This is a genomic window from Flammeovirga sp. SJP92, from assembly GCF_001583495.1.
Taxonomy (GTDB): Bacteria; Bacteroidota; Bacteroidia; order Cytophagales; family Flammeovirgaceae; genus Flammeovirga.
Genome location: NZ_LQAQ01000073.1, coordinates 1 through 57,671, shown reverse-complemented (window position 1 = coordinate 57,671; position 57,671 = coordinate 1). Strand labels below are relative to the sequence as shown.

General features: G+C 34.8%; 37 protein-coding genes, 1 pseudogene and 1 CRISPR repeat array (1 of these 39 running past the window's edge). Of the genes and pseudogenes, 30 read left to right on the top strand and 8 right to left on the bottom strand.

The window, feature by feature from the left end; translation table 11 throughout:
- The 3 genes from cas10 to AVL50_RS17200 all read right to left on the bottom strand — a co-directional run.
- Positions 1 to 233 carry the 5' portion of a type III-A CRISPR-associated protein Cas10/Csm1 gene (cas10, locus tag AVL50_RS17210; protein WP_062617736.1) on the bottom strand. Its footprint begins 2,323 nt before the window's first position, so only the first 233 of its 2,556 coding nucleotides appear in the window; its start codon is at positions 231 to 233; its stop codon lies beyond the left edge, outside the window.
- A 3-nt stretch (positions 234 to 236) separates the two neighbouring features.
- Entirely contained in the window at positions 237 to 908 is a 672-nt protein-coding gene (locus AVL50_RS17205) for a CRISPR-associated endonuclease Cas6 (protein WP_062617735.1), read from the bottom strand.
- Positions 909 to 1,081: 173 nt separating this feature from the next.
- Positions 1,082 to 1,519 carry a hypothetical protein gene (locus tag AVL50_RS17200; RefSeq protein WP_062617734.1) on the bottom strand — a complete coding sequence of 146 codons (438 nt, stop codon included), beginning with the start codon at positions 1,517 to 1,519 and terminating at the stop codon, positions 1,082 to 1,084.
- Positions 1,520 to 1,608: 89 nt separating this feature from the next.
- Between AVL50_RS17200 and cas1 the strand changes: the two genes are divergently transcribed.
- The 10 genes from cas1 (at position 1,609) to AVL50_RS17150 (ending at position 24,441) form a co-directional block, all read left to right on the top strand.
- Entirely contained in the window at positions 1,609 to 2,595 is a 987-nt protein-coding gene (cas1, locus tag AVL50_RS17195) for a CRISPR-associated endonuclease Cas1 (RefSeq protein ID WP_062617733.1), read from the top strand.
- Positions 2,588 to 3,130, top strand: coding sequence for a hypothetical protein (locus AVL50_RS17190; RefSeq protein ID WP_062617732.1), 543 nt, complete (start codon positions 2,588 to 2,590; stop codon positions 3,128 to 3,130). Before cas1 ends, AVL50_RS17190 begins: the two co-directional genes overlap by 8 nt.
- 2 nt (positions 3,131 to 3,132) lie before the next feature.
- Complete coding sequence (gene cas2 / locus AVL50_RS17185; protein ID WP_062617731.1) at positions 3,133 to 3,435, top strand: CRISPR-associated endonuclease Cas2; 303 nt, start codon at positions 3,133 to 3,135, stop codon at positions 3,433 to 3,435.
- 239 nt (positions 3,436 to 3,674) lie between these two features.
- Positions 3,675 to 7,072: a CRISPR direct-repeat array (repeat unit 37 nt; unit sequence GTCGAAGACCTATATCCAAAAAAATAAGGATTGCGAC).
- Positions 7,073 to 7,607: 535 nt separating this feature from the next.
- The gene (locus AVL50_RS17180) at positions 7,608 to 9,800 is read left to right on the top strand and encodes a glycoside hydrolase family 3 C-terminal domain-containing protein (RefSeq protein ID WP_082795883.1); all 2,193 of its coding nucleotides are present in this window, start codon (positions 7,608 to 7,610) and stop codon (positions 9,798 to 9,800) included.
- Positions 9,801 to 9,892: 92 nt separating this feature from the next.
- On the top strand, positions 9,893 to 11,581 hold the full coding sequence (locus tag AVL50_RS17175) for a sulfatase-like hydrolase/transferase (protein WP_062617729.1): 1,689 nt from the start codon (positions 9,893 to 9,895) through the stop codon (positions 11,579 to 11,581).
- Positions 11,582 to 11,603: 22 nt separating this feature from the next.
- Complete coding sequence (galB, locus tag AVL50_RS17170) at positions 11,604 to 14,102, top strand: beta-galactosidase GalB (protein ID WP_253764298.1); 2,499 nt, start codon at positions 11,604 to 11,606, stop codon at positions 14,100 to 14,102.
- A gap of 10 nt (positions 14,103 to 14,112) precedes the next feature.
- A complete protein-coding gene (locus tag AVL50_RS17165; protein ID WP_062617728.1) occupies positions 14,113 to 15,663 on the top strand; it encodes a sulfatase-like hydrolase/transferase in 1,551 nt (516 codons plus the stop codon).
- Between the two features lie 745 nt (positions 15,664 to 16,408).
- On the top strand, positions 16,409 to 22,573 hold the full coding sequence (locus AVL50_RS17160) for a PKD domain-containing protein (RefSeq protein ID WP_082795882.1): 6,165 nt from the start codon (positions 16,409 to 16,411) through the stop codon (positions 22,571 to 22,573).
- Positions 22,574 to 22,835: 262 nt separating this feature from the next.
- Positions 22,836 to 23,357, top strand: coding sequence for a hypothetical protein (locus tag AVL50_RS17155; RefSeq protein ID WP_062617726.1), 522 nt, complete (start codon positions 22,836 to 22,838; stop codon positions 23,355 to 23,357).
- Between the two features lie 358 nt (positions 23,358 to 23,715).
- On the top strand, positions 23,716 to 24,441 hold the full coding sequence (locus AVL50_RS17150; protein ID WP_082795881.1) for a tRNA-uridine aminocarboxypropyltransferase: 726 nt from the start codon (positions 23,716 to 23,718) through the stop codon (positions 24,439 to 24,441).
- A 105-nt stretch (positions 24,442 to 24,546) separates the two neighbouring features.
- Here AVL50_RS17150 and AVL50_RS17145 read toward each other — a convergent pair whose 3' ends face one another.
- Positions 24,547 to 25,107 (bottom strand): IS3 family transposase, encoded by a 561-nt coding sequence (locus tag AVL50_RS17145; RefSeq protein ID WP_157491385.1) that lies wholly within the window; start codon positions 25,105 to 25,107, stop codon positions 24,547 to 24,549.
- Between the two features lie 455 nt (positions 25,108 to 25,562).
- Complete coding sequence (locus tag AVL50_RS17135) at positions 25,563 to 26,285, bottom strand: transposase (protein ID WP_062617723.1); 723 nt, start codon at positions 26,283 to 26,285, stop codon at positions 25,563 to 25,565.
- Positions 26,286 to 27,163: 878 nt separating this feature from the next.
- Between AVL50_RS17135 and AVL50_RS17130 the strand changes: the two genes are divergently transcribed.
- The 6 genes from AVL50_RS17130 (at position 27,164) to AVL50_RS17105 (ending at position 40,977) form a co-directional block, all read left to right on the top strand.
- Positions 27,164 to 27,430 carry a hypothetical protein gene (locus tag AVL50_RS17130; protein WP_062617722.1) on the top strand — a complete coding sequence of 89 codons (267 nt, stop codon included), beginning with the start codon at positions 27,164 to 27,166 and terminating at the stop codon, positions 27,428 to 27,430.
- Positions 27,408 to 30,584, top strand: a complete 3,177-nt coding sequence (locus AVL50_RS17125) for a hypothetical protein (protein ID WP_157491384.1) — start codon at positions 27,408 to 27,410, stop codon at positions 30,582 to 30,584. The genes AVL50_RS17130 and AVL50_RS17125 overlap by 23 nt, the downstream gene beginning before the upstream one ends.
- Positions 30,585 to 30,640: 56 nt before the next feature.
- Positions 30,641 to 37,270, top strand: a complete 6,630-nt coding sequence (locus AVL50_RS17120; RefSeq protein WP_062617720.1) for a DUF6443 domain-containing protein — start codon at positions 30,641 to 30,643, stop codon at positions 37,268 to 37,270.
- 1 nt (position 37,271) lies between these two features.
- The gene (locus AVL50_RS17115) at positions 37,272 to 37,886 is read left to right on the top strand and encodes a hypothetical protein (RefSeq protein ID WP_062617719.1); all 615 of its coding nucleotides are present in this window, start codon (positions 37,272 to 37,274) and stop codon (positions 37,884 to 37,886) included.
- A 403-nt stretch (positions 37,887 to 38,289) separates the two neighbouring features.
- Positions 38,290 to 38,916: a GyrI-like domain-containing protein gene (locus tag AVL50_RS17110; RefSeq protein WP_062617718.1), complete on the top strand. Its 627-nt coding sequence runs from the start codon at positions 38,290 to 38,292 to the stop codon at positions 38,914 to 38,916.
- Positions 38,917 to 39,126: 210 nt separating this feature from the next.
- Complete coding sequence (locus tag AVL50_RS17105; RefSeq protein ID WP_062617717.1) at positions 39,127 to 40,977, top strand: hypothetical protein; 1,851 nt, start codon at positions 39,127 to 39,129, stop codon at positions 40,975 to 40,977.
- Positions 40,978 to 41,486: 509 nt separating this feature from the next.
- Here AVL50_RS17105 and AVL50_RS33855 read toward each other — a convergent pair.
- Positions 41,487 to 41,567: pseudogene (locus tag AVL50_RS33855) on the bottom strand (hypothetical protein); the annotation flags it as partial.
- Here AVL50_RS33855 and AVL50_RS33380 point away from each other — a divergent pair.
- The 12 genes from AVL50_RS33380 (at position 41,532) to AVL50_RS17045 (ending at position 52,838) form a co-directional block, all read left to right on the top strand.
- On the top strand, positions 41,532 to 41,849 hold the full coding sequence (locus tag AVL50_RS33380; RefSeq protein WP_062617716.1) for a hypothetical protein: 318 nt from the start codon (positions 41,532 to 41,534) through the stop codon (positions 41,847 to 41,849). The pseudogene AVL50_RS33855 and the gene AVL50_RS33380 overlap by 36 nt on opposite strands.
- Positions 41,850 to 42,095: 246 nt before the next feature.
- Positions 42,096 to 42,752 (top strand): hypothetical protein, encoded by a 657-nt coding sequence (locus AVL50_RS17095; protein WP_157491382.1) that lies wholly within the window; start codon positions 42,096 to 42,098, stop codon positions 42,750 to 42,752.
- A 563-nt stretch (positions 42,753 to 43,315) separates the two neighbouring features.
- Positions 43,316 to 44,218, top strand: coding sequence for an AraC family transcriptional regulator (locus AVL50_RS17090; protein WP_062617714.1), 903 nt, complete (start codon positions 43,316 to 43,318; stop codon positions 44,216 to 44,218).
- 103 nt (positions 44,219 to 44,321) lie between these two features.
- On the top strand, positions 44,322 to 45,920 hold the full coding sequence (locus tag AVL50_RS17085; RefSeq protein WP_063850765.1) for an aldehyde dehydrogenase family protein: 1,599 nt from the start codon (positions 44,322 to 44,324) through the stop codon (positions 45,918 to 45,920).
- A gap of 7 nt (positions 45,921 to 45,927) precedes the next feature.
- A complete protein-coding gene (locus AVL50_RS17080; protein WP_062617713.1) occupies positions 45,928 to 46,281 on the top strand; it encodes a hypothetical protein in 354 nt (117 codons plus the stop codon).
- A gap of 1 nt (position 46,282) precedes the next feature.
- On the top strand, positions 46,283 to 47,299 hold the full coding sequence (locus AVL50_RS17075) for a hypothetical protein (RefSeq protein WP_062617712.1): 1,017 nt from the start codon (positions 46,283 to 46,285) through the stop codon (positions 47,297 to 47,299).
- 7 nt (positions 47,300 to 47,306) lie between these two features.
- Positions 47,307 to 48,128: an SDR family oxidoreductase gene (locus tag AVL50_RS17070; protein WP_062617711.1), complete on the top strand. Its 822-nt coding sequence runs from the start codon at positions 47,307 to 47,309 to the stop codon at positions 48,126 to 48,128.
- Positions 48,129 to 48,130: 2 nt separating this feature from the next.
- Entirely contained in the window at positions 48,131 to 48,445 is a 315-nt protein-coding gene (locus AVL50_RS17065; protein WP_062617710.1) for a hypothetical protein, read from the top strand.
- Between the two features lie 208 nt (positions 48,446 to 48,653).
- The gene (locus AVL50_RS17060) at positions 48,654 to 49,331 is read left to right on the top strand and encodes a hypothetical protein (RefSeq protein ID WP_062617709.1); all 678 of its coding nucleotides are present in this window, start codon (positions 48,654 to 48,656) and stop codon (positions 49,329 to 49,331) included.
- Positions 49,332 to 49,587: 256 nt separating this feature from the next.
- Positions 49,588 to 50,133 (top strand): pyridoxamine 5'-phosphate oxidase family protein, encoded by a 546-nt coding sequence (locus AVL50_RS17055; protein ID WP_062617708.1) that lies wholly within the window; start codon positions 49,588 to 49,590, stop codon positions 50,131 to 50,133.
- Between the two features lie 191 nt (positions 50,134 to 50,324).
- The gene (locus AVL50_RS17050; RefSeq protein WP_157491381.1) at positions 50,325 to 50,969 is read left to right on the top strand and encodes a DUF3267 domain-containing protein; all 645 of its coding nucleotides are present in this window, start codon (positions 50,325 to 50,327) and stop codon (positions 50,967 to 50,969) included.
- Between the two features lie 60 nt (positions 50,970 to 51,029).
- On the top strand, positions 51,030 to 52,838 hold the full coding sequence (locus AVL50_RS17045; RefSeq protein WP_062617706.1) for a mucoidy inhibitor MuiA family protein: 1,809 nt from the start codon (positions 51,030 to 51,032) through the stop codon (positions 52,836 to 52,838).
- Positions 52,839 to 53,125: 287 nt separating this feature from the next.
- Here AVL50_RS17045 and AVL50_RS17040 read toward each other — a convergent pair whose 3' ends face one another.
- Positions 53,126 to 55,987 carry a T9SS type A sorting domain-containing protein gene (locus AVL50_RS17040; RefSeq protein ID WP_082795879.1) on the bottom strand — a complete coding sequence of 954 codons (2,862 nt, stop codon included), beginning with the start codon at positions 55,985 to 55,987 and terminating at the stop codon, positions 53,126 to 53,128.
- Positions 55,988 to 56,500: 513 nt separating this feature from the next.
- Between AVL50_RS17040 and AVL50_RS17035 the strand changes: the two genes are divergently transcribed.
- The gene (locus AVL50_RS17035; protein ID WP_172826865.1) at positions 56,501 to 57,025 is read left to right on the top strand and encodes a DinB family protein; all 525 of its coding nucleotides are present in this window, start codon (positions 56,501 to 56,503) and stop codon (positions 57,023 to 57,025) included.
- Positions 57,026 to 57,031: 6 nt separating this feature from the next.
- The gene (locus tag AVL50_RS17030; RefSeq protein WP_062617703.1) at positions 57,032 to 57,415 is read left to right on the top strand and encodes a hypothetical protein; all 384 of its coding nucleotides are present in this window, start codon (positions 57,032 to 57,034) and stop codon (positions 57,413 to 57,415) included.
- A gap of 50 nt (positions 57,416 to 57,465) precedes the next feature.
- Here the strand turns inward: AVL50_RS17030 and AVL50_RS33535 are convergent.
- Positions 57,466 to 57,671 (bottom strand): hypothetical protein (locus AVL50_RS33535; protein ID WP_216639058.1); only part of this gene is annotated, 206 nt, incomplete at its 5' end.

Genomic DNA, 57,671 nt, shown 5'->3' with positions numbered 1-57,671 from the left:
TGAATATTGTCAAAAATATTTCTCACTTTTTGCTGTGAAGAGTTAGACTTACTTTTCCCATAAGCCATTCTTGTAGCTTCATTGTAAATGATTGATAATTCACGGTCTTCATCAAGCTTAAGATTTGAATGCCTACATTTTGTTTCTATCAATTTTGCACATTCACTATCTCTAGACTTGATTCCCTTCCATAAACTATATAAATACAATTCGCTACTTTCTGATTGTATCATATATTAATTATTGTTTTGCTTTCTAATAATGCCATGTCCAAAGCCTGCCTTTCTACCCAACCCTAAATGATGAGGTATAAAAACATTGGTAGAAAAGTTTAAGCTGAAAGACAACAGTTTTGTTTGCTTAAATTTTATTGATTTTATACTTTCAATTTCTTTAATTTTTACTCGAATTTGTTTATCAATTGTCCAATTGATACCCTTTGCCATTGAAATGATGTTGCCAATCAACTTTGTTTCAAGAAATCGAATCTGTTCCTCTTGAGTGGACATACCAAGATATTCTCTGAACGCCTCAGCACCTAGAGGAAGCCAGTTTGTAATTCTGTAATAGAAGTCTTGGTCCCAGACCTGCATCGTTAGGTGCTTTACATCAAGGTCTTTGATTTTCATCTCCAACCTCCTCCCAGAAATCTCCACACCCCAATCCTTATTTTCAAAAAACTTATGGATTTCATCTACACCCTCGCCTACACAGACAATAGTAGGATTGCGTCCAATACGTTTGTATTGAATTAGTGGATAACCATAACGTAATTTTTCTCCGTCATGATTATGGTATAAGACTGAATCTCTAGGAACTTTAGCGGCTATTGCCCCTCTGAAAGCTGGCACTTCATATGGAGCTATCTGTGCATCAAATTGCACTTTTAATATTTTCAGCTTTTGCATAATACATGTGTATTAGTTTTAGGTAGAAGTTTAGCAAAAAAATTGTTTAAAAAATCTGTAGCATTTAGTTGCATTATTAATGCAACACTTAAAAAGTTACAAGTGAATATAACAATACACTAAACAAATTTTCACATTATTAACATTTATTACAATCATTGTATACTTCTATTTTAATAATATACTTTTCTCAGTATACTCATCTCCTGCTTGTATTTAAAGTGATTGGAGTGTTCGTATTCTCCCCAATACCATGTGAGAAACCAACCCTTCTCTCCCGCTCGACTCTCTCCCCAGTACAGTATAAACTTACTGCCATAGTTATTAGCCTGAACCACAATCTTCTGACCGTTGTTTTCCGTCTTTATTTCATCAATTTTATACACAAACTTCTTCTGATCTGCAGAATCATCCACTCTGACATGTGTTTCTGTAAAACGAATATTCAACCTCCAATTGATCTCATTGATTTCTTTATAAGATCCATCAGATTGACGTTGGTATACCCATGAGTAATCTGCACGATAAAGTTGATCGTAAAACACATTCTGGGCTGATACTAGCGAAGAAAAACATAAAATTATAATTTGTAATATAATATATTTTTTCATAGTTTTATTTAAAATTAGAATCAAACACACCACAAGTATAATTCAGTTCCGTGCAACCTATCTGCACAGTAAACTTTACTTTAAAATCTATGCAACTTTTTATTGACTCTTATGGGGCTTACCTAGGAGTAAAAGATGAAATGTTTTGGGTAAAACCTCAACATAGTACACCACAGTTGGTGGCAGTTCCTAAAGTAAAATGCATTTTTCTTACTAGAGGTGTGAGTGTAAGTACTAATGCTATGCGAATGGCCATTGAAAACAGTATTCCAATGCTGCTGCTTGATGCTATCGGTAAGCCCATTGGTCAGGTATGGAGTGGACAGTTTGGTAGTATTGCCACAATCCGGAGAAATCAAGCTTTTTTTGCAGAAAGCAATAAAGGCATTGATTGGATCAAGAAAATTATTGAAGCAAAAGTCTTGAATCAAATTCAATTGCTGAAGTATTATGAAAAAGAACAAAAATCCATCAACCCCTATCTTTTGGACCTTGAAATTGAATACGAAAAATTAAGAAGAAAAGTCATTGATTTTACGCTTCCTAAAAGTGAGATTAAAGCTACACTAAGAGGCTTGGAAGGATTTAGCGGCAAGTGTTATTTTAAAGCCCTTAATTTTGTACTGCCCAAAAACTGGCAATTTCCTACACGATCTACTAGACCTGCAAAAGACATGTTCAATTGCATCCTCAACTATATGTATGGAATGCTTTATTCTTTTGTTGAACTCTCACTTATGAAAGCAGGTGTTGACCCTTATGTTGGCGTTTTACATGCTGACCAGCATAGAAAACCAGCAATGGTATTTGACATCATAGAATGTTATAGAATATATGTTGATGAAGCTTGTATTGCTTTGGCACAACATGAACTTTTAAGTGAACAAGACTTCCAACGATTAGATGGTGGTGGAATGTGGTTAGGAAATTCTGGAAAACCGATTGTGATTCAGTATTTCTCTAAATTTTTAGAAGCTCCGGTAAGAGGTAAAAAGGAAAAACACAAACGTACCACACAAATCGATCTAGACAGTTTTGCATTGGCTACAATTTTAAAAAAATACAATCATGAATAAGCATGCTATAATTATTACCATTCTTCTATTTTTTCATTTGGTATTGGTGTTCGGACAAGTGAGTATGCCCTACCCTCCTATTGATACAGATTCTACGATTTATGAAGATGGTATCAGCGTCGAGGAACTGGAAGAAATATTACGGACTTCTGATATTGAAGGTGAAAAATCTACTCATGGAAACTATCAACAGAGGTATAAACCCATAGGGAAAAGAATTGGGTGTATATGTATGGACGGTTCAAAACAAGAGAAAAAAGGTAGAGGTGCGTGTTCAGGATTTGGGGGAGTGAGGTTTTGGATTTATCAAGACAATAATAATGAGACTTTATTTCCTACAGAAAGACATATTGAACACCCCGAACCTCTTTCGGAAGAAGAACTTGAACAATTAGCAGGTAGAATGGAGAAAGAAGTGAAACATGGAACGAGAACACCTTTTTATGAAAAGAACTTATTCTATGTAATGATCATTTCTTTGATAATTTGTATTACGGTGATGTATGTGACTAAAGTATTATTTCTAACAAAATAGCGATGAGATATTTAATTTGCTATGATATTAGTGATAACAAACTGAGAACTTCAGTGATGAAAACTATTCTAAAGCATGGTTGTGATCGGATTCAGAAATCAGTATTTATTTCACTGCCACTCAAAAAGAAAGGCTTTCATCTAATGTATGATGAATTAAGAGCACTCCTAGAAGAAAAAGGAGATACTGAAGACAGTCTATTCTTCTTCCCAATGGATAGTAAACAATTACAATCCAGTCAATTTATTGGAAATGAGAACGCTATTCAAAAAATATATTCACATAATTTAACGAAGTACTTTTAGATTTTTTTATTGAAAAACAAGACCTTTAGATGAAATCTACTAAGATTTATACGATTTTTGACGTATTGAATCTCTTTTTTCTATGTCGAAATTTTTGACAGTATAGAAAATGAGTAAAAACACACTAAGTTAAATACTATTTTATCTTAGAATAATTTATGATTTATTCTAAGATAAATTTTCATTATTCCTATTTTAACATTTTTACTCATTGATTTTCAATTTATTGCAAAGAAGCTGTCGAAGACCTATATCCAAAAAAATAAGGATTGCGACTTCTTACGAGAACTTAGTAGGTTACAATCTATATGGTCGAAGACCTATATCCAAAAAAATAAGGATTGCGACAACAACACACTAGACATTATGAAATCCAAACTTGTAACGTCGAAGACCTATATCCAAAAAAATAAGGATTGCGACTTATTAAATGAGTTTTTGATGTTTTTTAATTCTTGTGTCGAAGACCTATATCCAAAAAAATAAGGATTGCGACTGGCTATCTGTTGTCTCTACGATTTCAATTTCAATTCTTGTCGAAGACCTATATCCAAAAAAATAAGGATTGCGACGCATCAGCATGACGCTTACCAAGTTTAGCAGTTGCTGTCGAAGACCTATATCCAAAAAAATAAGGATTGCGACCTCTTAAAATTGTAATATGAATTAACGACCTCTTGTGTCGAAGACCTATATCCAAAAAAATAAGGATTGCGACCACCTCTCCTGTAAAGTATACAGTAAATCCTATTACTTGTCGAAGACCTATATCCAAAAAAATAAGGATTGCGACTCATTTCGATTATGCCTACTGGTACTTTTCTAACTTGTCGAAGACCTATATCCAAAAAAATAAGGATTGCGACCCTTTTGAGTGTCATTCACCTCAATTATTTGAATTTGTCGAAGACCTATATCCAAAAAAATAAGGATTGCGACGATCCTTCACCATAGTGGTAAAGGTTTTGTAATGGGTCGAAGACCTATATCCAAAAAAATAAGGATTGCGACTGCTTTTTGATAACCATTGACTTAATAATAGCATGTCGAAGACCTATATCCAAAAAAATAAGGATTGCGACATGCTCTTGATTACGCATCCCTCGTAACCTTCTAGTCGAAGACCTATATCCAAAAAAATAAGGATTGCGACCGGTTTATATAGAACTGCGATGGCTGATCGTAACTGTCGAAGACCTATATCCAAAAAAATAAGGATTGCGACAGACTATCTTCCCATCTTGCAGTACGCGAAGCTCAAGTCGAAGACCTATATCCAAAAAAATAAGGATTGCGACTATATTCTAATTCAGTTTTCATATATGAAATTATTTGTCGAAGACCTATATCCAAAAAAATAAGGATTGCGACTTCTATATAAACCATTACGGATTTCTAGCTCTTTTGTCGAAGACCTATATCCAAAAAAATAAGGATTGCGACTTCTATATAAACCATTTCTGACTTCTAGTTCCTTTTCTGTCGAAGACCTATATCCAAAAAAATAAGGATTGCGACCTTTTTGAGTGTCATTCACCTCAATTATTTCAATTGTCGAAGACCTATATCCAAAAAAATAAGGATTGCGACTTTCATCACTAAACTTGTTGCGATGTTCTTCTTTAATGTCGAAGACCTATATCCAAAAAAATAAGGATTGCGACTTTATTTTCTTCATATCTTTAGCTTAATATGTTGAAAAGTCGAAGACCTATATCCAAAAAAATAAGGATTGCGACAGTTTTGTAGGCTTTCCTTCTCGTGTACAAGTGTATGTCGAAGACCTATATCCAAAAAAATAAGGATTGCGACTTTAGATGGTATCATTCGACGAACTGGATCTGTTTCGTCGAAGACCTATATCCAAAAAAATAAGGATTGCGACGACAATGTTACCTACGATAACCTTGCTAACCTCGAGTCGAAGACCTATATCCAAAAAAATAAGGATTGCGACCAAGAAGGATAGAGAGCATCACTCTCTATCCCTTTTTTGTCGAAGACCTATATCCAAAAAAATAAGGATTGCGACAACTATTTACATGAATATTTATACACCTTAACATGCGTCGAAGACCTATATCCAAAAAAATAAGGATTGCGACGTGAATGTAACTCTCATAAGGGATGGTTATTTGTATCGTCGAAGACCTATATCCAAAAAAATAAGGATTGCGACTAGTTGTCAATACAATCTCTTACATCAATAACTGTTGTCGAAGACCTATATCCAAAAAAATAAGGATTGCGACCCTGTAGGTGCTACGTAATCTTCTCGTTTCATAATGTCGAAGACCTATATCCAAAAAAATAAGGATTGCGACGCATTTTGTTGGTATATGTTTGACTTATTCATAGTTATGTCGAAGACCTATATCCAAAAAAAGAAGGATGACGACAGCATCTGGAATCCTCGAGGACATGTTGGCTCGAATGACCGAAGAACTAGATCCAAGAAAAGAAGGATGGCGACAACTCTGAAGGTACAGCATTTGATATTCCCATTTCGTCGAAGACCTATATCCAAAAAAAGAAGGATGGCGACACGCAAGGAGAAAATCCTGCGATAGAGTAGCCCATGTCGAAGAAATATATCCAAAAAAATAAGGATTACGACCTATACTGTTTTAGATTCTATAGTTTTGATTTATAGAATCGAAGACCTAGATCCATAAAAAGAAGGATGGCGACTTTACAGTGTGACTCTCAAGCTCAGTGTCAACAATGTCGAAGATCTAGATCCAAAAAAAGAAGGATGGCAACGCCATATGAGCAGGTTTAGGGAATTCACTACCTGATGTCAAAGACCTATATCCAAAAAAATAAGGATTGCGACTTGATCTTCTCAACTGTGTCATAATTACGTTTGAATAGTCGAAGAACTAGATCCAAGAAAAGAAGGATTGAGACATAGTTGCCCCAGCACAGTGTGCTGGCTTAGGGAAATCGAAGAAATATATTCAGTAAAAGAAGGATGACGATATAGGAGTCTTAACTTTGGTTTTTGGATCTTCCTGTCCAATAACTAGATCCAAAAAAAGAAGGATTGAGACGTTTCCATTTGTACTGAAGCATGACCTTTAGACCAGTCGAAGAACTAGATCCAAAAAAAGAAGGATGACGACAGCATCTGGAATCCTCGAGGACATGTTGGCTCGAATGACCGAAGAACTAGATCCAAGAAAACAAGGATGGCGACAACTCTGAAGGTACAGCATTTGATATTCCCATTTCGTCGAAGCCCGATATCCAAAAAAAGAAGGATGGCGACTTCAAATTCCTTTTTAATTAATACAATTCTTTCGTTATCGAAGAACTATATCCATGAAAAGAAGGATTGAGACGTTTAATTTACTCGTTTACCTTTTGAATCTTTCCAAGTCAAAGATCTATATCCAAAAAAATAAGGATTGCGACTTCTTCTTATATTTATTTCTTAGTTTCCAAATGCCTGTCGAAGACCTAGATCCAAGAAAACAAGGATGGCGACGGATCTGAAGTTTTTAAACCAAGTGCACTTAATGTATCGAAGACCTAATATCCAGAAAAATAAGGATAACGACAGCTCTTTTATCTGATGTGAAATTTGTTCACTCATTATCGAAGACCTAGATCCAAGAAAAGAAGGATTCAAAACACATTTAATAGCCCCAATATTTTATTAATCTAAAGAGAGCATTTCCATTCAATTTTTATCTTCTAAGAGTGAAGTAAAGTAGATTGTAAACTAAGTTTTCATTCCTTAAATTGAGTTCTTCTTTTGAAGAATAAATAGTTATGTATTGCAGTTCATGAGGGCAATGTAATGCAACATCCCTACAGCATTGCTCTTAATAGGTTATGACAAAACACTTCTCTTTTAATAACCAACAATAATTTCGTTCACTGCGTATTCAGCTATTTTTATTTGTAGCATTCAACCCCCAAGCTCTCCAAAAAGTAATATTCGATTTCTTCCCTCAGCTCCCCTATACCTTCCAAACAAACACATCACATAGCATTCTAAGACAAAATCCCCCTTTCGAGTTGCATCTTTTTCAACTCATAACAATGGACTTTTACTGAACAACAAATCTCCCCCCTCTATTTGTGTAAAATATACACCCCGCCAGCACCCCCAATCTAGTATTTTTGAAACCATAACGGCAGCAAATTTTTTAAATGGTAATGAAATGATTAGATACTTATATGCATTGGGGTGCTTGTTTTTTTTAGTGCCTGCTCAACAAACTATCGCACAGGAAGAATTTATTTGGTTAGATCCTTATAGAGATACTGACGAAAGAATTGATGCACTTTTAAAGGCCATGACTTTGGAGGAAAAAGCCTCTCAAATGGTGGATATCAGTGAGGGAATCCCTCGTCTGCAAATTCCAAAATACAGCTGGTGGAATGAAGCATTACATGGTGTGGCAAGAAATGGTAGAGCTACCGTTTTTCCTCAAGCAATTGGTATGGCTGCCAGTTTCGACAAAGCATTAATTCAAGATATTGCCACTGCCATTGGTGCAGAAGCTAGAGCGAAGTTTCTAGTGGCTCAAGAAATGAATAATAGTTCTCGATATGCAGGACTTACTTTCTGGTCTCCAAATGTCAATATTTTCCGTGACCCTCGTTGGGGACGTGGTCAAGAGACGTACGGTGAGGATCCTTATTTATCTGGACAAATGGGCTTGCACTTTGTAAAGGGATTGCAAGGTGATCATGAAAAATATATTCAAGCCGCGGCATGTGCTAAGCACTACGCTGTACACTCTGGTCCGGAGGAAGACAGACACGTTTTTGATGCTGTTCCGAGCATGAGGGATTTTAGAGAAACATATCTTCCTGCTTTCAAAACATTGGTGAAGGAAGGTAAAGTGGAAGCAGTGATGGGCGCTTACAACAGAGTGTTTGGTGAACCTGCTTGTGGCAGTGATTTACTACTTGAAGAGATTCTAAGAAAAGAATGGGGATTTGATGGTCATGTGGTTTCAGACTGTGGAGCAATTCAAGACTTTTATGCACACCACAAAGTTTACCCGACACCTGAAGCAGCTACGGCAGCAGCTATTAAAGCAGGAACAGATTTAAACTGTGGCAAGGTGTATAAAGGAAGTATCGTAGCGGCGGTAGAGCAAGGTTTAATTACTGAAAAGGAAGTCGATGCTCGTTTAAGAAATTTATTGGAAACTCGTATCAAATTGGGACTTCTAGACCCTGCTGAAATTAACCCATTCAACAAAGTGAGTGGTGATACGGTGGAGTGTGCTTCTCACAGAAAATTGGCTTATGATGCCGCATTAAAATCAGTCGTTTTATTAAAAAACGACAACAATGTACTTCCATTAAAGAAAGATATCAGAACACTTTATGTAGTGGGACCTAATGCCAATAACAGTGAAGTGCTTTTAGGCAACTACTTTGGAGTGAGTGGTCATATGACCAATATTTTAGAAGGAATTGTAAGTAAAGTGAGCTTGGGTACAAGTATCAATTACAAACAAGGTATTATGTTGGACCGTGAAAACCGCAACCCTATTGACTGGTCAACGGGTGAAGCCGCCGCAGCAGATGCTTGTATTGCTGTGATGGGAATTTCAGGTTTGATTGAAGGTGAAGAAGGCGAGGCCATTGCTTCAGCGTCTAAAGGAGATAAAAACGATTTGAATTTACCTGCCAACCAAATTGCTTACTTGAAGAAAATCCGCTCTAAATCTAAAAATCCTTTGATCGTGATTTTGACTGCGGGAAGCCCAGTGAACTTGACAGAGATTGCTGAAATTGCAGACGTAATTCTGTTTGCTTGGTATCCTGGACAAGAGGGTGGTGACGCTATTGGAGATATCATTTTTGGCAATGCTTCTCCTTCAGGAAAACTTCCTATTACGTTCCCTAAGTCAGTGGACCAACTTCCTCCTTATGAAGACTACACAATGGAAGGAAGAACTTATAGATATATGGATGCGGACCCTATGTACCCATTTGGTTATGGAATGTCATATTCTGAATTCAACTACAGTCCTATTTCTTTTTCTAAAGAAAAGTTGAAAGCGAAAGAAGAAGTAGTAGCAAAAGTGACCATCACCAATGCTGGAGAATTTGAAGCAGAAGAAGTAGTACAGCTTTACTTATCAGATTACAAAGTGAAGTTTAATGCACCAAACTCTTCATTGAAAGGATTTGAGAGAGTACGCTTGAAGCCGGGAGAATCGAAAGAAGTGACTTTCAAAATTTCACAGGAAGAGAGACAAATTTTTGACGATAAAGGAAAAGCAATCGACCCGAAAGGGAAATTAAAAATAACAATCGGAAATGCCTCACCAATGCAAAGAAGTGTTGAGTTGGGTGCAAAATTCCAAACAGCAAGTGTGACTATACTGTAACTGCAAGCACAGTACAATGAGAGTAAAGGATATAGGAGGTGTATTATGCCTCCTATTATTTCATTTGATGTGCGAGCACAAACTAAAAAAGAATGAAAAACTTATTACTATTTTTATTTATTACACTACCTATTTTGAGTACAAACGCTCAAAAGAAAACAAAGGAAAGCCGTCCTAACATCATCTTTATCTTGACGGACGACCAGCCTTATGATTACCTAAGTGTGACAGGTAATAAAGTGGTCAAAACACCTCATATTGATCAGTTGGCCAATCAAGGCACCTTGTTTACCAACGCTCATATCACAAGCCCGATTTGTATGCCAAGTAGGGTTTCTATGTTTATGTCGCAATATGAAAGAAAACACGGCGTCAACTTCAATTCTGGAACTGCCTTATCAGAGGAAGCTTGGAAAAATGCTTACCCTGTTGTGATGAAAGAAGCGGGTTACTTTACTGCGTATATCGGTAAGAACCATACGCCACTTGGTAAAAACGGCTATGATTCTAAAGTGATGGAACATGCCTTCGATTATTTTTATGCTGGGCACAGGCATTTAGGTTTTTATCCTAAAGACCGCCACAAAATCTTTAGAGGAGCTGAAAATGATACTCAAATTGAAATCTTAGAAGAAGCTTCTTTTGATGTATTGGACAATAACGAATTCAGAATTAAGGAAGCCATCAAAGTGATGGAAGGCCGACCACAAGATCAACCTTTCCTTCTAAACATCTGCTTCAACCTGCCTCATGGTGCAAGTACTTCTACCATGAAACAAAAGGAGACGGATGATGAGATTTACAGAACCTTATTCAGAGATCAAACACTGCCTCTACCAGAAAACTACATTGCTAAAAAAGACATTAAAACACCAAAACTTCCTGCAGATTTACTTCATGCAGAAGACCGTCAAACCATCTACAGTCATGTAGACACACCTGAAGGAACAAGAGAAAGGCTCACGCGTCAGTATCAAGCAATGGTAGGAATTGACCGTTTGGTGGGTAACCTTACTGAAAAACTAAAGGAATTAAAATTAGATAAAAACACCATAATTGTTTTCTCATCAGACCACGGTCTTTTGATGGGACAGTATGGCTTAGGCGGAAAAGCACTTTTGTATGAGTACTGCACAAAGGTTTCTACAATCATTTATGATCCACGCCTTCCCAAAAAGAAAAGAGTACATAGAAATGACAACCTAGTACAAAGTATTGATATTGCTCCTACAATGTTGGCCAAAGCGGGCATCGAAATTCCAACGGTATATCAAGGAAAAGATGTTTCTGCTTTATTGACTGACGAAAATGCATCTGTAAGACCTTATGTATACACTGAAAATCTTTGGTCTACGCACTTTGGGAACCCAAGATGTGAGGCGGTACAAAATCAAGAGTGGAAATATATTAGATATTATAAAAACGACAACTTCTCTGCCAATAAAAGAATTGAATACGCCAAAGCATTGGGTTTGAATGTCAACAGCGTACTCTATGGCATGAACGATAAAGAAATTCCAGTATACAGAAGTTATGCTGAAAGTCCTCTAAATGGTGAAGAGCCTGTATATGAGGAATTATATCATTTAGCAGATGATCCTAACGAATTACAAAACTTAGCAAAAGACGGCCAATACCAACAAAAACTTGAAGAATTAAGAAAGGTGTGGGCAAAAGAAATAAAAGAGGCAAGAGGTGAAGGACAGCCGTTGGTAGAACGTTTCACCAAAGAATCTGCTTTTGAATTCAAGCAGAAACACAAGCCTATTGTACATGATTAGAAAATTGAAATTAACGGAATGAATGATGAATAAATTTAAGAATCTAGGTATAGGAGTTTTGTGCGGACTCATGTCCTGTTCACAACAACTCCCTCAGCAGGACTTCAACAGTCTTGAGGAAATAAGTTTTAACGACAACTGGAAGTTTTCTAAGGGAGAGTTAAAAAATGGAATGGCACTGGACCTGAATGATGACAGTTGGAGAGCGTTGGACTTGCCTCACGATTGGGCCATTGAAGGTGATTTTGACAAGGCTTACAATGCCCGCTGTGGTGGACTTCCGTTCCATGGAGAAGCGTGGTACAGAAAAGACTTTGATGTTCCTTCTAAAATGGAAGGGCAAAAAGTATTTGTTCACTTTGAAGGGGTGATGAATAATGCTGAGGTCTATGTCAACGGTCAAAAAATTGGTGAAAGACCTTATGGTTACATCGGTTTTGAACTAGACATGACACCTTATCTTAAATTTGGAGAGGAAAATACAATTGCTGTCAAATGTGCTCCAGTAGATCTAAGTTCTAGATGGTATCCTGGTGCGGGTATTTACCGTGATGTTTGGATTGAATACAAAAATCCAGTGCACATTGCTTTTGATGGTACGTTTATCAAAACACCACTCATCACTGAAAAATCGGCACGTGTTGAAATTGATGTTGACTTGGTCAATGCGTCAGAAAAAAACAGTTTGATCACGATTGAAACGACCATCCACAATAGTAAAGGAGAAAAAGTAAGTGATGTTACTTCAAAAGATAAAATTGAAGCCTCTTCTGAAAAAACATTCCGCCAAAATGTGAAGCTTTCCAACCCCGTATTATGGTCAATGGAAAACCCTCATCTTTACAAAGCCATCACTGTACTTAAAAGTGGTGATGAAATACTGGATAAATACGAGTCTACTTTTGGAGTTAGAACGATTGAGTTTTTAGCCAAAGAAGGTTTCCTTTTAAATGGAAAAAGAATTCAACTGCAAGGCGTTTGTCTACATCATGATCAAGGTCCTTTAGGTACTGCGGTCAATAAAAGAGCAAAAGAAAGACAGTTGCAAATCATGAAAGATATGGGGGTCAACGCCATTCGTACAAGCCACAACCCTCCTGCCAAAGTACTTTTGGAACTTTGTGATGAGATGGGATTGGTAGTGATTGATGAAGCATTTGACAACTGGAAAATCGGTAAAGTTGAAAACGGATACAACACTGTCTGGGAGGAATGGAGCGAGCAAGATTTGCGTGATTTGATTCGCAGAGACCGCAATCACCCGTCTATCATTATGTGGAGTATTGGAAATGAAATTTTGGAGCAAGGCAGAAAAGACGGATGGAAAGAAACACGAAGATTGGCTAAAATCACAAAGTCAGAAGATACGTCACGTCCTGTAACAGCAGGTTTCAACTATCACCCTGCCTCTATTGTTAATAAACTGGCACATGAGATTGACGTGGTAGGTTTCAATTATTTCCCTATGCGTTATGAGAAAATTCTTGAGGAATACCCTGAATGGGTAGTTTATGGTTCTGAGACTTCATCTTGTACGAGTTCAAGAGGTTATTATGAAAGACCAGTGGAGCCTACATTCACTAAAGGAGTTAATCAAGTAACAAGTTATGACTTGGTAGGACCACCTTGGGCGTATCCTCCAGATTTAGAGTTTGATATGCTGGCTAAAAGCCCAAGAATCTTGGGTGAATTTATGTGGACAGGTTTTGACTACCTTGGCGAGCCTACTCCTTACGGAGGAAAAGACAACTCTACTAACGGATATTGGAACGGAGACTGGCCAAGTCACTCCTCTTATTTTGGAGCGGCTGATTTATGCGGTTTCCCGAAAGACAGATACTATTTATACCAAAGTCAGTGGACGGATAAACCAATGGTTCACGTACTTCCCCACTGGAATTGGGAAGGTCATGAAGGCGAAATTATTCCAGTACATGCATTTACAAACGCTGAAGAAGTGGAGCTTTTTGTAAATGGAAAATCAATGGGTAAAAAAGTGAAGGGCGTAGACCTTACGCCAATTAAAATGACACACCGCGACTGGAAAGAAGAAGGTCCGTTGATGTCAAAATATAGATTAAGCTGGGAAGTACCTTATACTCCGGGCAGTATTGAAGTAGTGGCCTACACTAAAGGCAAAGAAGTAGCAAGAAAAGCCATCAAAACAGCAGGCAAACCGCATCATATTGAGTTGGAAGCCGACCGCAGTTTGATTGCATCAGATGGTAAAGATCTTTCTTATATCACTGTGAAAGTGGTGGACGAGAAAGGCAACTTCTGTGCTACTGCATCCAACAACATTCAATTTGAAATCAGTGGTGATGGCAAATTAGCGGGTGTTGGTAATGGTGACGCTGCTTCATTGACTTCACTACAAGGCAACAAAATGGAAGTGTTTAACGGTTTAGCTCTTGCGATTGTTCAAGGAGCAAAAAATCCTGAAACGCCTATCACTCTAACGGCAAAGTCAGAGGGGCTTCAGGAAGCGATAATTAAAATATCTTTTCAACCATCATTATAATAATTAACAAATGAAGATTAACAAGTTCTGGCTTATCCCTCTGTCACTGCTGGCGTTGGGGTGCCAAAAAAACACTACCTCCACTGAAGAAGTAGCATCCACTAAACCCAACATCATCTTTGTCTATATGGATGATTTAGGGTATGGTGACATCAGTGCCAATGGTGCATCTACCATCAACACGCCAAATATGGATGCGTTGGCCAATGGTGGTATTAACTTCAGCAATGGATATGCCTCTTCGGCTACTTGTACACCATCAAGATATGCTGCATTTACGGGAGAATATCCTTGGAGAAAAAATGCTCAAATCTTACCAGGTTCGGCACCAATGCTGATCAGTACAGAGCAAATGACAGTTCCTAAAATGCTTCAAGGAGCTGGTTATGAAACAGCCATTATTGGTAAGTGGCACTTAGGTTTGGGTACGCATGACAAAGATTGGAATGAGCATATCTCTCCAGGTCCAAATGAAGTAGGGTTTGGCCACTCTTACATCATGGCGGCAACGCAAGACCGTGTACCTACTGTTTATATTGAAGACGGTGATGTGGTAGGTTTGGATAAAAATGACCCTATCGAAATTGATTACAAAAAGAACTTTGAAGGACAACCGACAGGTAAAGACAACCCTGAGCTGATCACTATGAAGTGGCACCACGGACATAACAATACTATCGTGAATGGTATTCCAAGAATTGGATTTATGAAAGGTGGCAAGTCGGCTTTATGGAGCGATGTAGATATGGCGGATCACTTCTTAGGAAAAGTGAAAAACTATATCAAAACACAAGCAAAAACAGAGAAGCCTTTCTTCTTAGCGTATACAATGCAACAGCCTCACGTTCCAAGAACACCTCACCCTCGTTTTGAAGGTAAGTCAGGCATGGGACCAAGAGGTGATGTAATCATGGAAGCTGATTGGTGTATTGGGGAGTTGATGAAAACCATCAGAGAAGCTGGTATTGAAGAAAACACAATGATTATCTTCTCTTCTGACAATGGTCCGGTATTAAATGATGGTTACTATGATGACGCTGTAGAATTGATTGGAAATCATGATCCTAAAGGTGGCTTAAGAGGTGGTAAATACTCTTTATTTGATGCTGGTGCACACGTTCCATTTATTACGTACTGGAAAGGAAAAATCAAGCCTGGTAAGTCAAATGCTTTAGTTTGTCAAATGGATATGTTAAACTCATTAGCATCATTAGTGGGCAGTGATATTAGAAGCAATGATTCTAAAGATGTATTGGGAGCATTCTTAGATGCTAATGAAGAAGGTAGAACTTCATTGATCTTAGAAGCAACTACAAGAACTTCTTATAGAAAAGGAGACTATGTTTTAATCCCTCCTTACAAGGGTAAAAAGTTGAACAAACAAGTGAACATTGAATTGGGTAATGCCAACGAAATCCAATTGTACAACTTGAAAAATGACCGTGCTCAAACACACAATTTAGCAAAAGAAAAACCTGAGCTGACAAAACAATTGTTAGAGGAATTCACAAAGCTAAGAGGTGACGGGTTTGGCAAAACAAAAAAATTAGAATTGATGTAGTACTGCTTTAAGCACTTTAGTACATATTTATATTTTGAATTGTTTGTAAGGGAGACCGTCATGGTCTCCCTTTTTTTTTCAGGAGATTCCTAATGATCTGTAAGAAATGGTGTTGAGCTTATCATTCTTAGCAATGGCTTTCTACCCAATTAGTCTTGAAGGAAAAAGCGTGAAGAATTTCATGAAATGAACCAGTTAAAATGATTTTCTTGTTTCTTAGATTCTAAACTAAAATGCAACATTAAATAGTAATAAAAAAGAAGAAGAAGGAAGATTAAAAGGGAAACATCAAACAATGGCTAGAATCTCAATTGAAAATGGATGATAATTTAGTACTAAAACCTCCATTTCTAAAAACTTTATAACTACCCACACAACAATATAAAGTGTACCAACTACGGGATATTACCTAATTTTTCTTAAAAAAAGCAGATTCTCATTTTCCATCCTCAACAAAATTCACATTGAAATTTTACACCCTACATCCTTCAAAAAAAATAAACTTTACCTACAGATTTTTGAGATAAATCTTCCTAAAACCCTGATTTCAACCTTTCAATCACCAAAAGGGAACAAACCATTAAAAATATACCCCCGTTATTGCCTTTTATTTTACACCCTATTTTTTAGTGTAAGATTTACATCTTTGAGTAACATTTCTGATCGGTCAATAATACTCCTCTATCGTTAAGTACTGATCAGAAAAACTAAAACACTTTTTGAACCAACTATTATTTAGTACGTAATGAAATACTTTTACAGTCTACACACATTAATGTGTTGGAGTGTGTTGTTTCTATGCTTTCTGAGCAACACACACGCACAAACTTTTACAGGGACCGGCAGTGGTACCGCCGAAGACCCTTTTCTCATTGAAACCAACGCTGACTTAATCAAACTTACAGCTTCTTACGAATCATGGGACCTGCATTATAGATTAGAAGCAGATTTGGATATGGATGGTGAAACGTTCTATCCTATCGGTTACGAGTTACCTGGAAGTGTATATAAATCTTTCTCGGGTACATTTGATGGTAATTTCCACACGATATCTAACCTTATCATTACAGCAAATCCTGAGCAAACTACTATTGGTTTAGGTTTTGTGGGCCACGCTAACAATGCCACTGTCAAAAACCTTGGCTTGATCAATGTAAGTACTCCCGACAAGTCAAAAGCAAGGGTGGGCGGTATTATTGGTTTAGCAATAAATACTACTGTTGTTGACAGATGTTTTGTATTGGGCGGAACGATGAGAGGTAATGGACATGTTGCTGGTATTGTTGGACAGATTAATGGAAATCAAGTGACCAACTGTATTACTGATGTGACCTTAATCACTAACAATTGGGGTTCCGATGCAGGTATTGCGGGTGATATCAGTAATATGTACGCTAACTCAATTTTAAGTCAAAACATCAACCTTGGTGATCAAAGAGCATTAATCCCTGATGCCAATATGAGCTCCGCTGAAAATATTAATTACACAGGCTTATATGCTTTGAAAACGTCTGGTGATTTCAACACGAACACGAACGTAAGTGTACTTACTTCATTAGAGATGACAGACCAAAGCAACTTCCCTAATCTTGACTTTTCTGAAAGCGGTGCATGGGAGATGAGAGAAAACTCTTACCCTGTTTTAAAGGGATTTGCTGCTGAAGCATTTTCTTCTATCAAACAGTACCCTGGAGTACCTTTAATTGTTACATCAGATGGAGTAAATCCGATTGAAGGAGCAACAGTAACTATCGAATCCGTAAACTATACAACAAACGCGGAAGGTAAAGTAACTGCAATTTTAGAAGATGGAACTTATAACTATACAATTACTGCTGACGGCTATCAAGAGTATTCCGATTCATTTGTCATTAACGAGGAAACTCAAACTAGTACAATTACAATGGTAGCCGATGGTGTGACTACTTATTCTGCTACATTTACAGTAAAAAATAATAAAAGTGAAGTTGTTGAGGGAGCTACATTCAGATTATACATTGCTGATGGATATGATCAGACGGAAACTACAGATGAAAACGGTCAGGTAATGTTCGATTTATTGGTAGGTGCAACGTATCAATACAGCATCAACAAGGAGTTACATCTTGAGACTACGGATCAAGTGGTAGTGAACCAAGACATTAACCAAGAAGTAACGCTAACTATTGACAACAAAAAGCCTGTGGCAGTAGTCAACTACGGCAGATCTGTTGAATCAGGCGAAGTAGTTACTTTATATGGTTTGAAATCTTATGATGAAAATGAAGATCCTCTAACTTACTTATGGACTGCTCCTGAGGGTATCACATTGGCAAGTCCAACGAGTGGAATTACTACTTTTACAGTACCTAATGTGGAGTCTGACACTCCTCTAGCTTTCACTTTGGTAGTCAATGACGGTGAAAATGACTCGGACCCTGCCACTGTTACATTTACAGCTAAAAATACAATCCTACACGGACCGAACTTATTGACCAACGGTGGCTTTGAAGAAGAACTGAATGTTGGTTGGGAAGGATTGGACAGCTTCACACGTTCAGAAATAGTAGCTGACGATGCAAAAGGAACCAATAGTTTGAAACTAGAGAGTACTACTCAGTTGAATTTGATTCAAACAAATCCTGAAAACTTCTTTGATTTAGAAGTAGGTAAGTCGTACAAATTTACCGGCAAGATTAGAGTAGACAAAATGACGACAAGTGTTTACAACCTAAGGTTAATGCCAGCCAATGACTGGTATGACTCAGACAATGCTAAACTTGCCATCACAAGAGGCGATTTAAGCTGGGGAGATATGAGCCCTACATTAAACGAATGGGTTTCATTTAGTAAAATTTTAGTAATTGATGAAACATTCAAAGCAGGTGCTGTTGTTGGTGATAAAGTAAGCTCAAGGTTAAATATCCAAAGCTCTAGTGGGACAATAGATGAATTATTATACTTAGATGATTTAAGCCTTGCAATAGCAGATGCTGAAATGACATTGACAGCGGGTGAAGATCAAGAAGTTTTACCAGGAACGGTAGTTGAATTAATGGCTTCTCATAATTCAACCAATGACTTCACTTATACTTGGAGTGCTCCAGAAGGTATCACTTTAACTTCAACAGATCAAAAAGCTACTTCATTCACTGCCCCAGCAGATATTACTGAAATAACTGCTTATGATTTCACAGTAACGGCAACTTCTGGAAATCTTTCTTACCAATCATCAGTAAAAGTTACTGTTTTAGCTAATATCACCGCTTCAGCAGGTACTGATCAATCGGTAGACGCAGGAGACCTTGTGACGTTAGATGCCTCTGCCACTGCTCCTGAATCTGCAATGCTTACTTGGACAGCACCTGAAGGTATTGAATTGTCAAGTTTAACGGAAAAAATGCCAACCTTCACTGCACCAATTGTAGAAGAAGTGACAACACTGACATTTACTTTAACAGCAAAAGTTGGAGAAAGAGAAGCATCTGATGAGGTCGTAATTACAGTCAACCCAAGTGTTATTCCAATTGCAAATGCGGGTGAAAACCAAACGGTATTTACAGGCACTGTGGTAACATTGGACGCTTCACTTTCTGAAAGCCAAACTGAAAATCCATTGACTTACAACTGGGTGGCTCCTGAAGGAATCACACTATCTGATGCTAATGCGGTAATGCCTACTTTCACAGCACCTGCAGTAGATACAGAAGAAGTATTGGTTTTCAAATTAACAGTAACTGATGGTGACAATATTTCGCCAGAAGTAATGGTATCTGTTACAGTGAAAAGTTCTGGTATCTATGGTTTAGAATTAATCACCAATGGTAGTTTTGAAGAAGAACTTACTGTAGGCTGGGGTGGTGTAAGTGAGTATACTCAATCTGATGTAGTAGCGGACAATGCCAAAGGAACTAAGAGTTTATTTATCAATAATGACGCAAAGATTGATTTTCTCCAAACTTCAAGTGATGCTTTCTTTGACCTTAAAATTGGTACAACTTATAAGTTGAGTGGCAAAGTAAGAGTTGACCAGTTAAATGTGGATGCCATTACACTTCGTTTGATGCCTTCTGATGGGTGGAACAACGAAAACAAGATGAATATCACAAGAGAAGGTATTAGCTGGGGTGATGCTGTTGCTGTGACTGGAGAATGGATTGATTTTGCTAAAGAAATTACAATCAATGAATCTATGGGTGGAGTTGCAGGTGATGTGATCAACTCAAAACTTTACTTCCAAACTCCTGACGGTGCAAATGCGATTGTTTATTTTGATGATATCAGCTTAGTAGAAAAAAGTATCGACTTCAAGCTTTCAGCAGGTGAAGATATCACTGTCCTTGGTGGAGATGAAGTAATGCTGAAAGGTATGCATAACTCTTCTTCAATGTTTGATTACACTTGGGAAGCTCCTGCGGGAATTACACTTTCAAGCACTGATCAAATGTCGACTTCATTTACTGCTCCTGCAGATCTTACTGAAACTACTACTTACACTGTAACATTTACAGCGTCTATCAATGGAGTAGATATCAGTGATGAAGTGAAGGTGACAGTATTGCCAAGCCTTACAGTAAACGCTGGTGAAGATCAAAACGTAGATGCAGGTGACCTTGTGACATTAAGTGCTTCTTCAAACCTTGAGCAAGCAACCATCACATGGACGGCTCCTGAAGGAATTACACTTTCGGATGTGAATGCAAAAACACCAACATTTACGGCCCCAATTGTTACTGAAGCAACGAATTTCACATTGACAGCTACAGCCACTTCAGGCGAAAATACGGCTTCTGATGAAGTAGTGATCACTGTAAACCCAAGTGTTATCCCTGTAGCAGATGCTGGAGAAAACAGAGTCGCTTATGTAGGGAATGTGGTAACATTGGATGCTTCTGGATCTGTCAGTCAAACTGAAAATCCTTTAACATACAGCTGGACTGCACCTGAAGGAATTACACTTTCAGATGCCAATGCAGTAATGCCTACGTTCACTGCTCCTGAAGTAGAGGAACCAACAGACTTCACTTTCAAATTAACAGTAAGTGACGGTGACAATACTTCTCCAGAAGTTACTGTAACAATCACAGTGAAAAACTCTAAATTAAGAGGTAAAGAATTAATCGTAAATGGCGGTTTTGAAGAAGAATTGACTGTTGGATGGACGGGTGTTGACAACTATACTCGTTCTGATGTGGTAAGTACTGACAGTAAAGGAACAAACAGTTTATTGATCAATGAAGACAATCAAATTGATGGCGTGCGTACTAAAAACGATAGCTATTTTGATTTGATGATTGGTAAAACATATACTTTAAGCGGAAGATTTAAGTTAGACAAAATGGATGCTGAAGTAATCAATTTCAGAATCATGCCATTTGATGGCTGGCCTGCTGTAGGAAAAGATAACTACAAGATTTCATTTGGTAAAGTAGGTATTACATGGACTGATTATCAAGCAATCATTGGAGAATGGATTTACTTTGAAAAAGACATCTTGATTGATGCAGACTTTACTGCCGAAGATGTAAATGAAGGTGATATTGTTTCTTCAAGACTTTATATGCAAAGTCCTGATAAAGCTAACATTTCTGTTTATTTTGATGACATCAGCTTAGTAGAAAACAACATTGCATTTGAATTGAATGCAGGCGATGATGTAACAATTCAGCAAGGTGGCTCAGTTGAACTTACAGCTACTCAAAATTCATCAGAAGAGTTTACCTATACATGGTCGGCTCCGGAAGGAATTACACTTTCTACAACAGACGGTATGACCACTACTGCAACAGCTACTGAAGAGTTAACGTCAGCGAAAGAATATACTATTACTTTAACAGCACAAAACGAAATGTTCTCTGCAACAGATAAAGTAATCATAACGGTAACTCCAGAGGTCAAAGTAAATGCAGGTGATGACCAAGAAGCAATGTCAGGTGCTACAGTAACATTAGACGGCTCTAACACTACTCCTGCTGAGGCAACGCTTACTTGGACAGCCCCTGAAGGAATTACACTTTCGGATGCTAATGCTTCAATGCCAACATTCACTGCTCCAGCTGTTACGGCTGAAACTACTTACACTTTCACACTGAAAGCTTCTTATTTAGGTGCTGAGGCCACTGATGAAGTGAGCGTAATGGTTTACCCTCAATTAGTAGCTAATGCAGGTGCTGACATTGCATCATTTGTCAATGAGATCATTACTCTAGATGCTTCAGCAACAGTGCCAGCCAACGCAACTGTAACTTGGACAGCTCCTGAAGGAATTACACTTTCAGACGCTAATGCAGTGAAACCTACATTTACTGCTCCTGAAGTAAGCGAGGAAACTTCGTATACATTTACATTGTCGGCTTCTTATAAAGAAATGACATCTACAGATGAAGTAGTAGTGACAATTAGTCCTAATGAGGTTCCTGTTGCCAATGCTGGTGAAGATCAAGTGGTAGAAATCGGTGATGTTGTAACACTAGACGCTTCAGCTTCTACTCCTGAAACAGTAACGTTTGAGTGGATGGCACCAGAAGGTATTGAACTGTCAGATGCTACAGTAAGCAACCCTACATTTACTGCTCCAGAGGTAACGGTTGAAACTACCTTCACTTTTGTATTGAAAGTGTCACTTGGTGATGTAGTTGTTCTTGACGAAGTAGACATTACAGTCAATGCTCCTGAAGAGATTCCTACATCAATTGAAGATGCAAGAATAGTAGTGAGCCTTTATCCTAACCCTGCAACTGATCAAGCAACGATCGAGTTAGTAGAGAACGCGGAGATCTCTATCTTAAACTTAGCAGGTGCAACTGTCTTCACACAAGAGTTAAGAACAGGTAAACATACTTTAGATATTTCAACATATAAAACAGGTATTTACATTATTCAGGTAAAAACAAGCAACACGCTTCAAAGCGTGAAGTTGATCAAAGAATAATATTGTTATCGTGATTTCATGTAGACTTGAATCACAACTTAGTTTAGGATTAAGCCGGAATTATTTTAATTCCGGTTTTTTTATGTCCTTTTATTCAAAAAAATAACCTATCATCAACTATATTTCAGATATTTCTATAAGCTTTCCGTCTCCCCCTTTCAGGGCCGAAGATGCTGTTGCATCATGATGGTCTGATGGCACATCAAAAGAAAAGTTTAGTTTACTGTATAAAAATCACTTTAATTTTCCGGACCTTTACCCAATGAAAGAACGGCTAATAATACTTTCTGATCTTTGGGGAAAAGAAAAAGCAGATTGGTTTATCTACTATACTAAAATCTTAGAAACAAAGTTTGATATCACCTTCTACGACAGTGGTGACTTAGGAGAAATTGACAAAACAAATTACGAACAAGAAGCACTTCACCTACAGTTTCTCAATGGCGGGATTGACAAAGCAGTTGACAACTTAATTGGATTAGAAAAGAAGCCCGTAAAGGTTTTGGCGTTTAGCATCGGCGGAGTGATAGCATGGAAGTACGGCTTGCAAACACACAACCTAAAATCCCTAACTTGTATCTCCTCCTCTAGACTTAGGAAAGAATCTCAAAAACCTCAAGGTAAAATCCATCTTTATTTTGGCCAAGAAGACCTTCATATTCCTGCTCCTGATTGGCTCCACAAAATGGGTGTTCCCTCGCAAATCTTAAAGGGTAAAAGTCATGAAATGTACAGAGAAGAACAATTTGCAAAAGTTGTAAGTAATTCCTTAATTTTGATGTAGGCAATGCATCAATTATTTGCTCGTTTTTTTGCAGACAAGATTCATATGAAAACTAAACTAAAAAAATACTCGATACTTTTATTCATATTTAGCTTTAGCTTACTGACAATCCTTTTTCTTTTTTTCCTGGCATATATCCATATTTATGATGAAGCTAGCTTGGATATTAAATAATTAGATTTTTTAAACTGAAAATCATCAATAAACAAATATTTCAAATAAAGCTTTTGCTACAATTTTGAAAATAATTAAGTTAGCAGCCTTAATTCAAGCGATGGCTTGTGGGACTGTAGAAGACTATACTATATATAATTTTTACAATTAGGGTGTAGTCAATTAGAAAATAAAGAAATTTACTTTGCGAGTAGACATAGAAAATCCTAGAAAAAAATGTTACAAATGCATGCGACCAATCATCTCATGTAGTTGTCAATACACAAATCCTATACAAACAAATACTCGTTTTGTGATTCTTATGCACCCTATGGAGTATAAGAAAGAAAAAAACGGAACGGGGTTGATGACAAACCTTCAACTAGAAAATTCAGAAGTTATTGTTGATGTTGATTTCACAAACAATAAACGTGTCAACGAAATACTAAACGATAAAGAAAATAGATCTTTCTTACTTTACCCTGGAAAAGAAAATTTCAATTTATCGGAACGAAACGGTACAGAAATAAACACCTTTTTAGGAAAGAATCCATATCTTTTTATTCTTGATGGGACATGGCCTTGTGCTCGTAAAATGCTTCGATTGAGTACAAATTTACAAGCACTACCAAGAGTAAGTTTTGATAATACTATAAAATCAAAATTCATCCTCAAACAGCAGCCTGAGTCGCTTTGCCTTAGTACGATTGAATCAGTATATACTGTCATTAATTTGCTCAAAAAAGGAGAACTAGAGCAAAGTGACACTAAGGATTTCCTTCTTCCATTTGAGAAAATGATTGAATATCAAGTCAAATGTATTCTTGATCCAGATAATAATCACTATCGCCCAAGTCATAAGAAAGGGGCACTCAAGGCAAAGAATATATATAAGAAGGATTCACAAAGAAATATTATTTTCGAAAAATAATGATGATTCGGTAATTAAATCGGATGAGAACTTGCTATGTTTTATCTGGATTTACAAAGTTTTTTCGGATAAAAAGTTAAGTCATCTTCTAATTAAATAATTTCATTAATTGTTCTGGGGTTTATAGCCCAAAACAGAGTGAATTCTCTTTCTATTATACCAAACCTCGATAAATTCAAAGATGTCATTTCTAGCCTGTGTGAAAGAATAATAATACTTATGATCAACCATTTCTGATTTTAGAATTTTAAAGAAGTTTTCAGCTACTACGTTATCCCAGTAGTTACCTTTACGACTCATACTTTGAGTAACATGATTTTTTGTTAAACCTTTTTGAAAATTCTCTGCGATATATTGAACTCCCTGATCAGAATGGAAGATCATACCCTTTTCAGGTTTACGATTTCTTTTAGCCATCTTCCAAGACTTTAAGACTGTATTTTCAACTTTCATATCCTCAAACATTGACCATTCTACAATAGAATGGTCAAATAGGTCTAAGATGGTTGTTAAATATAACCAGCCTTGATCTGTTGAAATATAAGTGAGGTCAGATACCCATGCTTTTGCTGGTGCATCTGTTTTAAAATTACGGTTCATTATATTAGGAGCTACCTTCTTTCCATGGTTGGATTGTATGGTTTGTGGCTTGTAACTTTTACAAATACAGTTTTTATGTTTTCTTTATTCTAGCAACACGATTTCGAGAAGTCTGGATACCTTTCGCTTTTAATGAAGAATTCATAGATCTTACAATTCTATGGGGTTCGACTAAGACCGCTCATATTGAATATAGTGTTTTGGCTCCTGTTGAAATTATTTCCTATTGGGAAAGGAGGTGGTTTTTGGTAAGAAAAAGTGGAAGTTTGAGATTGTTTCTAGTAATAAAAATTGAGATTGCTTTTTCGATAGCTCTAAAATAACATACTGCACAATTTCGAAGATTGCAATTTGTATTATAATATAGAATATGAATCGTTAAGCAGTTCAACCCTTCCCTATTTTAGGGTTGAACTTTTTTAGTATCAATTTTGTGTAAGTATGTGGAAATATGATTTTGAGAACTTTAATCCATTTTTTATTTGACAAATAAATGAGATATAGTTATTAGCAATATTACTCTACCCGATGATTTTTAGATAGTTCATCCTAAAATGAGAAATCATATTTGTAAAGTCTTTGAAATCAATACTTTTAATCATCTCTCTCACTTTATTAAGTCCTCTTCTGAATACACTAAACTGAGGATAGCCATGTTTTTTTAATCCAACAGGATTTTTCTTCGATATATAAATACCCATACCCCAACAAATAGTGTAGCTCATGCTTACCACTGCAAATAATTTCTTATATCTATCAAGCTTTCGAATACATGACTTTTCCATATTAAAACCTCTGCCTTTTAGTGCCTGGAAAAACACTTCTATTGACCATCTTTTTTTGTACGCCTTTTTCAATTTATTAGAAGCAATAGTACCTACTAAATACAATAATTCATCATCATCATAAGATATTGAAACGTTCAAAGAGACTGTATCAACCACATGGTTGGGGAGTAGATAAACTTTCCTATTACCTAATTTCAATACATCTTCAGCAGAAAAACGATCACCTTCAGGACTTAATATTTTATGATGTTTTGGAACTCGAACACAAAAGTCAATTTTTAAAGATTTCAACCATCTCAGCCATTTATAACCAATGAATTCTCTATCCATGACGATATAGTCAATTCTATGATAACCAAGGGTTTTTATAACTTTTGAAAACAATTTTATCCTATCTTCCCAGTTGCTATTTTCATTGTTGTTATCTAACATTTCAAAGTGAAGAGGTACTCCCATTTTCCTACATGGGCAATTACAGATAGTATATTTATTTGAGTTTTTCAATAATCCCACTCTGTTCTATCAATACTCAAAACCACTTTTTCATGAGGAATAAATTGAATTAACCAGGAAAATATTTCAAGATACTGAAAGTCTGTTTTCTGAAAAAAGTCTTCAATATTTCTATTAATTGAATCGGTACTGGCCTGACAATTGATTTTTGAAGCTATTTCATAAAATTGAACAGATTTACTATCTATTATACCTAAAATAAGCTCTGTTAATCGATCTTTTCGCGAACTGTTTTGAACGACGTTAATTTCATCGAATGTTTTTCATAGATTTGCTACAGCGTTAAGGCTCATGAAAAGTTGTTTGTTTTATTTTGTAGAAAATTTAAAATAACAACTTTTCTTCCTTTTTAGAAAGTTATACAATTATCATCGGGTAGAGTATAGCAATATATAAGCTTAAATAATTAAGATATATCATGGATTATTATTATTTTTTATCTAATTTTGAAAAAACTAAGGTATACTGTTATTTAAAGCTAACACAAACTATGGAAAATAAAGTATTTGCTATCTTTCTTTTATTGTCTTGTAATCAACTAATTACTCAGTCACCTTCTTTTGATTTATAGATTAACAATAAATATATAGATCTTCCGAATTTTACAAATAACGATGTTTTTTTCTGCATTACAATTAAAATTATGATTGGAATGACAGTAATTCTGAAGTTGATTATATAGAACTTGAGCCATTGTTTCAAATTCAAAAAGATATTTCATTTTTTTATGTGATTTAGGGATTGGAACAAAAACACTAATGATTAACTAAGTTATCAGTAGCAGGCAGAATCCGATCAGAAGAAGTAAAGGTATACACGAATTGGGCAGATTACGTTTTCGAAGAAGGCTATACTATAAACTAAAATCGTTAGAAGAGGTAGAGAAACACATCAAGGAACATAAGCATTTACCAGATGTACCAAGTGCTAAAGAGGTAGAAGAGAAAGGTGTTAATGTTGGTGAGACAGAAGCGATGCTACTTAGGAAAATTGAGGAATTGGCTTTGTATTTAATGGAGCAAAACCAAAGTATAAAAAAAATAGAAATTAATAAATCTCATAATAATGAAAATAAAACTAACAAATAATTCCTTGAGTATAATAATTACTCTATTAATGATAACATTTTTGTCATCAAAGATTTATTCTCAAGAGAAGTATTCAGATGATCAATTTTTACCAAACTTAAATCCAGTAACTCCTGAAGTTTGGAAATTTTTAAAATATGATGAAATACCTGTTAGTAATTATACAGGAACAGCAAATATATCTGTACCAATTTACACTATTAAAAATGGAGACATTAGTGTACCCATTTCATTGCAGTACAATTCTAGAGGGGTTAAGGTTACAGATGAGGCAGGTTGGGTTGGATTAAACTGGGACCTAGAATTTGGATCAATAACACAAGTTGTACAAGGAAAAAATGACCTTCGTTCAATTGTGAAGAATCATGAACTACCTGATTTTTTTGCATCAGGTGAGTCAAGAGTTAAACTTTTCCTTGAAAGTAATTTAGTAAATGGGAATAAAATTAATTCACCTTATCATAGTTTATATAGGTTCAAAAACCATTATGTACCCTTTAATAAAAATTTTGTTGAAAAAAGAGTATATTCAGAACCAATATCATCAGCTCAAACTTATGATACAGAACCAGATATTTTCAAAGCTAACTTTTTTGGACATTCTATAAATATCTTATTAAACAAAAAGAGAGGAAATCAACCAGTTGTTTTAGATAAAAATGGTTATAAAGTAATATTAGTAGGAAGTGAAGGGAATCATCGTTGGGAAATAACTGATCCTAATGGTATTACTTACTACTTTAATGAGATCACGGAAGTAGAATCTAATTCTTCCTATGCTATTAATCAAGGAGATCATAAATTTATAGAATTTGGAAACTCAATATCAAATGTTAATAATCCCTTTATAACCTATGTTTGGCGTCCAACTAAAATTGTTGATAGTAAAGGTTTTGAAGTTTCTTTTAATTATACGGATAAAATTATTTTGAATGATTATTCAGAGGAGCATGCTTATGAATTATTTAAAGGGACTTCTAGTCCTTTAGGACATAATATTAATATTGAGAAATTTAGTTCTCCTACGTTATTAAGACCTGGAGTTTCTACAGGAAATGAAGCAACATACTTTAGAACAAGTATAAAAAATATAACAACCACAGAAACTAGTAAATCGTATTTAAGCTCTATAACTTTTAAGACACCTGGGTCGTCTATCAATTTAGGAGAGGTAACTTTTACTTTATCAGATAGAGATACTCAAGATTATGGAAACGCTAAACAATTAAATTCTATTGCAGTAAGAAATTATAAAGGGGGACTTGTCCAAGAAGTCAGCTTTGGATATGGTTATTTTATTTCTTCTCCAAGTACAACTGTATATGTAGCAGATAATTCTTTTTCTAATACAAGAAATAATAATCGTTTAAAACTTGAAAATATATCATTTTTAGATGAAGGGAAGTATGAGTTTGATTACTTCTCAATAAATTTACCACCCAAGAATTCATTTAAAACAGATGTTTTTGGTTATTACAATGGCCAAAATAATACGTCTTTAGTTCCAAACCCTTATAGGTTTTACCCGAATTCCAAATTTGAAAATTTACAGGAATTAACAAGTGAGGATATTAATATAGGAAATAATAAGAGTACAAATGCAGATTATATCACTGCCGCTTCTTTAAAATCAATTACCTTTCCAACATCAGGGAAAATTGAATTTGAATATGAACCACATATTTTTTCTTCTAATCTGTTTAATATCAAAATTCCTAATCAAAACCAAGACTCTTATAATTCAAACCTTTCAGAGTCAATTGGAGGAGGATTGAGAGTGAAAAAACAAAAAATTTATTTTAATGATAACGATTTTTTAGAATATACTTATCAATATGAAGGAGGAAAGTTGAGTTCAGGTATTAAATACCTTTCAGAGATTATAGATTCATATACAAATAAAATATCTGGTCAATTTTATAATTATAACTATTCAGGTATAAAAGTTTCATCAACAAATAACAATACTTCTTCTCCTGTCAGCGGTAATAGTATCATCGGTTATGATAAAGTAATTGTTAGAAAGAAATCTAATGATAATACATTATTAAATGGTTATACAGAATATTATTATACGAATGAATTAGAAACGAAATATGCTAGTTCTAATACCTTATTTTCATTTGCTTCTTATTTAGGATATACCAAACCTAAAAATGGCAGTTTACTTTCAGAAAAAGTTTTTAATAACAATAATGATTTACTTAAGGAGAAAATACTAACATATAGTAATAAGGAGTTTGATGAGGATAGGTTTTATTATGGAGTTAAGAGAGTGCCATATGGCTTGTCTGGATTTATAACATTTCTTGAGGGGAAATATTCAATTATTAATCAATCATTTGATATTGTTTTAGGCTATTATCCATTATATTACCCTGTAACACAGTTAGTAAGTGAAAAAGAGGTTTATTATAAAAATGGATCAAATTATTCCAATTTGAAGGAATATACATATGAAGATACTTACGATAAAATAAGAAGTGTCAAATTAAATGATGAAATAGAAGTAGTTTATAGCTATACTTTTGACTATACAGAACCAAACGATATAAAAGTTAAATTTGCTACTGAGAATATTTTTAACGAAGTAGTTCGTCAGGATTATTATAAAGATAATAATCTTATTGAGTCAAGAGATAATGAATATAAAATCTTGTATGATAATGTCTTATTAAGTAAAGTAAGACTAAGAGAAAATCATCCATATAAGTATAATGATAAAATAATTTTTGATACATACGATGTAAAAAGTCAGCTTTTATCGTATACTGGCAGTGATGGAATAAAAACGGTTATTTTAAGAGATAATTATAACAACATTGTAGCTTTAATAAAAGGAGCAAAATACGAATCTAATCAAATAATTAGTGAAATTAATGAAAATCAAATTCTTACTTCTTCTGAGATAAGTACAATAAAGTCAAATCCAACTGAAGCAAATTTAGGTATTATTTATGAAAATTTAGGTACTTGTTTTATTGAGACCTATAGGTTAAAACCATTAATAGGTTTGGAATATTATTATGATCAAAATTTCCAATCTAAAAAGTACCAATATGATGGTCAAAATAGGGTCAGAGCAATCTATGACAAAGACTTAAAGGTAATTAGTGCCTTTGAATATAAATATGCTAACTCTACTAATAACTAATTATTAAAAAGCAAACAATGAAATTTTCAATCTATATAGGCATATTTTTATTATATATGTCTACGACATTATATGCTCAAACTAGTGGAGATTCGTCTTCAATAAATAAAAATGTAGCACCTTCTCTAATGAGAATTGAACCTCCTGAAGGTCCAGGTGATGGTGTAGACCCAGGTTGTTCGGATAAAATAGGACCTCTACAAATCTCAAGATATACATGTGGAACAACTTATGTAATAGTTTATGGTAGAAATGGATGTTCTTATGGTGGTTATATTCAACCAGGAAATATTTCTTTTTCAACAGGAACTAATGGAGTTTCCAATGAAATACCAATAACATCTTCAGGAAGTTATTATATTCAGAATTATAGTAGACAAACTATTTCTACATCTTCTAAATCTGTTACGGTATATAAACCACCAACTGCTCCGACGATTTCAACGTCATATAGTATTAATCAATGTAATTTAAGCATTTCGATTACAGTGAATAATACGATTACTGGTTTAGCCTATGAAGTGAGAAAATTGGGTAGTAGTGGAGAATCATTCACAGGTGATGGTAATAGTAAAACGGTTACCTTAACAGGTACAGGAACGTATAAAGTTTATGTTACAAAACCATCTGGCAATAGTTATTGTTCTGCAGAAACTTTCAACAAAACAATTGCTACAGTGAACCCAACACCTCTTCCTAAAACTCCAACATTGGTAACAACCTCACTTGCAGTTTGTAATGGAAACAATCTTAATGTTACTATTGGTGATATAGTAAAAGGTGTGGTTTATAAATTAAGAAAAGATGGTCAATCAAGTGATACAAGTGTTAAAACGGCTAGTATCACAAGTAATCTTACTTTTTCCAATTTATCTATTGGAGATTACACTTTAACCGCTACTAACAATTGTAATTCTTCTCAAAATAAAACACTTCATTTTACTGTAAGAGAAAAAGGAGATTTATCAACCGTAGAGTTACCAACATATATGAAAGAGGTTTGTGTAAGAGGAGGAGATGATATCGGTTTTATTATTTCCAATGCTTCTGATTTTTCAATAAGAACATTAAATGTTTATAGAGATGACACCTTTATTAGAGGTTATTACAGTTCTGATTTGGTACAAATACCTAATGGTAAATCAATTCTAACTGTCGAAAATGCACAGCCTGGAACATATCAAATACAAGGTATTCCAGATGGTTGTTCAACTACCATGGAAAGTCCAGAGATTGAAGTAACAGCTCAAAGTGAAACGATACCAACTATTACTTTGAATATTGATAATGGTAGTTCTTTTTGTGAAAATAGTAGTAGTCCAACTTTCAGTATAAATGAGAAGAATAACTACTCTGGTAATATTCAGAATATAGTTTGGACTATTTTTAATAGACAAACTTTAGCAACTCCTGTAGAAGTTGATTCAGATGATTTGGTAAATTATAATTTCCCTACTCCAGGTCGTTATACCGTAATAGGAACACTTACATTTGCGAACACTTATTCAAATAATAATTGTTATAGTTCATCAACTTCAGCACATGCTGAAATAATAATTGATCCTAGTTTTACAGCATCTACCTTTAACCCCTCATTAAACATCCTTGAAAATTGTACTAGTACAAGAGCTGAAATTATTTTTCCAACAGAAGAGGGTAAAACTTATACACTTTACAGAAATAGTCAGACTAGTCAATATACCACAGATGATTTTGATAAGATATCTGGTACAGGAAGTACTGTTGCTGTAACTGTTTTACATGAAGGAGATTATTGGGTGAAAGCATCTTGGAGTAACAGTTGTGGAACAGCAAGTAATTTTGCAAACTATGCTGTTGAAGTTGAAAACTATCGAATATCTAATACTTTAACACAACCTAATGGAAGATATATAATTGAAGGTGGGGAGTTTATCGCAAATGTATCGGATTATGAAGGTAAAATTGGTTGGAAACATTCTACGGACGGAAATAATTGGACAGTAATACCTAATACTTTTGGAACTTCTTATAGTTTTATACCATCTGAAAATAAATTCTTAAAGGCATATATTGTAGATTGCCCTTCTAAGGAATCGAACCCAGTTGAGGTTGTTGTCATTAATAAGGATGTTTATAAACCAATTTATTTCTCAACGAAAAATGGTGAAAGAAAACTCTATAAAAATAATATAAGTGATGACTTTGACTTTTATTGGCAGACAGAAGAAAATGGGGAATCAACTGCAAATAATGCAGTAAGTATTAATAATCCTTCAAATGGTATTCATTATCTAAAAGCAAGACACAAAGCTTCAGGTATATTTCTACCCAATGCAATTAGTTATGAGGTAAGCAGTGAGTATTATAATCCCGATATGATTACTCAAAATCTCACCGAAAATAATACTAATAAAACCACCATATATTCACCTCAAATCCCTTTTGAAAGTAGCGATGTTAGTACTTTTAAAAATAAGGCTTTAACAGATGGAGTTGTTACGGTAAATGAATTTTTTGATGGTTTTGGCAAACCGATCCAAAATGTGGTTAAACAAGGGGCTAAAACGGAACAAGGATTAAGGGATTTGGTAACACCAATGGCCTATGATAAATTGGGACGAAATTCTAAAGAATACCTTTCTTATGTTTCCAAAGAGTCTTCTGATGGAGCCTTAATTAGTAATGCAGTTTCAGCACAAGCTACCTATTTTAATGATAGAACTGATGGAGAACAAACGTCTAATGCTTTTACTATAACTAAATATGATGATTCTCCTTTGAATGAGATGCAAGCTATTTCAAGTTTTGGAGACGATTGGGCTGGTAAAATGGGTGTAACTAATGAGGATCACTCTGTTGAGACCAATACAAGACCAAATATTTATGAAGATAAGATCATTAAGTTTAATTATGATGGTGAGGCTATAGTCAGAACCATTACTCTGAATAATACAGTAACTACAAGTGAGACACATGTTGCACAGGAAAGTATTGCTCTAACGGATGGCTTTACAGCAAATGGAACGAATGGAACTTTTTCTGCCTACATTAATAATAATGGTGTAGGAGATTCTGATGGATTTTATGAAAGTGGTGAGTTATTGATTACAGAAACAAAAGATGAACATAAATTTATCACAGCAGAAGTAAAAAATAAGTTTGATCAATTAATTGTAAAAAGAATTCAGAATGGAGTAGATAACAATGGTGTTGTAACATATAGTGATACTTATTATGTCTATGATGATTTTGGTAATTTAATATTGGTTTTATCTCCTAAAGCTGTTGCAAACCTTCAAGCTAGTAGTGAAATTTCTAATGATGTAATTGAAGAACTGTGCTATCAGTACAAGTATGATTACAGAAATAGACAGATAGCTAAAAAAATTCCTGGAAAAGAATGGCAATACATGGTGTATGACCACTGGGATCGATTGGTTTTATCTCAAGACGGAGCTTTAAGGTCTGAGCATAACGATAAGTGGCTTTTTACAAAGTATGATTATTATAATCGACCAATTATTTCAGGTAAGATCATCTTGACAGGAAAATCATACGAAGACCTTGTAAGTGACTATGATGATGCAACACTAGTACGTTTTGATAAATATCCTTTAGCAGATGATAATAACCCATCTCTTAATGATCCGAACCTAAATGACCCTAAGGTTAAAGGATATACAGATAGGTCAATGCCTAAATTATTAAAAACAAATTCCAGTGATTTATTGGATGGTGTTGAGTTATTATCAGTTACTTATTATGATCATTATGATTGGGACACTGATATTGTCTTTGAACCAAAGGATGCCTTATTTGAAAATGATACAGCAAAGGGTATTGTAAAACCAACAAAAGGTGAAGTAACAAAAGGGTTAGTAACTGGGTCCATTACAAAAGTTCTAGGAAAAGAAGAAGAACTGAAAACAAAGGTATTCTTTGATGATAAATATAGAGCTATACAAACAGTTACAGAATCGTTAGGAGGAGGAACAGATAGGCTAACGCAACAATATCGTTTTACGGGTGAGGTGATTAAAAGCTACATTGAACATACCAAAATAGATGTCGATAATAATATGACTACTGTAAATATTAAGGAAGAAAACATCTATGATGAATTAGGTAGAATTGAGTCTGTAGTACAAACTGTTAATGATGAGCCTTCAAGAGTTCTTGTGACTAATGAATACAATGAATTAGGAGAACTAATAAGAAAAACGACTGGTACAGAAGAGCAACCTTTAATTCATGATTATGATTACAACATTAGAGGTTGGTTGACAGGTATAAATCAAGATGTAAATATTGATAAGGCACATCCGTTTAGTTTCCAGTTAAGATATAATAATGATATCGTAAACGGTGTAAATACATTATCTGTAGAGGGACAATATAATGGTAATGTCGCTAAACAATCATGGCAGACTTTTAATTCTCCAGGTAATAGAAATTATGAATATAGATATGATGAACAAAATAGGTTGAAAGAAGCCATTTATGAAGGGGTTGGAGATGAAAACTATTCCGTTACAGGTTCTGATCCATCTGAAGGAATAACTTACGACTTAAATGGAAATATTTTAAACCTGAAGAGGTTTGGTATTACTGATCTTGATAAAAAAGAATATGGTATTATCGATGAACTTGAGTATACCTACAACAAATCGGGGTTAGGAAATCAGCTGACAGCAGTTCGTGATTTAGCAACATTTAAGCCTTCTTCATTTAAAGATGATCATAGTTTTTATGATGGTAACACTTCAGGAGCAGATTATATATATGATAATGAAGGTGCATTAATAGAAGATAAAAATAAAAAAATAACTTCTATTGAATATAACTTCTTAAAGCTACCTACTAAGATAACTTTTGATAGAGGAGAAATAGAATATATTTATGATGCTAGTGGTATAAAACTACAACAAATAGATAAGGTAGATGGTGAAACGAAAGTAACTGATTATGTAGGTGGTTTCGTTTACGAAAATAATGTTCTACAATATATTAATAATGCTGAAGGAAGAATCTTAACAAAAGCCTCTGGTGTAAAGTCTAGAGTAGAGGAAAAAGATTTTTATTACGAGTATCATTATAAAGATCACTTAGGAAATTTACGTGCCTCCATTCGTTTAGATGAAGTACTAAAAGAGGATTTTGAGGATGCTACAACTCACTTTGATTTTGAAACAAATACCATCGATAATTTTGGGTATGGCGTGAATGGTTCAAAATCACAAAAATTAATTGCTAGTTCATCAGGAGTGGCAGAAGGAGCATCTATTGAAGTGGAAGTAACTGAAGGGGAAAAGTTATTTGTTAGTGTACAATCTTTTTACTCTACTTCTTCACAACAAACTGCTCAACAAAGTACCACCTACAATACTACTGAAGGCGGTGTGGTAAGTAATGGAGATGAGGGTTCTTCAACTTCTACGACCTCACCTATCAATATGTCTGCACCTATTGCTACTTTTGGTACGCAAAGTACAGAAGATCCTAATGCATACTTAAAAGTTTACTTTTTAAAAGAAGATAAATCAATCATAGCTAATAGCACTTCAACACAAGAAGTAGCAGTAGGAGGTTCACATGAAGAACTATTATTATCATTAGTAGTACCTTCAGAAGCAGCCTTTGTTAAAGCTCAATTAATCAATGAGTCAATTGACGTTCCAGTCTATTTTGATGACTTCACCTTGACTTTTGATGATTACATTGTACAAGAAAACCATTATTATCCATTTGGTATGGGTATGACAGGATTAGAGAAGAAAGGAACACCTGATCATAAATTTCAGTATAATGGTAAAGAGAAAATGGCTGATATTGGATTCTATGACTATGGTGCTAGACACTATGAGGTAAGTTTAGGTAGATGGTTTGCTATTGATCCTCATGCAGAAAATTATTTAAATATTTCACCATATACTTATGCATTAGATAATCCAATTTATTTTATTGATCCTGATGGGAAAGATGTCTATGGGATGAGCATTGAATCTATGCAAAATATGTATGGTGGTAATAATGTTGAGATTCAAATAAATAATAGACCTAAACTACCAAAAAATATAGAAATTACAATTCATAGTGCAACAAGGTCTGAGCAGTTGAATGATTATATCTTATCAGGTGCAAATATAAATGAAATATTAAATTACATTAACGATTTTGAAGGGAAAGGTTTTTCTGAAGCAGGTCTAAATGGACCGGGAACTCAAGAAGACAGTGAAAGAATAGCAAAAGAGAAAATGTCTAGTTCAGACGGAAGTGTTGTTTCATATAAAACTTCTGGAGAAGCTACAATGAATTATGTAAATGTTAAAATTTCTGGTTACAAGTTAGAAGATAATGGTGAATACACTTCATATACACTATATGATAAAAAAGATTTTATTGAAACTATTGAAGAACAACCAGGTGGCTTCCTAACAAAAAATTCACCGGGATATGGAAATAGTAATACAAGAGCAGGGAACACCGAAGTCATTGATGATAAAAATTCCTCACCTGGAATAGCTGAACTTCTATCTACATTGGTAGAGGTCGGTTGGCTTAATTTCAATAAACCACCTGAGGATAAAAAAATGCAATATCAAATTTTAAAAGATTGGCATAGTGCAGAAAACATAAAACCTGGGGATACTATTTATTATAAAGAAGTACGTACCGGTGTTTATATGCCTAGTAAGAAGAAGTAATATGAAAGATTTTTTTAAATTTTTATTTTTAGTTTTTATTCTCAACTCTTGTACTAAGAGTTCACCAAAAAATGATCTGGTACTTGAAAGAGATGATAACGGTTTAACTCTTTTATATGCTTTTAAAAAAGATGGTTATCTTGATTCGATATATTTACATTTTTATGAGGAATACTATATAAGAGATAATGAAGGACATATAGTAGGGCATCCCTTCAAAACTTTTAAATACTTTTCAAAAAGAGAAGAAATTCTAATGGTAAGTTATGATTCTACGGATTTGATATCAACATATAAGGGTACACCATTCTTAGATTTTTCAGTTATAAAAGAAAAGAATGGATTTAAATTGTATTCAAAACTTGTTAATATACCTAGAACACGAGTGTCTAGGGTTTCTTATTATATTAATAATGAAACAGATATATCATTACTTTCAGCAGGTACTATTGATTCTTTACACGGTGAGAATAATTTTTATGTTATTGATAAAGAATTTAAGTTTACTGATTTTGATTATGACATGGAATATCTTTTTAATGTTAGTGTAACTTATTACGATATAGGTATAAATGGAAAAGAAAATATTTTTTTCTCAAAAAAAGAAAGCCTTTGATTTCAAAGTCTAATTATTAAGTGAAAGAGTTATATAGAGCAAACCTATTGAATAGTTTAACAACATATTACTCTAATGATTAGAGAGAGAAAAGTAAAATTAAAAAGGTCAATTTTTGATAAACACAACATCAAAAATTGACCTTATTAAAACAAAGCTAACTTTAAATTACAATCTGGTAGCACACTAGTTAAGTGTTGTTAGCCACCCTCAATCCACATTACGGAACTCTCACTGTATTACATTAATATTTACTTGGATGAAAATGTAAAGGATGATAACTTTATAAGCGAGCTTAAAAATTTTAAATACTAAGAGCGTGTTTGAAACATCTCTAAGTTTTCGGATAAAAGTTGAAGATGATTTAGTTTACGATGTATTTACTATTCAAAACAAAAAGACAATGAAACACGAGTGGAGAAAAAAAGAAAAGGCGACCTACTTGCCTAAAGCTAAACCTGAAATTATCGATGTACCGGAATACAATTACATTGTGTTGAGCGGAGAAGGTAATCCAAACAGTGAACAATTTGAGGAAAGTATCGGTGCACTTTACAGTATGGCTTATGGGATTAAAATGAATCTCAAAAAAAGTGGACAGCCCCCTCAAGGCTACCAAGATTGGACCGTCTATCCGTTGGAAGGTGTTTGGGATATATCTGAAAAAGCTAAAGCGAATTATTCTGGAGAGCTTGACAAAGATGAGTTAGTGTATGACATTATGATCAGGCAGCCTGAGTTTGTAAATCAAGCTTTCTTTGATGAGGTTTTAGAAATGACTAAAAAGAAGAAACCAAATATGTTATTGGATAAGATCAGGTTTGAAAAAATTACAGATGGTCAATGTGTTCAAATGCTTCACGTAGGTAGTTATGATGATGAACCTGAAAGTTTTGCCAAAATGGAAGAGTTTGTTCAAGAAACTAACTTAACTAGGAAGTCTAAAATCCATAGAGAAATTTATCTCTCAGACTTTCGTAAAGTGCCAGTTGAGAAGCTGAAAACTGTATTGCGCTTTAAGGTGGATTAAGTACTAATTAAGAGGTGTTTTTAACTTCTAGAAAGCCTCGAAATACTATTTCCGATTCCTACATTCATCACCTTTTACCGACCTCAATATCATTCCAATCCCACCCTTAAAAAATTTTTATCCCCTATTCAACCTATAATTTCAACTCGTCTTCATAAAATGAGAAGTAGCTTGTGCTAGAATTATTACTAATAACAATCTACGTTTTTTATGAATCAAATATTTACCTATTGGAACAAACAGGTAATGTCTGCTCTTCTTCTATGCATGCTGGGCGTTGCTTTTGTTCAAAAATCAAATGGTCAAACAACCGTCAATATCAATCCGAAAGTACAGCGTTTTATTGGAAATGTTTCAGAACTAGAGCGAAATAAATATTTCAATTTACACGGAGGTGCTAAAGATGCAGACATAATAAAATTCTATAAAAATTATAATGCTTTCCCAAGCAGAGGGTTCTGGGGTCCCTACTCTCAGTCGAAGAGTGAAGGTCATGAAGTGGGAAATTATCCTAACTCAAAACCTGGAACTACTGATGTGAAAAATGTTTCTCGCTATGTAGGAACTGAACATCCTAAAAGTGTTTTCAAGGATGGTATGGATGTGGAAAAAGCAGGTGATTGGGCTGTTGAATATTTTAAAAATAACACGACTGATAAAGGAAGACCAGTGTTTTTTGAGCCTATGAATGAACCTTTTGTTCATGCTAAAGATTTTTACGAAGGAGGATGGAACAACGATGAAGAAATACGTATCAAGAAACAGATGTCAGAGTTGTTTGCCGCTGTAGGTAAAAAAATTCATGCAGAACCAAGCCTTGCTAAGATGAAAGTAGTGGGGTATTCGGCCGCATGGCCTTCTATGGAATTGAAAGATTTTTCGCATTGGGAAGAAAACATGAAACTATTCATGGACATCGCCGGTGCAGATATGGATGCCTTTTCAACACACCTTTATGACGGTGTCAATGTAGAAGGGCAAAATAACTTAAGATCAGGAAGTAATGCTGAAGCTATTCTAGATATCATTGAAACGTATAGTTTTATCAAGTGGGGAAGAATTAAACCGCATGCAATTACAGAGTATGGAGGAATTACAAAAGGTTTTGAAGATCATTTTACTGATGTTGAAAGCATTCAGTCCATCAGAAGTATTAATCATATGATTTTCAACTTTCTGGATCGTGAGAACGTAATGGACATTTCTATTCCATTTATCACAGATAAATCACCTTGGCATTTAACAAAGGCTTACGATTATCAACCTTACAGTGCTTGTTTAATGGTTCCTACTAATCTTGGGGAACCTAAAGTAAAAGGATGGAGATTTTCTCCAAGAATCCATTTCTATGAATTATGGAAAGAAGTTGAAGGCAAAAGAGTTAAAGTAGAAACAAGTAATCCTGATATTCAAATTCAAGGTTTTGTAAAAGGAAATAAACTTTTTATTGCACTGAATAATCTAGATGACAAAGAACATAATGTGGATTTAAACTTTGAAGAATCCGTTGGTAAACTTACAAAAGTGATCACTAAATCATTAAAAATATATGATGATGTGGAACCAGTAATGTCAATTGAAAAATCGAAAACTGCTCCCGCTTCTTTAAAAGTTATTCCTGGTGAAACAGTGGTTTTAGAATATAAATATGCAGAAGAGATCCAACAGACAAGTGCTATCAAAGAATCAAAATATTACTCTACGACTTATTTACAACCCATCAAAGCAAATAACAGTATAGCTTTCAGCTTCTCTGATGTGGACGTCAAAGAAGGTTCAGCTACTTTACTGATGGGGATCAGTAGAAAGCATGACCGTTCTAAAAAGCCTGTTATCAAAGTAAATGGCACCACTGTTACTGTACCAGACAATTGGAAAGGATTGGATCAAGCCAACAGAAAAGACTTCTTTGGGGTTATTGAAATACCTGTCAAGATGTCTTTATTAAAAGATTCAAATACTATTGAAGCCACTTTCCCTGATGATGGCGGAAGCATCAGTTCTATGATTTTGGAAGTGTCAAACAATGAAAAAATCTACGCTGGGCGTCCCAAATTATAAAGCATTACAATAAAAAATGAGGGGTAATACAATCGCTATAAAAATAATCTTCTGAAACGTAATAAAACGGTGAAGCAGATAAATTATCAATAATATCATTGCCCAGTAAACGAAATTGGGTAATGATATTATTTCGCTAGAGCAACTTAGTAAGTATACCCTAACGAAATCTTAAATACATATACTTCGATATATAAAACACTTCAAAACATTAAAGACAAAAATAGTTTAATAAGTAGTTGTAAAAGCTAGGGCTAGTTTAGTCCTAGCATTTCTTTATCTTGAGTGTCAGTTGAACGCTGTCTCGTTTTTCTTCTGAACTTCTTATCTCTCAATTAAATTTCTTTTTTCGAGAAGATCAACTTTATGATTAAAGATCGATCGGCATTCTGTCACCGAATTTGATCCTTAATTGCTGTACCGTTCATTGCCCAATTTCTGACAGGCATTGTCCATTTTTTACTGATATTATTCAGTGTTAAATAGATCAATTTAAGTACTGACATATTATTAGGGAATACACTTTTATTTTTGGTGATCTTGCGAATTTGCCGATGAAAACCTTCTACCGCATTGGTGATGTATATCATTTTACGGATCATAGGATCATAACTGATTTAGAGATTAAAGAATTAGCAAACAACTATTTAAAGTTTACTGAAGTCTACAAAGAGGATACATTATCATTTGTTGCCACCCGAAATGGATTTATTGAAATGAAAAATGAATACAATAGCTATAATGATAATGGTTTTGGCTACATCTCTTGGACTAAGAAACTATCCAGCTATGATGTACGGATAGAAAAGAAAGTTGAAAATGAAATTTATGAAAACCATCTTTTTTATAAAATACTATATTCGATAATTTAGAATTGATAATTGCATAACTACAACTGAGTATTAAGTTTTTGAATATTAATTGCTTTTTGAAAGCAAAAGGTTTCTATCATTCATAAAACACGAATGTAACCATAGCTCAACATTCGCATCATTTAAGTAAAACAAGCAAACTTAAAAGAGAAACAATCATGAAAACAATAATTCTTAGCTCAATATTTTTATTGATTTTTAATCACCCGTCTATAGCAACAACAGGTAATAAAAAAGATGGAGATTATGGAAGATAATGCCAAAAGAAAAATTTTAGACTTCCTATCAGGTAATATTGCAGTAAAAGAATTTGAATCTTGGTTATATAATAACTGTGACCTTGAATCTAGACTTGGTTCAGACTGCTTTTTTGACTTAATCAATATAGACTTTAACAATCAAGATTGTGTGTATGAAACTAAATTGGCATTGCTAGGAAAATATATTGATGTGGAAGAATTGAAAAATTTCAACTATCAAATAAGTTTGAAGCAGGCAGGTTGGTTCAAAGGCAGAAAATCGCAACAGAATATAGATACAACAAATTTGAAACCTGAACTAAAACATGCTTGGGATATAATTTTAGAATTTGGTGGACTAGAGTTAATAAGAACCTCATCACCTGACTACTGGACTCCAAGAAATATCGTATTTCCTGAAACAATAGAACGAATAAAAAATGGTGCGGAGTATGGGATAAATAAGGAACTAGTCTGCTTTGCTTATATTGATGACTACAATGCTGTGCTGTATGTTGATGATGAAAAAAATTATTATCAATTAGATGATATTGTTAGTCTAGAACTGTATCAATTAAAAGGGGAAACATTTTCAAAGATGATACAGAACTTACTCGGATTTGATGAGGAAACCAAATTTGAACAATTTTATGCTAGATCGTGAATACCAACAGGTTAATTACACAATACTTATAAGGGTGAACACCTCACCCTTATAAGGGAACGGACCGCACCCTATACAGGGAAGACAGGCTTACCTACTAAGGGTGAAGTATGCGACATTATAAGGGTGATGAAATAACCGATTTCTACTCTACTCATAGGGGAGTACTCTCCCGGTCTTGTAGAAAACTAACGGGATTCAACAAGCTTTAGAAATTGGCTGGACACCTTCAAAAGTTGGAAATCCATTCCGGGTAAAAATTATAAATGGGAAAGCAGAAATAGAATAAAAAGGAATTCAACCATTGAAAAAATACCAAAGCATTACCTTATAAATTTTCTTGTAAAAAATTGTGATTAAGCTGTAATAATACTGGATCTCAATCACTATCCAAGCTCAAATAGTTATATTAAATAGTCGTCCTATTATTATTTTAAACCTGTAACAAAATGCTATTTTCTTGTGTATTGAACTCAATCTAGAACTCCAACCTTCAGTAACTAAAAGTTGCATAACTCAGTTTATTTCAGTCTTAAATATGCTCATAAAATATTCTTATTTAGATGACAACCTATAATATCAAATCAATCAGTGACCTTCATTATATGTTTGGTATTCCAAAACCCAAGCATCCTTTAATTTCATTGCTAGATGCTTCAGAAATTTTTATATCAGAAGAAAATGTGGGGGCTAAAGTCATTTGTGATTTCTATATGATCTCTTTGAAAGATAAAAGCTGTGGAGTGGAATATGGAAGACATTCCTTTGATTTTAAAGAGGGATTGATGGTTTTTTCTTCTCCAGGCCAAGTGTATACACCTACAAAACCTGTTCAAAAAGGAGATATACAAGGGTGGATGCTTTATTTTCATAAGGACCTGATTAGAAATACCCACCTAGGTGAAATTATGAGTGAATTTTCTTTTTTCAATTATGATATTGTTGAAGCACTGCATTTGTCTGAAAGTGAGGAAAATATTATTCAGACTGCTGTAAATAACATTGTATCCGAGTGTTCACAACCTGATGATAACCATAGTCAGCGAGTGATTGTCTCTAACTTGGAATTACTGTTAACCTATTGTTCTCGTTTTTACGAAAGACAGTTCAAAACACGTTCTGTGCAGTGTAAGGGCGTGATTTCTCAATTTGAAAAAGAGATTAAAAAGTATTTCGAGGCAGAAAGACATTTAGAATCCGGATTACCTAGTGTAGAACATTTTGCAACAATTGCTCATCTGTCACAGCATTATTTTAGTGATTTGATTAAAAAAGAAACTGGAAGAAAACCGAAAGAACATATCAATCATTTTATCATTGAAGAAGCAAAGAACATGTTGGTAGGGACAGAACAGTCTGTTAGTGAGATTGCTTATGATTTAGGTTTTAAGTATCCACATTATTTTACGCGATTATTTAAGTCAAAAACAGGTCAAACTCCCATCGAATACCGTAATATAAGTTGAAACTGCGCTTTGTGTTAAGCTTCCTGCGTTTTGTGTAAGTCTGTAGATTGTTACTTCACGAAATTGTGTTCAAGTAACTGTAACAGAATAAAATCCCAATACTATGACAGCACAGGAAGCGTATAATAGCTTAGATCCACAAAGATGGAAAGACACTTCAATTTTTGAAAGATTGGCATTACTTGAACAAGTACAGCATAATTTGAAGAAGTATGCTGTAGAGCTTGGTGAAGTTGATGCTAAAATGAAAAATGACCTCATAGGTGAGAATATCACTAGTACGGCTGAAGGAATGGGAACAACCGTGATGCCAATGGCCAACACCTTAATGGGAATTCATAAACTCTATGAATCCTTAGCTACAGGGAATATTCAAAAGCCTCTTTCCATTAATGAAATAGACACTAACTTATTTGAGGTTGAAGTTTTTCCAATTTTTTCAAAAGATAAACTTGCAGCAGCACAACAAAAAGGGTATCTCCATATAGAAGGTACACCAACTCAAACAAATCCAATGGATAAGCCGGCAGGTGTAATTGCTGTCTCTGGAGCAGGGAATTATAGTTCCTCTATTGAAATGGCCATGGCTTTATTTCTAGAAAATAAAGTTACTTTGCATAAACCCCACCAACTCAATGAAGCCACAGACGCAATATGGGAGAAGATATTTGCTCCAATGATTGAAGTTCAAGCTGTTGCTTTTTGTGATGCAGATCAGGGAAGAGAAATGGCTGCATTAGAAGGACTTCATTCTATTTATTTTACCGGTTCTACTGGAGTGGCTCATGCGATTCAAAATGCAGCGAAAGCGCCTTTAGTTTCAGAATGCGGTGGAAATAACCCTTGTATTATTGTACCCGGAAAATGGTCAGATAAAGATATAAAACGTCAGGCAATACAATTAGCTTCTGTTGGAAAACTAAACGGCGGTGCGGTTTGCGGAAGACCTCAGACGATCATCACTTCCAAAAACTGGGATCAGAGAGAAGCGTTCCTCAATGCACTTCGCAAAGCACTAATGGAAGAAACCTTTGCCTGTAGTTCACATTACCCAGGAGTGGATAAAACCAAAGAGGCATTTCTAGAAAACCAAACTTCTGCAGAGATATTAAAGCCTGAACATGGAAAACATAGCAAGAGTGACTTTGTTTTAATTCCAAGTATTACAGAAGATGATTTTGCCGTTACAAATGAAGCCTTTTGTCAGATTTACAGTGAAATTCCATTGGATGTCTCAACCGACACGGATGAGTTTTTAACAAAAGCGACAGATTTCTGTAATAATAAACTTTTAGGGTCATTGGGTTGCATGCTGTTAGTGGATAATGACACTATGAAAGCCAATGAATCTAGAGTTCATCGTGCTGTAAGAGAATTAAATTATGGTGGAATCGCTGTCAATGATGTCCCTCCTAATATATGGTTAAATGCTTACCTCACTTGGGGTGGATGTGGAGAAACAACCGAAGATTTTGTCTCGGGAGTCGGCAATTTTGGTAATGCCTTGAATTTTGACAATATCAAAAAATCTGTCATTCTCAACGATTTTAATTCCACCAGTTTTGAACTGACAAATAGAAAAAGAGTAGAGCACTTACTTGAAAATGCTTCTTACTTCTCCATCGATCAGAGTTGGGGACATTTTGCCAAACTTGCAGGGCAGATGGTGATGGATAACTTTAAGAAGAAAGATTTCAACTAAAAGTGGTATGAGTAAAACGGCAAAAACAATTATGGCCTATGGTATTTATGCCATTGGTGCAGGATTGGGATTCCTTTTTATGCCCAATTTCTGCTTGAATTTATTCGGCTTTGAAGCAACCTCTGAACATTGGATTAGAATAGTGGCAATTCTTACATTGGGGATTGCTTACTACTATATTTCTTCTGCTAAAGCAGGGGACAAACACTTCTTTGATATTTCATGGAAAGGTAGAATTTGGTTTTTCTCAGCCTCTTCAATGCTTGCTGTCTTTGATGTTGCACCATGGAATATCATATTGATTGGAGTGGTCGATTTAATTACTGCACTATGGACTGCTTACACCCTTAAAAACGAATAACATGAATCAAACCCTAAAATTATTTTTCGAAACCTTAGAACAACATTCTGGTGCTTCAGAATTTGGATCACTTAATTATGGAGTCGTTGGAATGGAAGGAATGGGATTAAATCCTAATGATATAATGAACGGTCAGGCTCAAGGTGGTACTCGTATCATTCTTAGTCTTTTTGGAAATATTACAGGTCAAATTGATGGAGTAATGAATGGTCGTGATTTCTTAACTACCCAAACTACTGGTAGTATTACAAACACACATGGCATCATAGTGACAAAAGACAGACAAAGAATAGCAGTCAAAGTAATAGGAGAAACTGATGCTGATGGTCAGGTGAACTATCAAATTCAATTACGTCATAATGGAGAGGCTTACCAATGGGTAAATGAAAAGTATCTTTTCGCTAAAGGAAATACGAATGCTACTTCCCAAAAAACAGCACTTACTATTTATGCATTTGATGAAAACCCATTAGAAACAACACTTGCATGGAAAGATCCCGATGTGAGCAAAGTCGATTATCAAAACTTTCCTTTCACCTTAGAAGATTTTGAAGCTGATGAAAATGCTACAGTAATTTATACAGGCAATGGCCACTTGAATACTGTAGAATCTTTTGGTGCTGACGTCAATAAAGTATTTACTGGACAAGTTCCCATCCCAGAGGAGGGCATGCGACTTAATGGCTATTTTTCAGGCCCTACAAATGGGAATATCAACGGAATGATTAGCGGAGTTAATTACTTGAGAGTAATGCCTGATGGCTCTATGCGGATGAATTCTAAAATTATTGCAAATACATATGAAGGCGAAACACTTCTATTAGAAGCATTGGGTGCGAGTTTTCTTGCTACAGGACCTGCATGGTGGGAAACTTCGAGGGCAGTTTCTAACCTAGAGAAATACGCCCATCTCACACGATTGCACAATTTAGGTGTAGGCTCTACCAATGTGCAGACACAAATGATTAATTATAATCATTACGGTTATGAAAACATCAAATTAGACCACCAACAATAATACAGCCATGAGCAAGACAATATTAATCACAGGATGCAGTACAGGTATTGGAAGAATGACTGCAAAACATTTTCAAGAAAAGGGATGGAATGTTGCCGCAACGGTTCGTTCTAATCCTGAACAGGACACTGAATTAAATGCATTAGAAAATGTGTTGGTGGTCACATTGGATGTTACAAAAGAAGATACCATCAAAGAGGCCATAGCAAAAACAGTAGAACGTTTTGGGAAAATTGATGTACTATTGAACAATGCAGGGTATGGATCTTACGGCATTCTGGAAGCCACTCCTGAAAAGGCCATACGAATGCAGTTTGATGTCAATGTAATCGGAACGTTGTTAGTGACTAAAAACGTACTGCCTTACATGCGTAAAGCGGGAACAGGAACTATCATCAACATTTCCTCAATGGGCGGTAAGATTTCTTTTCCATTGGGTACCCTTTATCATGGTTCTAAATTCGCTGTAGAAGGAATGAGTGAAGCACTGTCATTTGAATTAGAAGCAATTGGTTTACAGGTGAAAATGATTGAACCTGGCATGATCAACACCAACTTTGAGGCAACTGTGTCAAAAAGCATGAATGTTGATCCTGCTCAGACCGAATATGGCCCATTCTTAGAGAAAGTTATGGCAGGTATGCAGAAAGCAGGAAGTGTCAACTCTGAACCAATAATAGTGGCTGAAAAAATTTACGAAGCGGCGACTGACGGTAAAAAACAATTAAGATATATAGCCGGTCCTGATGCGGAACAAATCATCGCCGCCCGTAAACAATTGGATGATGATGCTTATATGGAAATGATGAAACAACAAATAGGATTATAAGAATGTCAACTACAATCATCGCATTGTTCATTGCCAATGCAACCGCACATATTATCTCTTTTCAAAAATTAAAAAAAGTCGAAGCACCCAATTCAACGGGTGTTTTAGCTTTTGTTTTTATCAACGCATTGATTGTCCTTCTTCTTTGGCAAAGTTTTGTTTGGGCAAAATGGCCTGCACTTCTTTTTCCTGCATTGGGAGGTTTTGGACTGTTGATGACAACGATTATCAAAGGAAAAGGAACATGGATAGATTATGTTATCCTCTTTCTTGATATTACGATTATAAGCTTAGTTTTGGATTTCTATTTCTTATAAAAAGAAGAGATGTATTTATTTTACGATACTAATTAAAAGCCTCTTATGAACTGTAAACTAAATTTATAACACATTAAATAATGTAATTCACAAGTAATGTTTAGCTTTCCTATTAACTTTGAATTATGATTTCAGTAGCATAATATTGAATCAGCTTAAAGCTCTTTATAAACAATTCTCAGAAAAGAATAAACTAACAATTACTTGAATGAAAAGATATTATGAACTTCCAAAGCTTGTGCAATGGATCATTGCAATTATTTTAATTACTACAGGTTTTAAGATTGTTTTACCACTTTTACAAAATTCATTTGGTCTTCTATTTTTTCCATTTTTAACACCAATTATCAATTTTAGTAGTGTTCCTCTATTCAAATTAATGGGGTACTATAAATATTTAAACCCCTATGTTATTTCTACGGTTCAAACCGATAAAAAATATGACCTGCATAACATCACCACCTTTGATTATTTTGTAAACTTCAAATGGTCTGACCGCGGAAGTTATGTACAAAAAACGATGCTTCACCACTATTTTAAGGCTCTAATTACAATCATTAATAGGATTGAAAATAATGAACTATCACCCGATGTAAAAATAGTTGGCAACAGTTATTTTTTTAACAAAAGAACAGCCGAGAGACTCGGTTTTAAAATCAGTAGAGCTTCTTTATTCTGGACTTTGAATTCTATAATACAATTTTTTGAACTATCTTATTTATATTCATTCAGTAAAGGAAAATTGCAAATACCAAAATTCTGGAATGTTAAGAGAGCAGAAATTATTGGTAGAGAATTAGTGACTAAAAAAGATATTTTAGAAGAATTAGTTAGAAAAACAGACCCCAATATTACTCAAAGAAAAAAACTTAAAGCAATAACATAACTCCTTTCGCTCTTATCATTTTATTTCTAAATATTAGGACAGAAAGCGAAATTGCCATCTTCAAACTAATTATTGAAAAGCATTCTATATCAATATTAAGTTGAACTCGCCTATTCTTTAAATTTACATTGCGATCTCCAAGGTTTCTTGCACACGAACTCTTATTAAGCTAAATTTAAAATAATGAGTGGTGTGTTTATAAGCATCAATTCATTCAGCTTGGCAATTGCATTGTTACTAAATTCATGAATTAAAAATGGGAAAGAAATTAGATTTTATTACGCCAGAACTAAAAAGTTTTATTGAAGATCAGAAGATCTTTTTTGTGGGAACGGCGGCTGATGAAGGCAGAGTAAATATTTCTCCAAAAGGTACTGATTCATTTAGAGTGATGGACCAAAATAAAATAGTTTGGCTGAACCTAACGGGAAGTGGAAATGAAACTGCGGCACATCTATTAATCAATAATAGAATGACAATTATGTTCTGTGCTTTTGATGGAAAACCATTAATTTTGAGACTTTATGGAACAGCAACTATTTATCATCAAAGAGATAAACAATTCCATCAATACGCTGATTTATTCCCCGAAAATATTGGGGCTAGACAGATTATTGAAATGGAGATTGACTTGGTTCAAACTTCATGTGGTTTCGGGGTTCCATTCATGGATTATAAAGAGGACCGTTCCATATTAAATGACTGGGCAGAAAAACAAGGAAAGGATAGAATTGAGAACTATTGGAAAGATAAAAATTCAAAAAGTATCGATGGATTTGAGACCAAAATTTTTGAGGATTAATTCTAAGAGCATGTTTGAAACATGCTCTAAAACAATCAAAGAAAATTTTCGGTTTTTGATACTCTATTTTATCTTGCCTTTTTCAGATATAAGTTCATATGGAAAGCAACATTGTAAAGGATTCAAGACTTTCATAAAATAAACAAAGGCTGTAAAATTTTTAATACTGAATTTCCACTCAATGATTAAGGTTGAGATTTTTTATAAACATTAAAGACACTTCTATTACTCATCTGTTTGAAATGAGAACGATTACTATAAAACATGAGGATTTTAAACATTTTCTCATAGAACAACTGAAAAATAAATCATTACTTATAAGACTGTATAGTGCACTACAAATCATCATTTCTATTCTATTTATAGCACAAGTAGTGTATGATTTTATACAACTTTTTAGGACTAATGAGAATGAGCACTTGATTTCTTTCTTATTTGTAATACCACTTATCCCCCTTTTAATCATAATACATGAACTTTTACATGGTTTAGGCTATAAAATAGTAGGTGCAAAATCAGTTTATTTTGGAATGGAGTTAAAGAAATTCATGTTTTATGCTGGTAGTGATAGAGAAAGAATTGGTGGAAGAAAGTTTTTATTTATCATTCTATTACCTTTTGTGGTGATAAGTCTTGGCCTACTATTATATCTGATTTTAGATTTCTCTCATTACAGATTGATTCTCTTCCTCAGCTTTTTCCATATTTTAAGTTGCAGTGGTGATTCTGCTCTTTTAAACTTTATTTTTATTAATGGAATTGATTGTGTTGAAACTGAGGATTTCAGAGCTGAACAAAAGACAAATTATTATATAAAAATGGGAAGTGAATCATAAAACTATACTTATATACTTAAAAGTGACACAACATTTAAGAATTCAACAAAATTGTAAACGATGAACAAACAACTGACACTAATAGCATTGGCTATTTGTTTTTACAACTATGCTTTTGGGCAAACAGAAAAAGAGTTCAAAACAGAGATCAATAAGGTTACTGTTTTCAAAAAAGGAGCTCAGATTGAAAGAGAAGCATCTATTGATCTGCAAAAGGGTCAGATGATTTTAAAATTCACAGGGTTATCGCCTTATATCAAAAAAGGGAGTATAAGAGTGGATGGAGATGGATCATACACCATTTTAACGGTACAGCATCAAAATGATTATTTAAATGAATTGGAAAAAAGAAAAGAAATCAAGGAATTAAAAAATCAGATTGAGGAGCTGAAATTCAAGATTGAAGAAGAGGAAACCTGGGTCAAGATCATCATGGATAAGATTGAGTTCTTATATTCCAATAAAAAAATAACAGGACAAGACAGCAATGTTACCCCAGAAACATTTCAGACTTTTAATACAATCTATAATGATAATGTGGAAACGTTAAATCTTGATTTACTTCGTCGCAAGAGAATAATATTGGATTATAATAAGCAAGTTGATAAGCTAGATAATCAATTGACTTCACTTAATAATAAATCTGACCTGCCTTCAGGAACCCTTCTTGTAACAGTTGAAGCCAATCAATTCACAAATTCTAAAATCTCTTTAAATTATTTAGTGGATAACGCCGCTTGGTATCCTTCCTATGATATTCGATTCTTAGGAGTGGACAAGCCTCTAAATGTAACGTACAAAGGAAATGTGAGACAGAATACCGGTGTAGATTGGAATGATGTTGACTTGGTTCTTTCAACAGCCAAAACGAATATTTCAGCTTCAATACCTTTATTATCTCCATTCTATTTACAGTTTTATTATCCTGATTTATCGAATGCTTTAAATGCTGATTTAGGTTCAGCTTTGCAAGGGCAAGTTGCTGGAGTTAAATCTGGGGCGCCAGGTGCTCAGTCCAACATTCGAATTAGAGGAGTAAGTTCATCTTCTGGGGCGCCAGAACCCTTATATGTTGTAGATGGAGTCACTTATACCCAAAATCCTTCCATTGATCCTGATGAAATTGAAAGTATTGATGTGCTAAAAGATGCGGCTTCATCTGCAATCTATGGTTCTAGGGCTTCAAACGGAGTCATCGTTATTACCACAAAGTCAGGAAAAGGTCCCTCTTCAGTACCTGCAGGCATCACTTACAAAAGGGTAACTTCCAATGAATATACTGTAGATGCTTCACAAACTATTCTTTCAAATAATAAAACCACAACAATGAGCTTCAGAGCATCAAACCTTGATGCCGAATTTGAATACCAATCTATTCCAAAAATGTCTGAAAATGTATTCTTGATTGGTAAAATAAGTGATTGGTATAAAGCAGAATTAATTGATGGAGAAGTAAATGTGTATCTTGAGAACTCCTACGTTGGGAAGTCCAATATCAATACAGAACAGTTCAAAGATACTCTAGATATTTCTTTTGGTATCGATAATAATATCAGTATCAAACGTGAAAAGCTGTCAGAGTTTTCTGCCAATCAGTTTATAGGGAGCAATCGAAGAGAGACTATTGCATTTAAACTTTCTCTGAGAAATAATAAAAACTATCCAGTTTCAACTATGGTCTATGACCAAATTCCAGTTTCTACTATAAAAGGAATACAAGTAGAAATGTTAGAAGTTTCTAATGGCAAAGTAGATAAACTGACTGGGAAAATAGAATGGAAAGTAGATTTAAAGCCTAATGAAAATAAAGATCTGATTATTAAATATGCAGTAAAATATCCTAAGGAAAAGAAAGTTTTGATTGAATAATCAGGAATGAAATACCGCATTTAAAATAAAACCACTCGATCAGTTTTAAGATGATCGAGTGGTTATTTTTTGTAAACTAAATTTTCATCAAGTTAGAATCGACTTTTCTGCAAGCATTTATAGGATCTGCTTTCAAACTTCCTTCTTCTTCATTTCTCTTATGATGAAAACAAGGTTGACCCACTGGCACTAATGTTAAACGATAGTGTCATTCGTGTCCTACAGATCATCAAAAATCTCCTGATTTCCAAAAACCACAAGTAGCCGAAAACTTAGTTTACGATATACTAACGTATCAGTAATTTCTCTGTTGTATTCACTCCATCTACCAATAAGTGAATAATATAAATACCAGCTTCTTGTTGGCTTAAATCAATTTGAGAACTTGCAGAAGACTGATAAACCTTTTGTCCTTGAAGGTTAAATATTTCAACAACTCCAGCTGCTGAAGCATTACCCCAATCAATTTGTACAACACCTTCACTTGGGTTAGGATAGATTTTAATATTCAAATTATTAGAAAGTGATACTTCACCACCAGCTTTTCTAGCTGCACTTGATGGCGACTGAATCTTAAATTGCTGCCATTCAGAAACGCCTTCGCTTGTACATAACATATTGTTACGGAGATACATACCATTATTGCCTTTTATAGCGTAAATATCATTACCATAATCTTCCAAAGTAAATTTTTCCCAAGCTCCAATTTCAGTTCTAGTACAAGTCATTTCCTTGTTGCCGTTTTCAGAACTTACATAATTACCATTACTGCCTTTGAATGAAAAAGTACCGTCACTGTTTTCAATCAATTCAAATTGCTCAGCAACTCCAACCGTTGCGACTACAGCAAGTTTGTCTTCATCAGATGCACTGATATAGCTAAAGCTTCCTTGATTTTGAATAGAAACGATCTGAGAAGACGGAATCACATCAAACGTACAGTTGTCCTCATTGAAGTTCGTATCCCACGCTCCTCCTACTGGACGAATAGCTACTTTCAACTGATAATTTGCACCTTCAGGCCATTCGGTTTCTTGATTTACCTTTAGATTCAAAGTACCTGTACCCGCCTGAACCGTTTGAATCGCATTGGCCAACCATACACCGCTTGGATCATGGACAATAGCCATTACATCATTTGCTGTAGCGGAAGAATAATTGATGGAAACATTCAATCCTTCGCCAGTAGCCACTGGAGCAGGGCAGTTCACTAAACTCACCGTATTGGATAAAGCTGAAGTGACGTCAAATTTTGCATCTTTTTCATCTAGATTCGTATCCCAAGCTCCTCCTACTGGACGAATGGCTATTTTTAAATTATAATCCGCTTCTTCAGCCCAAGCAGTTGTTTGGTCGATAGTCAAAGTTACATTTCCTGATCCCGCCTGCACAGTTTGAATCGCATTGGCCAACCAAGTACCATCAGGGCCATTTACAATGGCCATAACATCGTTTTGAGTCGATGAACTGTAGGCAAGTGTAACATCAAAACTTTCTCCTATCACTACTGAAGTTGGTTTATTGACAAATGCCACAGTATTATCCGTGCCACTATCATTACCGCAATTAGGGTCTGGTGTTCCTGTTTCTGACCAATATTTTTGAGCTTGAGCCTCTGTTTTTTTCTGGTAACTTCCTAAGTTAACTACTGAACTTTGAGCCATTACAATTTTATCAATTTGATAACCATGCGAACGGCCACAAATTTCCATAGTATACGTTCCTGCAGAAGGAAATTTTACGTTTACCCAATTGTGATCATGATCAAATTCGGCTACACCATGAAGCCAGAAACCTGGATCACTACGACCATAAAACTTAAAGAATTCCGATGTCTGTGTTCCACCAACATACGCTACACCTCCTAAAAACCTCAACCAAGCATCATTACTTAAATCAGTCCCTTGTTGTCCATCTACTTTTCCTCTTTCTTCTTCATTTTGACGTACAAACCACTTAAAAGTATAAGTACCAGGCGTATTGATTTTGAAACTGTAAGTCAAAGTATTGGCAGGATTCTGAGCATTATAATTATTAGGTCCATCATAGTAAATGTATTTTCCTCCAGAAGCATATTCACTGTCAGTTCCCAATTTCCAGTCTCCTCTTAAAGGAATTCTTTCTGCCTCAAAAACCATCACACCACCCGTCTCATACGATTCAATTGCAGGGCAATAATCACTATCAGGCGCTTCACTTTCCACCACTCCATTGACAAACTGCGTTTTCAATTTACTTGGATTACCATTTTGATCACCATACAATAAAAACCAGATCATTCCCGCATCTGAAATATCTGCTTTACTGTGGCTGTTGATGTTCATTCTATCCCATAAAAAATTCACATCAGCGTCTACATGGTCTCTCATCCAAGTCCATTGTGTATAATCATTTACACCGTTGACATTGTTGGTACTCCAACCTTGCGTAAGGTTTGAAGACTGATTTTGATCTTTGATTCGTAAAAAGTTGGTTCCTTCTGTAACAGGAAAATCCTGCAATACATGTTCAATTCTTCTGTGATTTGCTCTTCGGATATTGTTGTCATTATAGTTACTATGAGAAACAATATACAGGTGATTAATTGCTGAAGCTTTACCATCGGCTTTTACCTTTTCTAATGCTCGATAAAGGAATTCCGTGGGCCCCATAGAAACAAAATACAGAGGATCGCTTGCCGTTGAAATTTTGATTTGTTCAGCTAGATGATTGATTGCCGCTGTGTTATTTGCAGATACATCATAAAAAACAGAAGCGTTGAAGTTTGTAAAACGTTGAAGTGCTCCTTCTACTCCTTCTTTCATTACATTGACTGCAGAAGTGTGTGACGGTGAACCTATAAAATTATTATAAGAATAATGCACAAGTTTACCTTCCAATCCAGCATTGGCTAGCATGGCTAAAGCAGCGGGAGTAGCACTCCAATCATCTTCATCTCCTCTTTGCCAGTTAGCATTGTAAGTAAAAGTTTTGCCTGCATCAGCAGAAGGAGCTGTTGCTGTCACGGTACCTCCCCATGTATTGGGGTCAGCTTGATTGTTCCCATCTGCACTTACAGCAATACGATTATTGTTATAACCGTACCCTGTGGCAGAAAAAGTCTGTGTAGCAACGAACATCATTGCTGCCATAATAAAAAATCTAATCATGTTTATTGGATTTTAGTGTTTTAGAAACTCAGAGAACTTCTCTTTGTTTCTCATGATGAAATTACGGCTGACAATTTTATCTTTATATCATCCTATTCCAATGTTTAAAGCTTTACAAAAACTTAGCAAGTCTCATCAGATCGCATTACAATAACTTTGCTTTCAATGGCCTTTCAATGTCGAGGTAGGCGAATGGTTTATAAAAAGGGGGATAAAACGTAAAAACAACAATTAAGACTTCAAAAAAGTACAATGTCAACTAGATTTCCGTCCTTTCACTTCAACGACTTTAAACTCGCTTTACTCAAACATAAAAATCATTTTAACTGGCTCATTTTAAAAAATTCCTCCAATAATGATATATGATTATTATGGTGGTTAAAGAGTGTCGCTCTACAGTAACAGTTTTTAAAAAGGCAAATAGTACTTAACTTACACATTTTAAAAAGCAAGCATCTTATCAACAATTCAATGACCTTAAGAAATTATATACAAAAAATACAAATTCACCTCTTGAGTACTCATTCTAATATTCTTGATTGGTTTGAAGAAAAAGAAGAAATAAAGCATTACAAACCGATTGATAATGGCTGGACTATTGCTGAAATCTTAGAGCATATAGCTTTAACGAGCCACTTCCTAATGATTCTCATTGATAAAGGAACGGATAAAGCATTACGAAATATCAAAAATTTATCACTTGAAGAATCTGTAAATACTTTTGACGGTGACCTTGATAATATTAATGAAATTGGAATCCATAAATCTTTTGATTGGATAAGGCCCAAACATATGGAACCAAAGGGTGAAAAAAGTGAATGGGAAATCAAAGATGAAATGATTAGTCAAATCAACACCTGTTTAAATCAATTAGAAAAGCTCAAAAACGGAGAAGGGTTACTCTATAAAACCACCATGAGCGTCAATGAACTTGGTAAAATCAATGTCTATGAGTATATCTACTTTTTAAGTAAACATGCTGAAAGACACATACAACAAATGCAAGAGAATAAAGAGGAATATAAACAGCATCAATAATTTCAGATGACAAACTATTTAGAGCCTTATAGCATTACCTTTGGCCGAGATTATGATTTCAAGGTAAAATACGAATTGCTTAACCCCGAACAAGGTGGTCGTGTATCTCCAGCTTTTCAAGGTATTAAGTGGGATTTTGGATATCAACATGAAGCAATAAAGTCCAACCAACTTTTTATGATTTATCCTGAGTTTGAAGATGGTGATGGTAACATACTATCCAATGAAAAACCAATTCCTCCAACTGGAATTGCTAGAATGTTTATCTTCAGGAAAAGCAAAATTAATTTTCACAAAGAAAAAATTCATGTTGGTATAAAAGGTACATTTAATGAAGGGAAGCCTATTGGTAAATGTGAAGTTATAGAAATTAATTTCAAACAGCAGTAAATCTATCAATACACATAAAAGGCCTAAATACACTGCAAACTAAGTTTTCGTTATTTATAGTGTTTAGAAATCAGGAGATTTCTGATGATCGGAAGGACACGAATGATGCTAACGCTTAACATTCGTGCCATTGAGCTTTCTTCCATTATAGTTTGGTAGTAGTGCTCCCCGGCCTTGAAGGGAAAAGCGTTAAGAATTTCATGAATTGAGCCGTTAAAAATGATTTTCTTGTTTGAGCAAAGCGAGTTTAAAATCA

Bases quoted from the DNA above. Each gene is read 5' to 3' on its own strand.
- AVL50_RS17205 (WP_062617735.1), bottom strand. From the start codon at position 908: ATGCAAAAGCTGAAAATATTAAAAGTGCAATTTGATGCACAGATAGCT.
- AVL50_RS17200 (WP_062617734.1), bottom strand. From the start codon at position 1,519: ATGAAAAAATATATTATATTACAAATTATAATTTTATGTTTTTCTTCG.
- cas1 (WP_062617733.1), top strand. From the start codon at position 1,609: ATGCAACTTTTTATTGACTCTTATGGGGCTTACCTAGGAGTAAAAGAT.
- AVL50_RS17190 (WP_062617732.1), top strand. From the start codon at position 2,588: ATGAATAAGCATGCTATAATTATTACCATTCTTCTATTTTTTCATTTG.
- cas2 (WP_062617731.1), top strand. From the start codon at position 3,133: ATGAGATATTTAATTTGCTATGATATTAGTGATAACAAACTGAGAACT.
- AVL50_RS17180 (WP_082795883.1), top strand. From the start codon at position 7,608: ATGATTAGATACTTATATGCATTGGGGTGCTTGTTTTTTTTAGTGCCT.
- AVL50_RS17175 (WP_062617729.1), top strand. From the start codon at position 9,893: ATGAAAAACTTATTACTATTTTTATTTATTACACTACCTATTTTGAGT.
- galB (WP_253764298.1), top strand. From the start codon at position 11,604: ATGATGAATAAATTTAAGAATCTAGGTATAGGAGTTTTGTGCGGACTC.
- AVL50_RS17165 (WP_062617728.1), top strand. From the start codon at position 14,113: ATGAAGATTAACAAGTTCTGGCTTATCCCTCTGTCACTGCTGGCGTTG.
- AVL50_RS17160 (WP_082795882.1), top strand. From the start codon at position 16,409: ATGAAATACTTTTACAGTCTACACACATTAATGTGTTGGAGTGTGTTG.
- AVL50_RS17155 (WP_062617726.1), top strand. From the start codon at position 22,836: ATGAAAGAACGGCTAATAATACTTTCTGATCTTTGGGGAAAAGAAAAA.
- AVL50_RS17135 (WP_062617723.1), bottom strand. From the start codon at position 26,285: ATGGGAGTACCTCTTCACTTTGAAATGTTAGATAACAACAATGAAAAT.
- AVL50_RS17125 (WP_157491384.1), top strand. From the start codon at position 27,408: ATGAAAATAAAACTAACAAATAATTCCTTGAGTATAATAATTACTCTA.
- AVL50_RS17120 (WP_062617720.1), top strand. From the start codon at position 30,641: ATGTCTACGACATTATATGCTCAAACTAGTGGAGATTCGTCTTCAATA.
- AVL50_RS17115 (WP_062617719.1), top strand. From the start codon at position 37,272: ATGAAAGATTTTTTTAAATTTTTATTTTTAGTTTTTATTCTCAACTCT.
- AVL50_RS17110 (WP_062617718.1), top strand. From the start codon at position 38,290: ATGAAACACGAGTGGAGAAAAAAAGAAAAGGCGACCTACTTGCCTAAA.
- AVL50_RS17105 (WP_062617717.1), top strand. From the start codon at position 39,127: ATGAATCAAATATTTACCTATTGGAACAAACAGGTAATGTCTGCTCTT.
- AVL50_RS33380 (WP_062617716.1), top strand. From the start codon at position 41,532: ATGAAAACCTTCTACCGCATTGGTGATGTATATCATTTTACGGATCAT.
- AVL50_RS17095 (WP_157491382.1), top strand. From the start codon at position 42,096: ATGGAAGATAATGCCAAAAGAAAAATTTTAGACTTCCTATCAGGTAAT.
- AVL50_RS17090 (WP_062617714.1), top strand. From the start codon at position 43,316: ATGACAACCTATAATATCAAATCAATCAGTGACCTTCATTATATGTTT.
- AVL50_RS17085 (WP_063850765.1), top strand. From the start codon at position 44,322: ATGACAGCACAGGAAGCGTATAATAGCTTAGATCCACAAAGATGGAAA.
- AVL50_RS17080 (WP_062617713.1), top strand. From the start codon at position 45,928: ATGAGTAAAACGGCAAAAACAATTATGGCCTATGGTATTTATGCCATT.
- AVL50_RS17075 (WP_062617712.1), top strand. From the start codon at position 46,283: ATGAATCAAACCCTAAAATTATTTTTCGAAACCTTAGAACAACATTCT.
- AVL50_RS17070 (WP_062617711.1), top strand. From the start codon at position 47,307: ATGAGCAAGACAATATTAATCACAGGATGCAGTACAGGTATTGGAAGA.
- AVL50_RS17065 (WP_062617710.1), top strand. From the start codon at position 48,131: ATGTCAACTACAATCATCGCATTGTTCATTGCCAATGCAACCGCACAT.
- AVL50_RS17060 (WP_062617709.1), top strand. From the start codon at position 48,654: ATGAAAAGATATTATGAACTTCCAAAGCTTGTGCAATGGATCATTGCA.
- AVL50_RS17055 (WP_062617708.1), top strand. From the start codon at position 49,588: ATGGGAAAGAAATTAGATTTTATTACGCCAGAACTAAAAAGTTTTATT.
- AVL50_RS17045 (WP_062617706.1), top strand. From the start codon at position 51,030: ATGAACAAACAACTGACACTAATAGCATTGGCTATTTGTTTTTACAAC.
- AVL50_RS17040 (WP_082795879.1), bottom strand. From the start codon at position 55,987: ATGATTAGATTTTTTATTATGGCAGCAATGATGTTCGTTGCTACACAG.
- AVL50_RS17030 (WP_062617703.1), top strand. From the start codon at position 57,032: ATGACAAACTATTTAGAGCCTTATAGCATTACCTTTGGCCGAGATTAT.